Source organism: Leifsonia sp. EB41 (assembly GCF_041262565.1).
Taxonomy (GTDB): domain Bacteria; phylum Actinomycetota; class Actinomycetes; order Actinomycetales; family Microbacteriaceae; genus Leifsonia.
Genome location: NZ_JBGCCJ010000001.1, coordinates 901,430 through 956,188 on the forward strand (window position 1 = coordinate 901,430; position 54,759 = coordinate 956,188).

The 54,759-nt window shown below is 70.6% G+C and carries 57 protein-coding genes, 1 tRNA gene and 1 pseudogene (2 of these 59 only partly in view); 30 read left to right on the top strand and 29 right to left on the bottom strand.

Features of this window, described 5'->3' with window-relative positions; translation table 11 throughout:
- The 4 genes from ABH923_RS04385 to ABH923_RS04400 all read left to right on the top strand — a co-directional run.
- Nucleotides 1-528 carry the 3' portion of a hypothetical protein gene (locus ABH923_RS04385; protein WP_370054155.1) on the top strand. Its footprint begins 78 nt before the window's first position, so 528 of the gene's 606 nt are visible here — the last part of the coding sequence; its start codon lies beyond the left edge, outside the window; its stop codon occupies nt 526-528.
- A gap of 162 nt (nt 529-690) precedes the next feature.
- The gene (locus tag ABH923_RS04390; RefSeq protein ID WP_370054156.1) at nt 691-1,788 is read left to right on the top strand and encodes a hypothetical protein; all 1,098 of its coding nucleotides are present in this window, start codon (nt 691-693) and stop codon (nt 1,786-1,788) included.
- A complete protein-coding gene (locus tag ABH923_RS04395) occupies nt 1,788-2,426 on the top strand; it encodes a hypothetical protein (RefSeq protein ID WP_370054157.1) in 639 nt (212 codons plus the stop codon). Before ABH923_RS04390 ends, ABH923_RS04395 begins: the two co-directional genes overlap by 1 nt.
- Before the next feature lie 197 nt (nt 2,427-2,623).
- Nucleotides 2,624-3,043 carry a hypothetical protein gene (locus ABH923_RS04400; protein ID WP_370054158.1) on the top strand — a complete coding sequence of 140 codons (420 nt, stop codon included), beginning with the start codon at nt 2,624-2,626 and terminating at the stop codon, nt 3,041-3,043.
- 225 nt (nt 3,044-3,268) lie between these two features.
- On the opposite strand, the gene ABH923_RS04405 is transcribed toward ABH923_RS04400, so the two are convergent.
- The gene (locus tag ABH923_RS04405; RefSeq protein ID WP_370054159.1) at nt 3,269-3,910 is read right to left on the bottom strand and encodes a TetR/AcrR family transcriptional regulator; all 642 of its coding nucleotides are present in this window, start codon (nt 3,908-3,910) and stop codon (nt 3,269-3,271) included.
- 54 nt (nt 3,911-3,964) lie between these two features.
- On the opposite strand from ABH923_RS04405, the gene ABH923_RS04410 reads away from it, so the two are divergent.
- The 3 genes from ABH923_RS04410 (at nt 3,965) to ABH923_RS04420 (ending at nt 6,252) form a co-directional block, all read left to right on the top strand.
- Nucleotides 3,965-4,453 (top strand): nuclear transport factor 2 family protein, encoded by a 489-nt coding sequence (locus ABH923_RS04410; RefSeq protein ID WP_370054160.1) that lies wholly within the window; start codon nt 3,965-3,967, stop codon nt 4,451-4,453.
- Nucleotides 4,450-5,358 carry an SDR family oxidoreductase gene (locus ABH923_RS04415; protein ID WP_370054161.1) on the top strand — a complete coding sequence of 303 codons (909 nt, stop codon included), beginning with the start codon at nt 4,450-4,452 and terminating at the stop codon, nt 5,356-5,358. Before ABH923_RS04410 ends, ABH923_RS04415 begins: the two co-directional genes overlap by 4 nt.
- Before the next feature lie 96 nt (nt 5,359-5,454).
- Nucleotides 5,455-6,252, top strand: a complete 798-nt coding sequence (locus ABH923_RS04420; protein ID WP_370054162.1) for a patatin-like phospholipase family protein — start codon at nt 5,455-5,457, stop codon at nt 6,250-6,252.
- A 966-nt stretch (nt 6,253-7,218) separates the two neighbouring features.
- Here the strand turns inward: ABH923_RS04420 and ABH923_RS04425 are convergent.
- The 3 genes from ABH923_RS04425 to ABH923_RS04435 all read right to left on the bottom strand — a co-directional run bounded on the left by ABH923_RS04425 (nt 7,219) and on the right by ABH923_RS04435 (nt 9,492).
- Nucleotides 7,219-7,476: a hypothetical protein gene (locus tag ABH923_RS04425; protein WP_370054163.1), complete on the bottom strand. Its 258-nt coding sequence runs from the start codon at nt 7,474-7,476 to the stop codon at nt 7,219-7,221.
- A gap of 140 nt (nt 7,477-7,616) precedes the next feature.
- The gene (ychF, locus tag ABH923_RS04430; RefSeq protein WP_370054164.1) at nt 7,617-8,690 is read right to left on the bottom strand and encodes a redox-regulated ATPase YchF; all 1,074 of its coding nucleotides are present in this window, start codon (nt 8,688-8,690) and stop codon (nt 7,617-7,619) included.
- A gap of 58 nt (nt 8,691-8,748) precedes the next feature.
- Nucleotides 8,749-9,492, bottom strand: a complete 744-nt coding sequence (locus tag ABH923_RS04435; RefSeq protein WP_370054165.1) for a class I SAM-dependent methyltransferase — start codon at nt 9,490-9,492, stop codon at nt 8,749-8,751.
- 84 nt (nt 9,493-9,576) lie between these two features.
- Between ABH923_RS04435 and ABH923_RS04440 the strand changes: the two genes are divergently transcribed.
- From ABH923_RS04440 to rmuC, 3 genes are all read left to right on the top strand, one after another.
- Nucleotides 9,577-10,158, top strand: coding sequence for an exonuclease domain-containing protein (locus tag ABH923_RS04440; protein WP_370054166.1), 582 nt, complete (start codon nt 9,577-9,579; stop codon nt 10,156-10,158).
- A 177-nt stretch (nt 10,159-10,335) separates the two neighbouring features.
- Nucleotides 10,336-11,787 (top strand): sugar porter family MFS transporter, encoded by a 1,452-nt coding sequence (locus ABH923_RS04445; RefSeq protein ID WP_370054167.1) that lies wholly within the window; start codon nt 10,336-10,338, stop codon nt 11,785-11,787.
- A 114-nt stretch (nt 11,788-11,901) separates the two neighbouring features.
- Nucleotides 11,902-13,338, top strand: coding sequence for a DNA recombination protein RmuC (gene rmuC / locus ABH923_RS04450; protein ID WP_370054168.1), 1,437 nt, complete (start codon nt 11,902-11,904; stop codon nt 13,336-13,338).
- A gap of 90 nt (nt 13,339-13,428) precedes the next feature.
- Here rmuC and glpX read toward each other — a convergent pair whose 3' ends face one another.
- Nucleotides 13,429-14,430, bottom strand: coding sequence for a class II fructose-bisphosphatase (gene glpX, locus ABH923_RS04455; RefSeq protein WP_370054169.1), 1,002 nt, complete (start codon nt 14,428-14,430; stop codon nt 13,429-13,431).
- Between the two features lie 147 nt (nt 14,431-14,577).
- Between glpX and fbaA the strand changes: the two genes are divergently transcribed.
- Together fbaA and ABH923_RS04465 are read left to right on the top strand one after the other, a co-directional pair.
- Nucleotides 14,578-15,606: a class II fructose-bisphosphate aldolase gene (gene fbaA, locus ABH923_RS04460; protein WP_370054170.1), complete on the top strand. Its 1,029-nt coding sequence runs from the start codon at nt 14,578-14,580 to the stop codon at nt 15,604-15,606.
- A 22-nt stretch (nt 15,607-15,628) separates the two neighbouring features.
- Nucleotides 15,629-16,396: a DUF6264 family protein gene (locus ABH923_RS04465; protein ID WP_370054171.1), complete on the top strand. Its 768-nt coding sequence runs from the start codon at nt 15,629-15,631 to the stop codon at nt 16,394-16,396.
- Here the strand turns inward: ABH923_RS04465 and ABH923_RS04470 are convergent.
- Complete coding sequence (locus tag ABH923_RS04470; protein WP_370054172.1) at nt 16,393-17,253, bottom strand: SDR family oxidoreductase; 861 nt, start codon at nt 17,251-17,253, stop codon at nt 16,393-16,395. The genes ABH923_RS04465 and ABH923_RS04470 overlap by 4 nt on opposite strands.
- Nucleotides 17,254-17,347: 94 nt before the next feature.
- On the opposite strand from ABH923_RS04470, the pseudogene ABH923_RS04475 reads away from it, so the two are divergent.
- Nucleotides 17,348-17,710, top strand: a pseudogene (locus ABH923_RS04475) (winged helix-turn-helix transcriptional regulator); the annotation flags it as partial.
- Nucleotides 17,702-18,526, top strand: a complete 825-nt coding sequence (locus ABH923_RS04480) for a PP2C family serine/threonine-protein phosphatase (protein WP_370057298.1) — start codon at nt 17,702-17,704, stop codon at nt 18,524-18,526. The pseudogene ABH923_RS04475 and the gene ABH923_RS04480, both read left to right, overlap by 9 nt.
- A gap of 151 nt (nt 18,527-18,677) precedes the next feature.
- On the opposite strand, the gene ABH923_RS04485 is transcribed toward ABH923_RS04480, so the two are convergent.
- Complete coding sequence (locus ABH923_RS04485) at nt 18,678-19,727, bottom strand: 4-hydroxy-3-methylbut-2-enyl diphosphate reductase (RefSeq protein ID WP_370057299.1); 1,050 nt, start codon at nt 19,725-19,727, stop codon at nt 18,678-18,680.
- A 112-nt stretch (nt 19,728-19,839) separates the two neighbouring features.
- Here ABH923_RS04485 and xseA point away from each other — a divergent pair, with 112 nt between their 5' ends.
- The 5 genes from xseA to ABH923_RS04510 are packed head-to-tail and all read left to right on the top strand — an operon-like array spanning nt 19,840 to nt 24,178.
- A complete protein-coding gene (gene xseA, locus ABH923_RS04490) occupies nt 19,840-21,123 on the top strand; it encodes an exodeoxyribonuclease VII large subunit (RefSeq protein WP_370057300.1) in 1,284 nt (427 codons plus the stop codon).
- A 1-nt stretch (nt 21,124) separates the two neighbouring features.
- Complete coding sequence (locus ABH923_RS04495; RefSeq protein ID WP_370054173.1) at nt 21,125-21,388, top strand: exodeoxyribonuclease VII small subunit; 264 nt, start codon at nt 21,125-21,127, stop codon at nt 21,386-21,388.
- Nucleotides 21,385-22,071: a DUF4245 domain-containing protein gene (locus ABH923_RS04500; protein ID WP_370054174.1), complete on the top strand. Its 687-nt coding sequence runs from the start codon at nt 21,385-21,387 to the stop codon at nt 22,069-22,071. Before ABH923_RS04495 ends, ABH923_RS04500 begins: the two co-directional genes overlap by 4 nt.
- Nucleotides 22,072-22,740 (top strand): carbonic anhydrase, encoded by a 669-nt coding sequence (locus ABH923_RS04505; RefSeq protein WP_370054175.1) that lies wholly within the window; start codon nt 22,072-22,074, stop codon nt 22,738-22,740.
- 31 nt (nt 22,741-22,771) lie between these two features.
- Nucleotides 22,772-24,178, top strand: a complete 1,407-nt coding sequence (locus ABH923_RS04510) for a class II fumarate hydratase (protein WP_370054176.1) — start codon at nt 22,772-22,774, stop codon at nt 24,176-24,178.
- 101 nt (nt 24,179-24,279) lie between these two features.
- Here ABH923_RS04510 and ABH923_RS04515 read toward each other — a convergent pair whose 3' ends face one another.
- The 4 genes from ABH923_RS04515 to ABH923_RS04530 all read right to left on the bottom strand — a co-directional run bounded on the left by ABH923_RS04515 (nt 24,280) and on the right by ABH923_RS04530 (nt 28,483).
- Nucleotides 24,280-24,837 (bottom strand): prepilin peptidase, encoded by a 558-nt coding sequence (locus tag ABH923_RS04515; protein ID WP_370054177.1) that lies wholly within the window; start codon nt 24,835-24,837, stop codon nt 24,280-24,282.
- Nucleotides 24,838-24,945: 108 nt separating this feature from the next.
- Nucleotides 24,946-26,295 carry a PhoH family protein gene (locus tag ABH923_RS04520; protein ID WP_370057302.1) on the bottom strand — a complete coding sequence of 450 codons (1,350 nt, stop codon included), beginning with the start codon at nt 26,293-26,295 and terminating at the stop codon, nt 24,946-24,948.
- Between the two features lie 211 nt (nt 26,296-26,506).
- Nucleotides 26,507-27,625, bottom strand: a complete 1,119-nt coding sequence (locus tag ABH923_RS04525) for an aminotransferase class V-fold PLP-dependent enzyme (protein ID WP_370054178.1) — start codon at nt 27,623-27,625, stop codon at nt 26,507-26,509.
- Nucleotides 27,626-27,688: 63 nt separating this feature from the next.
- Nucleotides 27,689-28,483, bottom strand: a complete 795-nt coding sequence (locus ABH923_RS04530; protein WP_370054179.1) for an isoprenyl transferase — start codon at nt 28,481-28,483, stop codon at nt 27,689-27,691.
- Nucleotides 28,484-28,554: 71 nt separating this feature from the next.
- Here ABH923_RS04530 and ABH923_RS04535 point away from each other — a divergent pair, with 71 nt between their 5' ends.
- Nucleotides 28,555-29,358: a hemolysin III family protein gene (locus tag ABH923_RS04535; RefSeq protein ID WP_370054180.1), complete on the top strand. Its 804-nt coding sequence runs from the start codon at nt 28,555-28,557 to the stop codon at nt 29,356-29,358.
- A gap of 15 nt (nt 29,359-29,373) precedes the next feature.
- Here ABH923_RS04535 and ABH923_RS04540 read toward each other — a convergent pair whose 3' ends face one another.
- Entirely contained in the window at nt 29,374-29,637 is a 264-nt protein-coding gene (locus ABH923_RS04540) for a hypothetical protein (RefSeq protein WP_370054181.1), read from the bottom strand.
- 182 nt (nt 29,638-29,819) lie between these two features.
- Here ABH923_RS04540 and ABH923_RS04545 point away from each other — a divergent pair, with 182 nt between their 5' ends.
- Complete coding sequence (locus ABH923_RS04545) at nt 29,820-30,236, top strand: DUF4307 domain-containing protein (protein ID WP_370054182.1); 417 nt, start codon at nt 29,820-29,822, stop codon at nt 30,234-30,236.
- A gap of 112 nt (nt 30,237-30,348) precedes the next feature.
- Nucleotides 30,349-30,840 (top strand): transcription elongation factor GreA, encoded by a 492-nt coding sequence (greA, locus tag ABH923_RS04550; protein WP_370054183.1) that lies wholly within the window; start codon nt 30,349-30,351, stop codon nt 30,838-30,840.
- A gap of 73 nt (nt 30,841-30,913) precedes the next feature.
- Here greA and ilvA read toward each other — a convergent pair whose 3' ends face one another.
- Together ilvA and ABH923_RS04560 are read right to left on the bottom strand one after the other, a co-directional pair.
- Nucleotides 30,914-32,182 (bottom strand): threonine ammonia-lyase, encoded by a 1,269-nt coding sequence (gene ilvA, locus ABH923_RS04555; protein ID WP_370054184.1) that lies wholly within the window; start codon nt 32,180-32,182, stop codon nt 30,914-30,916.
- A gap of 47 nt (nt 32,183-32,229) precedes the next feature.
- Complete coding sequence (locus tag ABH923_RS04560; protein ID WP_370054185.1) at nt 32,230-33,468, bottom strand: AI-2E family transporter; 1,239 nt, start codon at nt 33,466-33,468, stop codon at nt 32,230-32,232.
- Between the two features lie 119 nt (nt 33,469-33,587).
- Between ABH923_RS04560 and ABH923_RS04565 the strand changes: the two genes are divergently transcribed.
- Complete coding sequence (locus ABH923_RS04565) at nt 33,588-34,808, top strand: putative peptidoglycan glycosyltransferase FtsW (RefSeq protein WP_370054186.1); 1,221 nt, start codon at nt 33,588-33,590, stop codon at nt 34,806-34,808.
- A 3-nt stretch (nt 34,809-34,811) separates the two neighbouring features.
- Here ABH923_RS04565 and ABH923_RS04570 read toward each other — a convergent pair whose 3' ends face one another.
- The 5 genes from ABH923_RS04570 to ABH923_RS04590 all read right to left on the bottom strand — a co-directional run bounded on the left by ABH923_RS04570 (nt 34,812) and on the right by ABH923_RS04590 (nt 39,513).
- Nucleotides 34,812-35,399 carry a hypothetical protein gene (locus tag ABH923_RS04570; RefSeq protein ID WP_370054187.1) on the bottom strand — a complete coding sequence of 196 codons (588 nt, stop codon included), beginning with the start codon at nt 35,397-35,399 and terminating at the stop codon, nt 34,812-34,814.
- Nucleotides 35,400-35,526: 127 nt separating this feature from the next.
- Nucleotides 35,527-36,588 carry an ABC transporter ATP-binding protein gene (locus ABH923_RS04575; protein ID WP_370054188.1) on the bottom strand — a complete coding sequence of 354 codons (1,062 nt, stop codon included), beginning with the start codon at nt 36,586-36,588 and terminating at the stop codon, nt 35,527-35,529.
- Nucleotides 36,585-37,412 carry an ABC transporter permease subunit gene (locus tag ABH923_RS04580; RefSeq protein ID WP_370054189.1) on the bottom strand — a complete coding sequence of 276 codons (828 nt, stop codon included), beginning with the start codon at nt 37,410-37,412 and terminating at the stop codon, nt 36,585-36,587. Before ABH923_RS04580 ends, ABH923_RS04575 begins: the two co-directional genes overlap by 4 nt.
- On the bottom strand, nt 37,409-38,395 hold the full coding sequence (locus tag ABH923_RS04585; protein WP_370054190.1) for an ABC transporter permease: 987 nt from the start codon (nt 38,393-38,395) through the stop codon (nt 37,409-37,411). Before ABH923_RS04585 ends, ABH923_RS04580 begins: the two co-directional genes overlap by 4 nt.
- The gene (locus ABH923_RS04590) at nt 38,374-39,513 is read right to left on the bottom strand and encodes an ABC transporter substrate-binding protein (RefSeq protein ID WP_370054191.1); all 1,140 of its coding nucleotides are present in this window, start codon (nt 39,511-39,513) and stop codon (nt 38,374-38,376) included. Before ABH923_RS04590 ends, ABH923_RS04585 begins: the two co-directional genes overlap by 22 nt.
- Before the next feature lie 143 nt (nt 39,514-39,656).
- Here ABH923_RS04590 and ABH923_RS04595 point away from each other — a divergent pair, with 143 nt between their 5' ends.
- Both ABH923_RS04595 and ABH923_RS04600 read left to right on the top strand, forming a co-directional pair.
- Entirely contained in the window at nt 39,657-40,889 is a 1,233-nt protein-coding gene (locus ABH923_RS04595; protein WP_370054192.1) for a winged helix-turn-helix domain-containing protein, read from the top strand.
- 45 nt (nt 40,890-40,934) lie between these two features.
- Nucleotides 40,935-41,363: a hypothetical protein gene (locus ABH923_RS04600; protein ID WP_370054193.1), complete on the top strand. Its 429-nt coding sequence runs from the start codon at nt 40,935-40,937 to the stop codon at nt 41,361-41,363.
- Between the two features lie 9 nt (nt 41,364-41,372).
- On the opposite strand, the gene ABH923_RS04605 is transcribed toward ABH923_RS04600, so the two are convergent.
- Entirely contained in the window at nt 41,373-42,263 is an 891-nt protein-coding gene (locus ABH923_RS04605; RefSeq protein ID WP_370054194.1) for a M48 family metalloprotease, read from the bottom strand.
- Between the two features lie 7 nt (nt 42,264-42,270).
- Nucleotides 42,271-42,837 carry a LemA family protein gene (locus ABH923_RS04610; RefSeq protein WP_370054195.1) on the bottom strand — a complete coding sequence of 189 codons (567 nt, stop codon included), beginning with the start codon at nt 42,835-42,837 and terminating at the stop codon, nt 42,271-42,273.
- Between the two features lie 152 nt (nt 42,838-42,989).
- On the opposite strand from ABH923_RS04610, the gene ABH923_RS04615 reads away from it, so the two are divergent.
- From ABH923_RS04615 to ABH923_RS04625, 3 genes are read left to right on the top strand one after another with little or no spacing between them, the layout of a single operon-like run.
- Entirely contained in the window at nt 42,990-43,625 is a 636-nt protein-coding gene (locus ABH923_RS04615) for a TetR family transcriptional regulator (RefSeq protein WP_370054196.1), read from the top strand.
- A gap of 8 nt (nt 43,626-43,633) precedes the next feature.
- Nucleotides 43,634-44,470: an ABC transporter ATP-binding protein gene (locus tag ABH923_RS04620; RefSeq protein WP_370054197.1), complete on the top strand. Its 837-nt coding sequence runs from the start codon at nt 43,634-43,636 to the stop codon at nt 44,468-44,470.
- Nucleotides 44,467-45,201: an ABC transporter permease gene (locus ABH923_RS04625; RefSeq protein ID WP_370054198.1), complete on the top strand. Its 735-nt coding sequence runs from the start codon at nt 44,467-44,469 to the stop codon at nt 45,199-45,201. Before ABH923_RS04620 ends, ABH923_RS04625 begins: the two co-directional genes overlap by 4 nt.
- Nucleotides 45,202-45,281: 80 nt before the next feature.
- Here the strand turns inward: ABH923_RS04625 and ABH923_RS04630 are convergent, their stop codons facing one another.
- Genes ABH923_RS04630 through ABH923_RS04645 form a run of 4 tightly spaced genes read right to left on the bottom strand, consistent with a single transcriptional unit; the run spans nt 45,282 to nt 49,781 of the window.
- On the bottom strand, nt 45,282-46,595 hold the full coding sequence (locus ABH923_RS04630; protein ID WP_370054199.1) for a D-arabinono-1,4-lactone oxidase: 1,314 nt from the start codon (nt 46,593-46,595) through the stop codon (nt 45,282-45,284).
- Nucleotides 46,592-47,872 carry an amino acid deaminase/aldolase gene (locus ABH923_RS04635; RefSeq protein WP_370057303.1) on the bottom strand — a complete coding sequence of 427 codons (1,281 nt, stop codon included), beginning with the start codon at nt 47,870-47,872 and terminating at the stop codon, nt 46,592-46,594. The genes ABH923_RS04630 and ABH923_RS04635 overlap by 4 nt, the downstream gene beginning before the upstream one ends.
- A gap of 8 nt (nt 47,873-47,880) precedes the next feature.
- Nucleotides 47,881-49,137, bottom strand: coding sequence for an MFS transporter (locus ABH923_RS04640; RefSeq protein WP_370054200.1), 1,257 nt, complete (start codon nt 49,135-49,137; stop codon nt 47,881-47,883).
- The gene (locus ABH923_RS04645) at nt 49,134-49,781 is read right to left on the bottom strand and encodes a TetR/AcrR family transcriptional regulator (RefSeq protein ID WP_370054201.1); all 648 of its coding nucleotides are present in this window, start codon (nt 49,779-49,781) and stop codon (nt 49,134-49,136) included. Before ABH923_RS04645 ends, ABH923_RS04640 begins: the two co-directional genes overlap by 4 nt.
- 148 nt (nt 49,782-49,929) lie before the next feature.
- Here ABH923_RS04645 and ABH923_RS04650 point away from each other — a divergent pair, with 148 nt between their 5' ends.
- Nucleotides 49,930-52,167, top strand: coding sequence for an Ig-like domain-containing protein (locus ABH923_RS04650; protein WP_370054202.1), 2,238 nt, complete (start codon nt 49,930-49,932; stop codon nt 52,165-52,167).
- 25 nt (nt 52,168-52,192) lie between these two features.
- On the opposite strand, the gene ABH923_RS04655 is transcribed toward ABH923_RS04650, so the two are convergent.
- Both ABH923_RS04655 and ABH923_RS04660 read right to left on the bottom strand, forming a co-directional pair.
- Complete coding sequence (locus ABH923_RS04655; protein ID WP_370054203.1) at nt 52,193-52,564, bottom strand: YchJ family protein; 372 nt, start codon at nt 52,562-52,564, stop codon at nt 52,193-52,195.
- Nucleotides 52,565-52,731: 167 nt separating this feature from the next.
- Nucleotides 52,732-53,103, bottom strand: coding sequence for a VOC family protein (locus ABH923_RS04660; protein ID WP_370054204.1), 372 nt, complete (start codon nt 53,101-53,103; stop codon nt 52,732-52,734).
- 207 nt (nt 53,104-53,310) lie between these two features.
- Between ABH923_RS04660 and ABH923_RS04665 the strand changes: the two genes are divergently transcribed.
- Nucleotides 53,311-53,387 (top strand) — tRNA-Leu (locus ABH923_RS04665).
- A gap of 2 nt (nt 53,388-53,389) precedes the next feature.
- Here ABH923_RS04665 and ABH923_RS04670 read toward each other — a convergent pair.
- Nucleotides 53,390-54,538 (bottom strand): tyrosine-type recombinase/integrase, encoded by a 1,149-nt coding sequence (locus ABH923_RS04670; RefSeq protein WP_370054205.1) that lies wholly within the window; start codon nt 54,536-54,538, stop codon nt 53,390-53,392.
- Nucleotides 54,531-54,759 carry the end of a helix-turn-helix domain-containing protein gene (locus ABH923_RS04675; protein WP_370054206.1) on the bottom strand. It continues 287 nt past the right edge of the window, so only the last 229 of its 516 coding nucleotides appear in the window; its start codon lies off the right edge, out of view; it ends in the stop codon at nt 54,531-54,533. Before ABH923_RS04675 ends, ABH923_RS04670 begins: the two co-directional genes overlap by 8 nt.

Sequence of the window (54,759 nt, forward strand, 5' to 3'; positions counted from 1 at the left end):
CTCCGCGGGCAGCTCGGCGGCCTCCCCGGCTTCGGCCAGTACCCCGGCACGATCGCCACGATCGACGCCGGCCACCTCGCCCACACCCTCGGCACGGGCGCCGACCTCACCCTCCCGTCCGCCGTCGCAACCGGCGACGTCCTCTTCGCACCCGACCTGAACCCCGCGTTCTTCTACTCCTGGGATGTGCACCCCACCCAGCAGCCGGACTGGTTCCGCGTCTCGGTGCGCTTCACGCCGTCCGACTTCGGGATCACGGAGACCCGGTCGTACGACTTCGCGTGGGCGGTGGTCCCGTTCTTCCTCGAACTGGGGGCGGTGCTGACAGTGGAGGCCTCGGCCAACGCGCACGCCGGGCCCGCGACCTGGACGTTGGACGCGTTCGAGCTGCGAACCCTGCATGTGGGCGTCGGGCCGATCGGGCCGGACGAGACGGTGCATGTGGACCTGGTGCGGGGCAGCCCGAACGGCAGCTGGATCTGGCTGCACACGGTGATCGGTGATGCGCCGCTGACGACGGAGCCGTAGCCGACGATGGAAGGAGACACCGTCGCAATTTCCTTCCCGACGGCATTCGGCAGGACACATGAGCCGTGTCGCGCTGGAAACTCCTTCGGGCGGCGCCGAACTCCGCCCCGTGACCTGATCGGGGACGCGCGAGGATGCCCCGCGGCCTGACAGCATCGACCCGTGCCTGCAGAGCCGACCGTCGAACGCGCCGACCTCACCGCGCTCATCGAGCGCGTGCGGCTACGCGATGTCGGCGCCTTCCGTCGGCGCGTAGAGGGCGGCGGCACCGGCGCGATGATCGGCGATCTGTTCCACACCGTCTTCGTCATCGCCCTCACCACGATTTTCGGAGGCTTGGCGGTCCTCGCCCTCCTCGTCGTCGGGGCGGGAGTCGTGCTGCGGGTGCTGGATGACGCAGACCGTGGTTTCGCAGTGATCGCCGGGACGACCGCGATCGCCGTCACGATCTTCGCAGCCTGTTTCGCGCTGGTGGCCTGGTTCGTGCGGCTGGGCGCGGACATCGCGATCCGGGACGGCCGCCTTCCACCGAACTGGCGCCGGCGCTACCGCCTCCACCGCTTCGCCGTGGACAACGGCCTCTCGTACGTCCCCGAGGCAGTCGGCCTCCGCCGCTCCGGCGTGATCTTCACGGCAGGGAGGTCGCCGCGCGGCTACGACATCCTCTCGACGGGGCCCGGCTCGGACTTCGAGATCGGGAACTTCCAGTACGCGGGCGACTGGCGCAGCGAGCGGGCCCTGCGCCGCTTCGGCTACTTCCGCCTCCGCCTCCCGGGGCCCCTCCCGCACATCGTGCTCGAGGCGCGACGCAACCGGCGGTGGTTCGGCCGCAGCAACCTTCCGTGGCGGTTCACCTCGAAGCAGGCGCTGTCGCTGGAAGGCGACTTCGACCGCTTCTTCCGCCTCCACGTTCCGGAGGGCTTCGAGCAGGACGCCCTCTACCTCTTCACGCCGGACCTGATGGTGCTGTTCATGGACCGCGCGTCGGACTTCGACGTGGAGATCGTCGACGACTGGATGTACGTGTACTCCCCTCGGCCGTTCCGGATGGCCGACCAGCGCACCTACGAACGGCTGTTCGCCGTGCTCGACACCGTCGGCAGGCGCACGCTGGACCGGTCCGCTCGTTATACACGCCACCAGCCGCCGAGCCGGTACAGGGTCCCGAGCCGCCTGATCCGCAGCATCCGGATCGGGCCGATCGTGATCCTCGGGGTGTTCGTGCTCCTGCTGGTGAGGCGGCTGGTGATGGGGGCGTGATGAGTGGCGCTGCGAAGCCTGGTCCCGACCGCGCGAGGGACATCCGGCTCCGTCGCTCCAGCCGCGGCACGCGCGTGGCCGCCATCACGACGCAGCTGGTGTTCCTGCTCGCGACGCTGGGTGGGCAGCTCCACCCCTCACCCGATCTCTCGCAGGTCGACCGCGACCTGAGTCCGGTGGCCTGGATCGGAATGGGCGCTCTCGCTCTCGCTGTCGCGCGCACCCTGTTCGTGGGCGTCTACCTCTCGAACGAGCACGTCCGGGTGAGGAGCTGGTTCCGCACCTACACGATCCCGCTCGGCGCCGACATCCGCTGCCGGGCCGTCCTCTACGAGAGCTGGTACGTCACGCGCGGCAACCAGTCCCGCATGGTGCAGATGCTGTGGCTGTCATGGGAGCTCGACGGCGAGCAACGCGCCCGATCCTTCCCGGCGACCGCGGTGCGTCGATCGCGGGCGATCGGCCAGGCGGACGTCGTCAACGCGTTCATCGAGGCTGCAACGGTCGGTGGGACGCCGGATGTGCGGGATTTTGCTCGCGGGACGAGGTGGCGGGCACTGATGGTGGATTCGCGCGCGCGACTGGCGTCGCGGGACACCGAGCGCGCCCGGCACCGGCGGTCGCGGTCGCTCGTCTGAGTGCTCGGGGGCGGTGAGTTGGGCATACGCCGAACCGGTACTCCACCGGAATGCGCGGACGACGATCGTCTGGTATGAGCACTCCACGCGCCATCACCCTCGAGTTGGGGGACTCGCCGAATTCCGCCTCCGGCTAGCGTGATCCCATGCCGGGGGTATCAGCACGCGCACTGAACGCGGCCGCAGTCGGAGCTGTCATGGCGCTTCTCGCCGCGTCACTGACAGGCTGCTACGGCGGGCCCGGCCCTCACGAATACGACCTCGTCGACGCGGCGACTAAGCAGCTCGGGGTAACCGCCGCCGGCGTGGTTCTCACCGAACGGCATTACGGGCAGATGAAACGAATGTCCGGCCCCGGCCCGACAGTCGAGTTCCGGATAGCCACCGAGGATCCGCTGGCTAGCCGCATCATCGTCGAAAACGCGATACGAAACGGGTGGGACGGTTCGCTAGGCGGTGGTCCGATCGTCACGGGGTGGGCATCCACATCCACTGGCGGCTACCAGCTGGAGCTGGCTATCAGTCCGTGGACATCGAATTGGCCGGTCCCCGGCGCCGAGGACAAGACCCAGACGTCGAACCGCTCCGGAATCGACGTCGTGATCTCTCAGTCCTGACCGCGCGTTTGTCGGAACCAGGTCCCTACAGGTTCAACTGGGGCCCCACGAGGTGACGCTGCCCCGACCGTGCCCCGAGATCCCAGGAACCGGACAGGAGTCCGTGTGGGACTACCCGAGGCCGCCGCTGCATCGAGCGCGTCACCGCGCCTGTCACGATCCGTCTGGGCGGGCAGCTCATCGTTGAGACCCGCGACGTCGTCCGGGTGCTCGTGTGGACGTCCGCTAGGCGAGCGCGGACTCGAGCGCACCGGCGATGAACTCGGCGAAGGCGTCGGGAGTCCAGCCTCGTGCCACCACCAGGTCGTCGAAGAAGCGAGAGTCGGTGTAGAGCCACATCACGTCGGCCGCGGCGGCGGGCGTGACATCGGGCCGCAGGAACCCGCGCTCCGCCAGGTTGAGCGCATTGTGGAGCATGCGCGCATGTCGCTCGTCCTCGACCTCTGCCAGCAGGCCGCGCATCTCGTGGTCGCCGGACGCAGCGGCATCCCGGATGAGTCTCATGACGGGGGCGAGCTCGGGTGCGATCTCCCTGGTGAACTCTCCGAACCGGCGGAACAGAGCAGCGGCGTTCGGCGCCGTCGCCTGTGCGGCATCGGACCGTGTCTCGGCGGGAACCTCCGCCGATCCCAGCAACCTCGAGCCGACGATCGCGCGCACGAGACCGGGCTTGCCGCCGAACGCTTTGTAAACGGTCTCGACGGCCACACCGGCGTCGTCCGCGATGGCGGCGACGGTCGTCGCGGCGTACCCCGCCTGCAGGAACAGCCGCTGTGCGCTGCTGATGATGCCCTGGCGTCGCTGCTCGGCCATGCTCCGGCGCCGGCTCGCGTCGTAGCGTCGGCGGGTCTTGTCCCCTGTTTCCATGCGGCGTACACTCCTATTCAGATACAGTCTACTTTATCGAAAATGGAGGCTGTCATGAGCACAGACGATGAGCGTCCCGGTGGGGCGCCAGCAACGGTCATCGACCGCCTGGTGCGGGCCACGAACGCTCACGACCTCGACGCCCTCGTCCGCTGCTTCGGCCCTGGCTACCGCAACTCCACGCCGGCGCACCCGAATCGTTCGTTCGCCGGCTCCGCGCAGGTGCGGGACAACTGGCAGCAGATCTTCGCCGGCGTGCCGGACATCCATGTCGAGGTCGAAGCGGAGACCGTCGACGGTCCGTGGGTCTGGACCGAATGGCGGATGACGGGGACACGCCGCGACGGCACACCGCACGAAATGGCCGGAACGATCATCTTCGAGGTCGACGGCGACAGCATCGCATCCGCGCGTTTCTACGTGGAGCCCGTCGAGCGTGCGAGCGGCACGGTCGGCGACGCCGTGCGGCGGCAGGTGGGGGAAGCGCCCACTGGGGCCGATCCCCAGGTCGTTGCGCAGGCGGCAGAGGTCGTTTCGCCGTGATCCTCATCGCGGGCGGCACCGGACGGTTGGGAACCGCAGTCCGCGAGGGCCTGGAACCCGGCCAGGTCCGGGTGCTGACGCGAAACGCCTCGACCGCAGAGCTGATCCGAGAGGGTGGATCAGAGACAGTGGTCGGCGACCTCGCCGACGCAGAAACGGTCTCGCGTGCGGTCGTGGGCTGCCGCGCGGTGGTCCTCGCCGCATCCGGATTCGGGCCGATGGGGCGTTCGACGCCTGCCGGAGTCGACCGGGACGGGAACATCGCTCTCATCCACGCAGCGCGCACCGCGGGTGTCGAGCACGTCGTCCTGGTATCGATGCACGGTGCGGCTCCGGACGCACGGCTTCAGCTTCTCCGCATGAAGTGGGCGGCCGAGGAGGCGCTACGTGCCTCCGGCGTGGGATGGACGATCGTGCGTCCCACCGCGTTCCTGGAGACGTACCTCGACGCGGTCGGGGCCGACCTCCCACGCAACGGATCGACGCTCGTCTTCGGACCGGGCACGGTCCCAGTGAACTTCGTGTCTGTCGACGATGTGGCCGGCCTCGTCGGAGAAGCCCTGCGAAATCCGCACCTGCGCGGGGAGACCGTCGAGTGGGGCGGCGAGGATCTGACCCTCGGACAACTCTCCGATGCTCTGCGATCGGCGACCGGCGTGTCCGGCCCGACCAAGCGGATACCGATTCCGGCGCTCCGCGTCATGGCGCTCGCCTCCAGGCCGTTCTCGCCGTTCCTCGCACGCGTCGCGTCCGCCGCGGTGATCATGAATACGAACGACATGACGTTCAACGCTGCCCCGCACCGCGCCCGCTACCCCGGGCTGCCGCACACCACCCTCGCAGAGGCCGCTACGCGGTGGGCGGATGTCCACCAGGGCTCGGTTGCACGCCGAGCCGGGGCCTGAGCGGCAACCGACGCAGCCACCTGGTCAGCCTCCCGCACAGGGGTCTCTCATCTGCTCGCTGATAGGGTCGCGCGCATCGAAATGACGGAGAACGACATGAGCGACGATCGCACCCTGGGTCTCACCCTGGGCGGTGGAGGCGCGTTCGGCGCTGCGCACGTGGGGGTTCTCCAGGTGCTCGCGGAGCGCGGCATCCGCCCGGGGATCATCACTGGCACGAGCTCCGGCGCCCTGGTGGGCGCAGCATATGCTGCGGGCTTTGAGCCACCCGCGATCGAGCGCGCCGCACTGAGGTTCCGCTGGAGCGCGATCGCCCGGTGGTCGCTCACACCGCGCTGGGGACTGCTCGACACGCATGCGGTCAGGCATTCTCTCCACCGCCTCCTGGGCTCGGATCCGCTCATCGAGCACCTCCCTCGCCGGTTCGCCGCCGTCGCCACCGATCTCCGAACCCGCCAGGCCGTGACGATCGACGAAGGACCGCTGAGCGTCGCCCTGCGGTCGACGATCGCGGTGCCAGGGCTCCTCCCTCCGGTGCGCCGCGACGGGAGGCTGCTGGCCGATGGCGGCATCGTCGACAACGTTCCGGTGCAGGCCACTCGCGCTCTCGGCGCGACCCGCGTCATCGTGGTGCGCCTGCACGCGAAGTGGGAGAACGTTCGGATGATGCGGATGGTCACACGCACCGCCGACCTCAAGCGCGACCCCTCAGTCGTGCTCATCCAGCCCGAGATGGGCGGGATGGCGCAGTGGGGGATGTCCGATGTGCCGCGTCTCATCGCCGAGGGGCGGCGAGTAGCGACCGCCGCACTGGATGAAGCCGAGTCGCGCGGGACACTCGCAGGTGCGCACGAGCCCGAGCGGGTCGGCGAGCGGATGCTCGACGTGGCCTGAACTCGGCGATTCCGCTGTGTCACTCATCGAGGAGGAGATCCGTCCCGACACGCCGCCGGATGCAGCGTAAGGGAGGAGATCCCGGGCCGTTCGCCCGGGATCTCCTCCCTTTTCGACACGGGCGCAGGCGCCGGCAGCCATACGCGACGCCGGACACGCGGGCTACACGTTGAACCTGAATTCCACCACGTTACGTCACGGATAGGTATTGGCTTCTGCGTGGTGACAGCTGCTTCGAGCGCGATGTAGAACGGGGGGCAGTGCGCGCCATTGGTGGATGTATCCCCTGACCTTTCATATCGTTACGGTATGTCAGCGATCCCAGGGAAACAGGTTCACCGCGATCTGGCAGCGCTTCTGAGTCCCGCCCTGGAGAAGGAAGCCTTCCGTCGGCTCCGCCCTGGATCGACAGCAACGTGGTTCAGACCCACTGGAGAACAGTTCCTCCTCGTGTGGGTCCAGCTATCGCGATCCGGTGACCCGTTCGGTTGGTACGGGGCCTCCCTGACTTTCGAGTTCGAGCTAAGCAACGCAGAGGTGCGCGGGACCGGTCGGGTGAGGGAACGACTGCCTCGCTTAATCTCGTACGAGGAGCGGGAGGAGATACGAGATAACCAGAATGCGGTTATCGGTCGGTTGCCTCCGGCTCCCACCTCTGCACTCACGCAACTTCCGGTGTCCTTGCGATCCCAGTATCTAGCTCACGCCGATCAGCACACTGAACCATATGCGGAGAGCGAAGACGTTTGGCTCCGATATGCAGACGCCCGAGACCTCGAGAGCTGGTTCCCGCTCCTACAGAGGATGGTCCCTGCTGCTGCTCGCGAAGCTGCGATCCGGTTCGGGGTCGCCACCACTCGCAATACGGTCGCTGACGATGGGGACGTCGAGCAAAATCCCAGATCAGCTACACATTAAACCTGAACTCCACGAAACTCCAACGAACTACAACGTCCTGCGAGCACTTCAGCTGGCTGGATCCTCGTCCGCGAACCATCCCTCAGCTTCGCTCACGGTGAGCCCATGCGTGTAGGCGACGAGTTGACCGAGGAACTCCGTTCGGTTGTAGTCGGCTCCTACGCTTCTGGCGCACCAATCCCCGTCATCCAGTTTCACAAGCATGAAGACCGACTCGGCCTTGGTGCCCTCGGGCAACGGCGCCACCAGTAGCTCTCCCAGCACATGCGCCGCGGGAACGGGATCACGATGTTTATCAGGTGCCATAACTGACATTGTTCAGCACCGGGAAAGAATCTCCACCCAGAAAAGGAGAAGCGGTCGTGAAACTCCTTCCCGACGCCGTTCGGAAGGAGTCGGGCGGCGTGTCGCGGGCTGATCTCCTGTGGGCGGGAAGCCGCGGTCGGCTACACGTTGAACCGGAACTCCACCACATCCCCATCCTGCATCACATACTCTTTCCCCTCCATGCGCGCCTTCCCGCGCGCCCGCGCCTCTGCGACGCTGCCAGCGTCGACGAGGTCGTCGAAGGAGATCACTTCGGCCTTGATGAAGCCCTTCTCGAAGTCGGTGTGGATGACGCCGGCCGCCTGGGGGGCCTTCCAGCCCTTGTGGATCGTCCAGGCGCGGGACTCTTTCGGGCCGGCCGTGAGGTAGGTCTGCAGGCCGAGGGTGTCGAAGCCGATGCGGGCGAGCTGGTCGAGGCCGCTCTCCGTCTGGCCGGTGGAGGCCAGGAGCTCGGCGGCGTCGGCGGCGTCGAGGTCGATGAGCTCGGACTCCAGCTTCGCGTCGAGGAACACGGCCTGGGCGGGCGCGACCAGGGCGGCGAGCGCGGCCCGGCGGGCGTCGTCGGTCAGCACGTCCTCGTCCACGTTGAACACGTAGATGAACGGCTTCGCGGTGAGCAGTCCGAGCTCGCGGATCGGCTCCAGGTCGATCGTGGAGGCCGACAGCGGCTTGCCGTCGTTCAGGAACGCCATCGCCTCGCGGGCGGTCTCGAGCACGACCGGCTCCAGCTTGCGGCCCTTGACCTCCTTCTCGTAGCGCTGCTCCGCCTTCTCCAGGGTCTGCAGGTCGGCGAGGATGAGCTCGGTGTTGATGGTCTCCATGTCCCCGGCGGCGTCCACCTTGCCCGCGACGTGCACCACGTCGGGGTCGGAGAATCCGCGCACCACCTGCGCGATGGCGTCGGCCTCGCGGATGTTGGCGAGGAACTTGTTGCCGAGGCCCTCGCCCTCGCTCGCGCCTTTCACGATGCCGGCGATGTCGAGGAACGACACCGGGGCCGGGAGGATGCGCTCGCTGCCGAACAGCTCGGCCAGCGTGTCGAGGCGCGGGTCGGGGAGGTTCACGACCCCCACGTTCGGCTCGATGGTCGCGAACGGGTAGTTCGCCGCGAGGGCGTCGTTCTTGGTCAGCGCGTTGAAGAGGGTCGACTTGCCGACGTTCGGGAGTCCGACGATACCGATAGTGAGAGCCACGGTCGTCCATTCTACGGGCGGCAGCGGTGGGCAGCCGCCGACCTCGGCCCGCCCGGTCTCAGCCCAGGGTCGCGCGGTAGCACCGCGTGACGTACGGCAGCTCGATCCGCTCCGCCCCCGCCAGCTCCGGATGCTCGGCGTGGAGGCGGCGCAGCGACGCGATCACCGCCGCCTGCGCGTCCGGGTCCTTCGTGATGAAGTAGCTGCGCGAGCGCGCCAGATCCAGGAGGCCGTTCAGCGTCATCGCCTGCACCCAGTGCACGTCGTGCCGCTCCAGCTCGCCGAACGGTGCGCCGACGGCCGGCTCCTCCTCCTGTCCGAAAGTCGCGTCACCCGCGCCCATCAGCTCGCCCAGCTCGCGCACCCAGTCGACGCTCTCGTCCCGGTCGTTCCAGACCAGGCCGATCCTGCCGCCCGGCCGCAGCACGCGCGCGACCTCCGGGACGGCGCGCTCGCGGTCCACCCAGTGCCACGCCTGCGCGGCGACGACAAGCCCGGCCCCCGCGTCGGGCACAGGGATGCTCTCGCCCGACCCGATCCGCGTCTCCGCCTCCGGGATGCGCTCCGCCAGCACGCCGAGCATCTGCGGCGACGGGTCCACCGCGATCACGTCGAAGCCGGCGTCCACGAGCGCGCGGGTCAGCTTGCCTGTGCCGGCGCCGAGGTCCACGACCGGGCCGGTCACGCCCTCCGTGAGCCACGCGACTGCGTCCGCCGGATAGTCCGGCCGCGCCGCGTCGTACAGTTCCGCCGCCCGGTCGAACGCACGTGCGTGCGCCTCCCGCTCCCGTCGCTCCCGCATACCTGCGACCCTACTCCGGCGATTTTCGGAGCTCCGCGGCGTGGGCGACCGGGCGACGTCGGTGGGCCGTGCGAGAGTTCGGGCGTGCCACTGGACTTCACCGCCATCGACTTCGAGACCGCGAACTCCTCTGCGGCGTCCGCCTGTTCTGTCGGGCTGGTGAAGGTGCGCGACGGCCGCGTGGTCGACCGCGCGAGCTGGTTCATCCGGCCGCCGCTCGGGCACGACGTGTTCCAGGAGTGGAACGTCCGCATCCACGGCATCCAGCCGCAGGACGTCGCCGGCGCCGCAGGCTGGGTCGACCAGCTCGCCGACCTGGTGGAGTTCGCGGAGGACGACCACCTGGTCGCCCACAACGCCGGCTTCGACATGGGCGTCATCCGTGCCGCGTGCGCCGCCACCCTCGTCGCCTGCCCGGAGTACCGCTACCTGTGCAGCCTCCAGGTCGCTCGGCGCACCTACCACCTGGAGTCGTACCGCCTGCCGGTCGCGGCGATGGCGGCTGGGTTCGAGGACTTCCACCACCACGACGCCCTCGCCGACGCGGAGGCCTGCGCGGCCATCGTCGTGCACGCAGCGCGCCGCCACGACGCGGCCACGATCGACGACCTCGCCGCCCTGACAGGCGCCCGCGTCGGGCGCATCGGCATGGCCGCCGCGGCGTAGCTCCCACCCGCTCGGCGTCGCACACTCCGGCGCTCCGCAGCGCTCCCGCGCGCCCTCTCCTGTGCGGGACACCATCACCCAGTCATCAGGCATATACACCTCAGTAATGAAAGCATTGCAACTTCGTTCGTCACGTTCTAATGTCCAGACATAGCAACAAGACGCGAAGGAGCGACCATGACCGCATCCCCTCACCCGGAGGCCGCCGAGACGGCCCCCGGCACCACCGCCTCCGCAGGCCCGACACCACCGGACACCGACGACCCCCGCGCGCGCCGCTTCCTCCGGCGGATCGCCGTGCTGGCCACCTTCGGCGGCCTCCTCTTCGGCTACGACACCGGCGTCATCAGCGGCGCCCTGCCGTTCATGCAGTTCGACCAGCGGCCGCTCACCCCGCTCGAGGAGGGCACCATCGTGTCCTCGCTCCTCTTCGGCGCGGCACTCGGGTCGTTCCTCGGCGGCCGTATCGCCGACCGCCGCGGACGCCGCGGGCTCATCGGCGCGCTCGCGGTCGTATTCTTCATCGCGGCCCTTGCGTGCGCATTCGCGCCGACGATCGGCGTCATGATCGCCGCCCGCTTCGTGCTCGGCCTCGCCGTCGGCGGCGCGTCCGTCGTGGTCCCGATGTACCTCGCGGAGCTCTCCCCCGCCGCCCGACGCGGCCGCATCGTCACGCAGAACGAGCTGATGATCGTCTCCGGCCAGCTCGCTGCGTTCGTCGTGAACGCCGTCCTCGCCTCCGTCGTCCCCGAGCACGCCGCCGTGTGGCGCTGGATGCTCGTCGTCGCCTCCCTGCCGGCCGTCGTGCTGTTCTTCGGGATGCTCGTCGTGCCGGAGAGCCCGCGCTGGCTCATCCTGCACGGGCGCTTCGCGGAGGGGCTCGCGGTCCTGCGCCGCATCCGCGCCGAGCAGCAGGCCGAGCGGGAGGCCGAGGAGATCCGCCGCCACGAGGAGCGCGCCGTGCGCACGCCCCTGCTCACGGAGCTCGCCGTGCCGTGGGTGCGACGGGTCTTCGTCATCGGACTCGGGATCGCGATGGTGCAGCAGCTCACCGGCGTGAACTCGATCATGTACTACGGCGTCCAGATCCTCCAGAAGTCCGGCTTCGACCAGCAGGGCGCGCTCATCGGCCAGATCGCCAACGGCGTCATCTCGGTGCTCGCCACCTTCGTCGGCATCGCGCTGCTCGGCCGGGTGGGCCGGCGCCCGCTGCTGATCGTCGGCCTGATCGGCACGACGACGTCGCTGCTGCTGGTCGGCGGCGCCTCCGCGCTGCTCGCCGGATCGCCCGCGCTGCCGTTCGTGGTGCTGTCGCTGACGGTGACGTTCCTCGCGTTCCAGCAGGGCGCGGTCTCGCCGGTCACCTGGCTGATGCTCGCGGAGATCTTCCCGGCCCGCATCCGCGGCGCCGCGTTCGGGCTGGCCGCGCTCATCCTGTGGCTGACGAACTTCCTGGTCGGCTTCCTGTTCCCGCAGCTCGTGGACGCGCTCGGGATCTCGCCCACGTTCTTCCTGTTCGCCGTCGTGGGCGTCGGCGCGGTCGTGTTCGTCGCGCGCAGCCTGCCCGAGACGCGCGGGCGCAGCCTGGAGACCCTGGAGGCGGAGCTGCGCGACCGGTTCACCCGCTGAGCCTGCTCGCAGCGGGCGGGCTCTCGGGCCGGCACGAGGGCGGGGCGGGAGCGATTTCCCGCCCCGCCCTCCGTCGTCGCGGCCGTTGTCGGCGGCCCCTGCGACACTGAGCGCATGGACTTCCCCGCACTGCTCCTCGGCCTCCTGCTCGGTCTCCTCGTCGGCGCGGCGGGGGCCGGATACGCCGTCGCGCGACTGCTCAAGAGCCGCGAGGCCGCGGCGCCCACCGTGGAGGACCCGGCGATCGTCGCGGCCCGCCACGAGAGGGAACTCCTCGAGGTGCGCGCGGAGGAGGCGGGCAAGCAAGCCGAGCTCCGCGCGGAGCTCGCCTCCGCCGACACGCGCGTCGACTCGCTGCAGGAGCAGCTCCGTGGGGCGCACGAGCAGCTCCGGGAGACCACGGAGCGGCACCGCGCCGAAGCCGTCGCCCAGACCGAGCGCGAGCGTGCCGAGAGCAAGGTGCTCCAGGCGCTGGCGCCCGTGCGCGAAAGCCTCAGCGACATGCAGCGCAAGGTGATCGAGCTGGAGACCCAGCGCAACCAGCAGCACGGCCAGCTCGCCCAGCAGCTCCGGTCGGCGGCCGAGTCGGAGGAGCGGCTGCGCAGCACCGCGGAGTCGCTGGCGTCCGCGCTGCGCTCCAACAGCACGCGCGGCGTCTGGGGCGAGACCCAGCTCCGCAGCGTCGTGGAGGCCGCCGGACTGATCGAGCGCGTGGACTTCGACGTGCAGTCCAGCATCCACTCGGAGTCCGGCGCCGGCCGACCCGACATGATCATCCGGCTCCCCGGCGGCAAGAGCATCGCGCTCGACGCCAAGGTGCCCTTCAACGCCTACCTCGAGGCCAGCCAGATCCCCGCGACCGCGACCGGCGCCGAGGGCGCGCAGCGCGAGGCTCTCCTCAAGCAGCACGTCAAGGCCGTCCGCGACCACATCACAACTCTGGGCAGCAAGGCGTACTGGACGGGCCTGGAGTCCTCCCCCGAGATGGTCATCGCGTTCATCCCGAGCGAGTCGCTGGTCTCCTCGGCCATGGAGGCGGACCCGTCGATCATGGAGTTCGCCTTCGGCAAGCGGGTCGCCCTGGCCTCCCCCGTGACACTATGGTCGGTGCTGAAGACGGTGGCGTTCAGCTGGCAGCAGGACGTCCTGACCCAGGACGCCAAGCAGCTCTTCGACCTGAGCCGCACGCTCTACACCCGGCTGGGCACCACGGCCGGCCACATCGAGAAGCTCGGCCGCTCGATCGAGCGCACGGTCAAGGACTACAACGGCTTCGTCGGCTCCTTCGAGCGCCAGGTGTTCCCCACGGCCCGCAAGCTCGCCGCGATCGACGAGTCGAAGGTCATCGGCGTCATGGAGGGCATCGAGGAGGCTCCCCGCGAGCTCACCGCGTTCGAGCTCGTCGACGAGCTGGAGGCGCAGGCAGCGGCGCGCATCCGCGTGGAGGCCGCCGACGACGACGCCCGCGACATGCACGGCATCGACAAGCTCGCCATCGAGGAGCGGGCTCGCGCCGCCGCCGCCGACGACGAGGCCTCCGGCGCCGCCTGACACACGCCCAAGTCCCGCCGAGGGGCACGTAAACGCCCCTAAAACCGCGTCTTAGGGGCGTTTACGTGCCCCTCGACATCCCCTCGCGACTTACATCTCGTCGGCCGAGAGCCACTTCTCCGCGAGGTGGTCCGCGACCACGCGGCGGATGGTGCCCGACTTGGAGCGCAGAACGATCGACTCCGTGCGGATGATCGGTCCCTTGCGGCGGACGCCCTCCACCAGGCCGCCGTCGGTGACGCCGGTCGCGACGAAGAAGGTGTTGTCGCCTTTCACCAGGTCGTCGGCGCCGTAGATCCGGTCCATGTCGAGGCCCGCGGCGATCCCGCCCGCGCGCTCGGCGTCGTCCTTCGGTGCGAGCCGGCCCTGCATGAAGCCGCCGATCGCCTTGATCGCACACGCGGTCGTGATGCCCTCCGGGCTGCCGCCGATGCCGACGCACAGGTCGATGCGCGACTCGTAGCGGGCCGCGTTGATCCCGCCGGCCACGTCGCCGTCGAGCATGAGGCGCGTCCCGGCGCCGGCGGCACGGATCTCCTCGATGAGCCCCTCATGCCGCGGCCGGTCCAGCACGGCCACGCGGATCTCGCCCACCGGCTTGCCCTTGGCCTTCGCCAGCTCGCGGATGTTGTCGCCGATCGACTGCGACAGGTCCACGACGCCGCGGCCCTCCGGCCCGGTGACGATCTTGTCCATGTAGAAGACGCTGGAGGCGTCCAGCATCGTGCCGCGGTCGGACACCGCGATCACCGACAGCGCGTTCTGGCGCCCGGCCGCGGTCAGCGAGGTGCCGTCGATCGGGTCGACCGCGATGTCGCAGGCCGGGCCGCGCCCGTTGCCGACGTGCTCGCCGTTGAACAGCATCGGGGCGTTGTCCTTCTCGCCCTCGCCGATCACGATCAACCCGTCGAAGTTCACCGTGCCGAGGAACTTGCGCATCGCGTCCACGGCCGCGCCGTCCGCCGCGTTCTTGTCGCCGCGGCCGATCCACGGAGTCGCCCGGATCGCCGCCGCCTCGGTCGCCCGCACCAGCTCCATCGCCAGGTTCCGGTCGGGGTGAAGGAAGAGGGACGCGGTGTCGGTGCTGGTCATGATGGGTCCTCCCGGACGAATCGAAACGACGGTGTCAGCCGCCAGGCGACGGCGAAGCCCAGTGTATCGAGGGGAGGTCGCCGGAGGCACCGGACCCGCGTCGGTATGATGAGTCCCGTTCGACACCCCGATTCCCAAGGAGCCGCAATGCCCATCGCCACGCCGGACCAGTACGCAGAGATGCTCGACAAGGCGAAGGCGGGCGGCTTCGCGTATCCCGCGTTCAACGTCTCGTCGTCGCAGACGATCAACTCCGTGCTCCAGGGCCTCACCGAGGCGGGCAGCGACGGCATCATCCAGGTGACCACCGGCGGCGCCGACTACTTCGCCGGCCAGACGGTCAAGGCCCGCGCCACCGGCGCCCTCGCGTTCGCGAAGTTCGCCACCGAGGTCGCGAAGAACTACCCGATCACCGTCGCGCTGCACACTGACCACTGCCCGAAGGGCGCGCTCGACGACTTCGTGCTGCCGCTCATCGCCGCCTCCGAGGAGGAGGTCCGCGCGGGCCGCAACCCGATCTTCCAGTCCCACATGTGGGACGGCTCGGCGGTCCCGCTGAACGAGAACCTCGAGATCGCGCAGGAGATGATCAAGCGCACCAAGGCCATCAACGCCATCCTCGAGGTCGAGATCGGCGTCGTCGGCGGCGAGGAGGACGGCGTGCAGCACGAGGGCTCCAACGAGGCCCTCTACACGACCCTCGCCGACGTCGAGAAGGCCGTGGAGGCCCTGGGCCTCGGCGAGAACGGCCGCTACATGGCCGCCCTCACCTTCGGCAACGTGCACGGCGTCTACAAGCCGGGCAACGTCAAGCTGCGTCCGGAGCTCCTCAAGGAGATCCAGGACGGCCTGGCCGCCAAGTACGGCACCGGCCCGAAGCCGCTGGACCTCGTCTTCCACGGCGGCTCCGGCTCGACCGACGCCGAGATCGCCGAGGCGGTCCGCAACGGCGTCGTGAAGATGAACATCGACACGGACACCCAGTACGCGTTCACCCGCTCGGTCGCCGGCTACATGTTCGACAACTACGACGGCGTGCTCAAGGTCGACGGCGAGGTGGGCAACAAGAAGGCCTACGACCCGCGTGCCTGGGGCAAGGTCGCCGAGACCGGCATGGCCGCCCGCGTCGTGGAGGCCACCCAGCAGCTCGGCAGCGCCGGTCACTCCGGCAAGTAGCCCACCCACGTAGGCTGGGGGGATGAGCGAGCACGACCCGGAGAAGGCGCCGGACGAACGACCGCGCCCGAAATACGGCGAGCTCGCCCCTCCCGGCTGGGTGTGGAAGCCCCCGCAGGACACGGACCGGCTGGACACCACGCACCACAGCCCGGCGGCGTCAGAGGTCGAACAGCCTCCCGCAGCGCCGCCCCAGCCCGGGCCGTACGGGCAGCACGACGGCGCCCAGCACGACGCCGGGCAGCACGCCGGCGCCCAGCACGGCGGCGAACAGCACGGCTACCCACGTCCGTACCCGTTCAGCCCCCAGCTCCGGGCCGACGCGCCGCGCTGGAACGTCACGACCACGATCGTGCTGCTCGTCGTCGGCTTCTTCGGGATGTCGTACACGATCGGAACCCTGCAGGGCCTGCCCGCGACGATGCAGCTCCTGCACTCCTCGCTCAACCTGGGCAAGTACGTGCAGGACCCGTCCGTCGCGCCCCTGATCACCGGCGGCACGATCGCGATGGCCGGCATCTGGGCGATCTCGCTCGGCCTCTCGGTGTGGCTGCTCGTGCAGAAGCGGCTGGCGTTCTACGTCCCGCTCGTCGCCGGGATCCTGGCGTTCATCACCCTCTTCGTCATACTGGGCCTGATCTTCTCGACGGACCCGGTGCTGCTCGACTACTACAACGGGATCGGGCCCGCGACGCCGGGCCCGGCCACGCCAGGCCCGACCTCCCCGGCGCCGAGCTCGCCACTCCCGACGAGCCCGGCTGCCACCCCTGGGGCCTCGACCTCCGCTTAGGCTGCGCGCGACTCCGCGAGTCCCGCGGCGAGCGGCGTCGTCGGCCGGCCGATCAGCTCGCTGAGCGTTTCGGTCGCATCGGCGAGGGCGCCGTCGCGGATGTTGCCGTCCAGCGCGACCACGAAGCCGGCCGTGCCCTCGTCCAGTCCCGCTTCGCGCAGCGCCGCCCCGTGCTCCTCCGGCGTCACCGAGCGGTAGGCGACCGGACGGCCGAGCAGCTCGCCGATGACCGCGGCGAGGTCGTCGAACGTCCACGCGACATCGCCGGCCAGCTCGTAGACCGCCCCGTCGTGGCCGTCGGTCGTAAGCACGACGGCCGCGGCCTCCGCGTAGTCCTTGCGGGAGGCGCTGGCGACCCGTCCGGTCGCCGCGCTGCCGACGAGCTCGCCGGTCGCGGAGGCGACGTCGACCTGGCCGGTGTAGTTCTCGGTGTACCAGTTGTTGCGAAGCACCGTCACCGGGAGCCCGGAGGCGGCGAGCAGCTTCTCGGTCTCGGCGTGCTCCGGCGCGAGCACCAGGTCGGTGTCGTCGGCGTGCGGCGCGCTCGTGTAGACGATGCGGCCGACGCCGGCTCGCACGGCCGCGTCGATGGCGTTGCGGTGCTGCGGGATGCGCTGGCCGACCTCAGATCCCGAGACGAGCAGGAGGGCGTCAGCCCCGGCGAACGCCGCGTCCAGGGTCTCCGGCTTCCCGAAGTCGATCACGGCGGTCTGCACGCCGCGCGCGGCCAGTGGGGCGAGCCGCTCGGCGCTGCGCCCGAGGGCGCGGATGTCGGCGGCGGGCACCCCGCGGTCGAGGAGGGCGTCCACGGTGAGGCGTCCGAGGTGTCCGGTGGCTCCGGTGACGACGATGGTCATGGTGTGTTTCCTTTCGGTCGGTCGTCGTTCGCAACCGCCGTCGTGCCGGGAAACTTCCCTGTCGGAGGTACCCACTTTTCGGTAAGTTACTGACGTGGACACCAGATTCGACTCGTTCGAGGCCCTCGGCTTCACCGACGGCGTGCTCCCCTCGGAGTGCCCGTCGCGCATCGTGCTCAACCACGTCACCAGCACCTGGGGCGTGCTCGTGCTGGTCGCGCTCGCGCGGAGCGACCTGCGCTGGGGGGAGCTGCGCCGCACCGTGCAGGGCATCAGTGAGAAGATGCTCGCCCAGACGCTCCGCACCCTGGAGCGGGACGGGTTCGTCCTCCGCACCGCGCAGCCCACGGTCCCGCCGCGCGTCGACTACAGCCTCACCACCCGCGGCCGGGACGTCACCGAGCACCTCCTCCCGCTGATGGGCTGGATCGCCGACAACGCCGACGACATCCTCTCCGGAGCCCCGCCCGCGCCGCTCGGCTTCGAGACCGGGCAGGGCTCGGTGAGCGGGGACTTCCGCGACGGCAACGAGGACTCCCTCTACGCCTCGGCCTGGTCGGCGTTCGTGGCCGACGGCGTGGGAGGCCATGCGGCCGGCGAGATCGCCTCCGCGACGGTCGCGATCCGGCTGGCGTCGATGCTCGACGCCACCGAAGGCCGCGTCCCCGGCGAGGCGCGGCTGCGTGAGCTGGTCGCGATCGCGAACTCCGACCTCGCGCTCCGCGTGCGGCTCGACCCCGCGCTGGCCGGCATGGCGACGACCCTCGTCGGGCTCTTCGCGGACGGCGAGCGGATCACGGTCGCGCACACCGGCGACTCACGCGCCTACCGCCTGCGCGACGGCGCCCTGGCGCAGATCACCGAGGACGACTCGCTGGTGCGAGAGCTGCTGGCCACCGGGGCCATCGGCGAAGGCGATGTCGCGGAGCATCCACTGCGGTCGGTCGTCACGCACGTCCTCCGCGGGGATGCTGAGGACGCCGCCGCGCTGCACGTCGCGTCCGAGCCTGCGCGCCGCGGCGACCGCTGGCTGCTCACGAGCGACGGGCTCACCGACTACGTGCCGATCCTGGATGTCGCCGAGACCCTTGCATCCGCCGCGACGCCGCAGGACGCGGCCGACGCGCTGGTCGCGCTGGCGCTTCGCCACCGCGCCCGCGACAACATCTCCGTCGTCGTCGCGGATGTCGTGGAGCTCCCGGAGGCTCCGGTGTACCGCCCCGCCTTCGGCGGCTCGGCCGCCGCCGACCCCGCCTCCGCGCGCACGCTCTGACGCCGCGCCCCGCGACATTCGTCACGAATGTGCGCTATCGCGCCGCCATTCGCCACATTCGTCACGAATCGCGAAGCGCGACATTCGGCACGAATGTGCGCTTTGGCGGGGCGGTTCGCGACATTCGGCACGAATCGGCGGCGTGGGCGGGTCAGGCCTGGGCGCGGCCTCCGAGCGCGCGGGCGTCCTGCCGGCCGCTGATGTCCTTGCGGAGCTCCTTCGGCAGCGAGAACATCAGGTCCTCCTCCGCCGTCTTGACCTCCTGCACCTCGCCGTAGCCCGCGCCGGAGAGCTCGTCCAGCACCTCCTGCACCAGCACCTCCGGCACCGAGGCGCCGCTGGTCACGCCCACGGTCGCCACGCCGTCCAGCCACTCCTGGCGGATCTCGCTGGCGTAGTCGACGCGGTAGGCCGCGCTCGCGCCGTACTCGAGGGCGACCTCCACGAGGCGCACCGAGTTGGACGAGTTGGCCGAGCCGACCACGATCACCAGGTCGGCGTCCTCCGCGACCTTCTTGATCGCGACCTGGCGGTTCTGCGTCGCGTAGCAGATGTCGTCGCTCGGCGGGTCCTGCAGGTTCGGGAAGCGCTCGCGGAGCCGGCGGACCGTCTCCATCGTCTCGTCCACCGACAGCGTGGTCTGCGACAGCCACACCACCTTGTCCGGGTCCTTCACCTGGAGGCGGTCGACGTCCTCCGGCCCGTTGACGAGCGTCACGTGCTCGGGAGCCTCGCCGGCGGTGCCCTCGACCTCCTCGTGGCCCTCGTGGCCGATCAGCAGGATCTCGAAGTCGTCGCGGGCGAAGCGCACGGCCTCGCGGTGCACCTTGGTGACCAGCGGGCAGGTCGCGTCGATGGCGAGGAGGCCGCGATCGGCCGCCGCGTTCACGACCGCGGGCGAGACGCCGTGCGCCGAGAACACGACGTGCGCGCCCTGAGGCACCTCGTCGACCTCGTCCACGAAGATCGCGCCCTGCTGCTCCAGCTCGGAAACCACGTGCACGTTGTGGACGATCTGCTTGCGCACGTAGACCGGCGCGCCGTAGTGCTCCAGCGCCTTCTCGACGGCCACGACGGCGCGGTCGACGCCGGCGCAGTAGCCGCGCGGGGCCGCCAGCAGCACGCGCTTGTGTCCCTGGACCGGGATATCCTGAAGCCGCCCGCGCTCGCCGGACTCCCGCTTGACGGGGATCCGGGGCATGGGGAGGCTGATGGTCGCATCGCTCACCCCTCGATCGTACGCGGTGGGCGCTGATCAACGGATGGGAGGCCGGGTGGCACAGGTCGCTGGCGGTACGACGGGCGCGCCGACGATGACCCCTGGGCCGCCGACCCTCGACGCCCCGTGGCCGGTCGCGCTGCTCGCCGACCGCATCCGGGGCTGGATCGACCGGCTCGGCACCGCGTGGGTCGAAGGCGAGATCACGCAGTGGGGGGTCTCCGGCGGCAACGTCTACGGCAAGCTGAAGGACCTCCGCGAGGACGCCACGATCAGCTTCAGCATCTGGTCGTCGGTGAAGGCGCGCATCCCCGCCGACCTCAAGCAGGGCGACCGGGTGATCGCCGCGGTGAAGCCGAACTACTGGGTCAAGGGCGGCAGCCTCACCATGCAGGTGAGCGACATGCGGCACGTGGGCCTCGGCGACCTCCTGGAGCGGCTGGAACGCCTGCGGGCGCAGCTCACGGCGGAGGGCCTGTTCGCCGCCGAGCGCAAGAAGCGGCTGCCGTTCCTCCCGCACACCATCGGCCTGGTGACCGGCAAGGACTCCGACGCCGAGAAGGACGTGCTCCGCAACGCGCAGCTGCGCTGGCCGGCGGTGCGGTTCCGCGTCGTCCACGCGGCGATGCAGGGCGACCGGACCGTCCCGGAGGTGGTCTCCGCCATCCGCACGCTCGACGCCGACCCCGAGGTGGAGGTCATCATCGTCGCGCGCGGCGGCGGCGACTTCCAGAACCTGCTCGGCTTCAGCGACGAGCGCGTGGTGCGCGCCGCCGCGGAGGCCGCGACCCCGATCGTGAGCGCCATCGGCCACGAGGCCGACCGCCCGCTGCTGGACGACGTCGCAGACCTCCGCGCCTCGACGCCGACCGATGCCGCCAAGCGCGTCGTCCCGGACGTCGCGGAGGAGCTGGCGCGCGTTCAGCAGGCCCGCTCGCGCCTCGGCACGCGGCTGACGCACATGATCACGCACGAGATCGACCGGATCGGGCACCTCCGCACCCGCCCGGTGCTGGCCTCCTCGACCTGGATCGTGGACTCGCGCGCGCAGGAGCTCACACGCTACGTCGCCCGCGGCGTCGAGCTGGTGGAGCGCCGCGCCGACCGCGAGAGCACGCGGATCGCGGAGCTGCGCGGCCAGCTCCGGGCGCTCTCGCCGCAGGCGACCCTCGACCGCGGCTATGCGATCGTGCAGAACGACTCCGGACACGTCATCACCTCACCTGTGGAAGCACCACCCGGCGCGGCCGTGCGGGTGACGCTGGCGGGGGGCGCGTTCGCCGCCACCGCCGGTGACCGGCTCCCTTCCCCCGCAGGCGGCGCCGCTGCCGATGGTGCCGCCCATCCCGATCCAGCGCCCGCCCAGCGAGACAAATAGAATGGACATCATGCCCACCTCGGAGATCAGCGCGCTCAGCTACGAGGAGGCGCGCGACGAGCTCGTCCGCGTCGTCACCGAGCTCGAGCAGGGCTCCACGACGCTGGAGGAGTCCATCGCGCTGTGGGAGCGCGGCGAGGCGCTCGCCCGCCACTGCGAGGAGTGGCTGATCGGCGCGAAGGCCCGGCTCGACGCGGCCCGCGCCGGCGCAGCAGCGGGCGCAGGCTCAGCCTCGGGCGCACGGAGCGTGTCAGACACCGAATGAGCCCGCGCACCCGTAACAGCACGGTGAAGCCTCCCGCCGTCGTCGCCGAGCTCGGCCGCCCGGAGACGCCGGAGGAGACCGCCGCCCGCAAGGCGCAGAACTCCGCCAACCATCGCAATCGGCAGACGGTCAACAACCTCGTCTACTCGCTGATCGCGACGGTCGCGCTCGTGGCCGTCATCGTGCTGATCGTCCCGCGCGGCAATCCCACATCGTCCGCTCCTCCGGTCGACTACGCCGCCGTCGCCCAGCAGGCGCAGGGCAGCGAGCCCGACCGGCTCGTGGTCCCGAAGCTCCCGTCCGGCTGGACCTCCAACAGCGCCGAGCTGCGCACGAAGACCGCGGACGGCGTCGACGCCTGGTACATCGGGCTGCTCACGCCCAAGGGTCAGTACATCGGCGTCACGCAGGGCTTCAACGCCAACGACAGCTGGGTCGCCGACCAGGTGAACCGCACCCGCATCGCCGGCACCCGCGAGATCGACGGTGTGAAATGGGACGTCTACGACAACCGCGCGGCGGGATCGTCCGCCGGCAACGTCGCCTACGCGCTCGTGACGACCGCAGGCAAGAGCACGGTCGTTGTCTTCGGCACCGCCGACGACGCCGAGTTCACGGCCGCCGCCTCCTCGCTCACCGACCAGCTCCACTCCCTCGGCTCACCCACCCCAGGAGGAAACTAGATGCCCACGACCCGTCCCGGCCGGATCTGGAAAGAACTGCTGGCAGGCAACGAGCGCTTCGTCTCGGGAGCGCCGCAGCACCCGCGGCAGGACGTCGAGCGACGCCAGACCGTCGCCGAGGGGCAGAACCCGGTCGCCGCGATCTTCGGCTGCGCCGACTCGCGGCTCGCGGCCGAGATCATCTTCGACCTCGGGCTCGGCGACGCGTTCGTCGTCCGCAACGCCGGGCAGGTCGCCTCCGACTCCGCGATCGCCTCGCTGGAGTACGCGGTCGCCGTGCTGAACGTGCCGCTCATCCTGGTGCTCGGCCACGACGCCTGCGGCGCTGTGTCGTCAGCGATCGCTTCGCAGGCCGAAGGCGCCGACCCGCTGCCGCCGCACATCGCGCAGCTCATCGCCCCGATCCTGCCGGCTGTCCACCGGGTCGCCGGCACTGCCCCGGGCGAGGCCGTCGTGCCCGCCGAGGTCGACGCGCTCGAGGTCGGCCGCCTGCACCTGCGCGACACCGTCGCAGAGCTTCTCGCGCGATCGGAGATCATCAGCGACGCCGTCGCCGCCAATCTCCTCGCCATCGTCGGAGCGAACTACGTGCTCCAGGAAGGTCGGGTCGTCCCCGACGCCGTCGTCGGACTGGCCGAACCGGCCGCCGACCCAACGCCCGCGCGCTGACGCGCCAGGGCCCAGAAAGGAAGAACACACCGTGGTGGACACGCAGGCGGGCACCGAGTACCGCATCGAGCACGACACGATGGGCGAGGTGCGGGTCCCCGCAGCCGCCCTGTACGGCGCGCAGACGCAGCGCGCCGTCGAGAACTTCCCGATCTCGGGGTCGGTTCTCGAGCCGGCTCAGATCGCCGCGCTCGCGCGCATCAAGAAGTCGGCGGCGCTCGCGAACGCGCGCCTCGGCGTCCTGGACGCGGACGTGGCCGAGGCGATCGCCGCCGCCGCAGACGAGGTCGTCAGCGGCGCGCACAACGGCGACTTCCCGATCGACGTCTACCAGACCGGCTCGGGCACCTCCTCGAACATGAACATGAACGAGGTGCTCGCGACGCTCGCCTCGCGCCGCCTCGGCCGCCCGGTGCACCCGAACGACCACGTCAACGCGTCGCAGTCGTCCAACGACGTCTTCCCGACCTCCGTGCACATCGCCGTCACGGGCGCGCTGATCGACGACCTCATCCCCGCTCTCGACCACCTCGCGGTGGCGCTGGAGGAGAAGGCGGAGCTGTGGGCGACCGCGGTCAAGTCGGGCCGCACACACCTCATGGACGCCACCCCGGTCACGCTCGGCCAGGAGTTCGGCGGCTACGCCGCGCAGATCCGCTACGGCATCGAGCGCGTTCAGGCGGCGCTGACCCGCGTCGCTGAGGTCCCCCTCGGCGGCACGGCCGTCGGCACCGGCATCAACACCCCGCTCGGCTTCCCCCAGCTCGTGATCGAGCTGCTGACCGCTGAGACCGAGCTGCCGATCACCGAGGCGCGCAACCACTTCGAGGCCCAGGCCAACCGCGACGGCCTCGTGGAGGCCTCGGGCGCGCTCCGCACGATCGCGGTCAGCCTGACCAAGATCTGCAACGACCTGCGTTGGATGGGCTCCGGCCCGAACACCGGTCTCGGCGAGCTGCACATCCCCGACCTGCAGCCGGGCTCCTCGATCATGCCGGGCAAGGTCAACCCGGTGATCCCGGAGGCCGTGCTCATGGTCGCCGCCCGGGTCATCGGCAACGACGCCACCATCGCGTGGAGCGGCGCCTCCGGCCTGTTCGAGCTGAACGTCGCCATCCCGGTGATGGGCACCGCGCTGCTGGAGTCGATCCGCCTGCTCACCCAGGCCAGCCGCGTGCTCGCCGACAAGACGGTCACGGGCCTGGAGGCCAACCTCGACCGCGCCCGCGCGTTCGCGGAGTCGAGCCCGTCGATCGTGACGCCGCTGAACCGCGTGATCGGCTACGAGGCAGCTGCCAAGGTCGCCAAGCACGCCGTCGCCAAGGGCATGACCGTCCGGGAGGCCGTGATCGACCTCGGCTTCGTCGAGCGTGGCGAGGTCACCCTGGAGCAGCTCGACTCGGCACTCGACGTGCTGAGCATGACCCACCCGGGCTGAGTCCGGACCGGACCGCTCGCGAGCCGTTCGATCGAGGCGCCCCTCCCGCACCTGCCGGGAGGGGCGCCTCGCCGTTTTTCACGCGGCTTCCGCACCCGCGGTCACCCCAGCAGCACGAACCCCCAGAACGTCCCCAGCAGCACCGGCCCGAACGGCAGCTCGGCGGACACCCGCCGCCGCGCCCCGCGACCGCAGATCGCCAGCCACGCCACCACCGCCCCGGCCACGAACGACAGCACCGCCCAGCACCCGACCACCGTCACGACCTCGCCCAGCGGCGGTCCGCGCTCCGCCACCAGCGCCGCGAGCGCGCCGGCCAGCACCGCCGCGAGCTTCACGTCGCCCATCCCGAGGCCGCCGCCCGAGGCCGGCACGGCGAACCCGACCAGAGCTGCGACCCCGCACACCAGCGCCGCGACCGCGACCTGCCCTCCGCCGGCCCGGAGCGAACTCCACACCGCTCCCACGACCACGAACGCCGCCCCCGGGAGCACGAGCGCGTCCGGCAGCCGCAGCTCGCGCAGGTCGTGCTGGACAAGCGCCGCCGTGACGGCCGCGAGGTAGAGCGCTCCGATCGCGGCCGGCCCGGCGTCACCTGCCCCCAGCAGGGCGACGCTCAGGCCGACCGCGACAACGATCCGGATCGTTTTCTCAACCATGCGCTCACGCTAGGTGCGGCGACACGGCCTCCTCACAATTCCACAGAAAATACGAGAATCCCGAAACTCTCCACAGATGGCCAGTCTCTTTCGCCCGTCGGCTCACCCTCAGGCCAGCTCGTTGCCCTCCAGCATCTCCGTGACGAGCGCCGCGATCGCCGACCGCTCCGAGCGCGTCAGCGTGACGTGAGCGAACAGCGGGTGGCCCTTCAGCGTCTCGATCACCGACGCGACGCCGTCGTGGCGGCCGACCCGCAGGTTGTCGCGCTGCGCGACGTCGTGCGTCAGCACCACCCGCGAGTTCTGCCCGACGCGGCTGAGCACCGTCAGCAGCACGTTCCGCTCCAGCGACTGCGCCTCGTCCACGATCACGAACGCGTCGTGCAGCGAACGGCCGCGGATGTGCGTGAGCGGCAGAACCTCCAGGATGCCGCGGTCCAGCACCTCGTCCAGCACGTTCTGCGACACCAGCGCACCGAGCGTGTCGAACACCGCCTGGCCCCAGGGGTTCATCTTCTCGCCCTGGTCGCCGGGCAGGTAGCCGAGCTCCTGGCCGCCGACCGCGTAGAGCGGCCGGAACACCATGATCTTCTTATGCTGCTGACGCTCCAGCACGGCCTCCAGGCCCGCGCACAGCGCGAGCGCCGACTTGCCGGTGCCGGCCCGCCCGCCGAGCGACAGGATGCCGATCTCCGGGTCCAGCAGGAGGTCGATCGCCAGCCGCTGCTCCGCCGAGCGCCCGTGCAGTCCGAAGACGTCGCGGTCGCCGCGCACCAGCTTCACCTCGCCGTCGGCGACCACGCGCCCAAGCGCCGAGCCGCGGTCGGAGTGCACGATGAGGCCCGTGTTGATCGGGAGCCCCTCGACCTGCGAGGTGCTCATCCACTCGTTCTCGTACAGCGAGCTCATCTGGTCGCTGCCGAGGGAGATCTCCGCCAGCCCGGTCCAGCCGCTGTCCACGACCTGCTCGTGCCGGTACTCCTCCGCCGCGAGTCCGATCGACGACGCCTTGACGCGCATCGGGAGGTCCTTGGAGACGACCGTGACCGCCAGCCCGTCGTTCGCGAGATTCATCGCCACCGCGAGGATGCGCGAGTCGTTGTCGCCGAGCTGCATCCCGCTCGGCAGCACTGACATGTTGGAGTGGTTCAGCTCCACCCGGAGCGAGCCGCCCTCCCCGACCGGGATCGGGAAGTCGAGCCGTTCATGCTGCACCCGCAGGTCGTCCAGATTGCGCAGCGCCTGCCGCGCGAAGTACCCGATCTCGGGATCGTTGCGCTTCCCCTCCAGCTCGCTCACGACGACGACAGGGATGACGACAGAGTGTTCGGCGAACCGGAAGATCGCCTTGGGGTCGGACAGCAGGACCGACGTGTCGAGCACATATGTCCGCTCGCTCTGACGGGTACCGCTGGATGCCGACTCGAACTGCCGGGTTCCTGATTCAGCCACGACCACTCCCACCCCGCCGCTCCGCTTGCGCTGGAGCCGGCGGATCAATGGCGAGCCGGCCAGTTGGGTTTCGAAACGAACTTATGTGGCCGTCTCGATCGGGCGCCGTGCCCGATGAGTCGAAAGTACGCCGGTGGCGACCCTCCGAAAGGCTCGGAAGGCCGCGTGTCGTGTTTCGTTCAGATGAACTTCACCCCCAGTTATGGGAGGCGCGGAATCACGCCGCCGAGGCATAGGAGGTGAAGGCGGCGCGCAGCATGTCCAGGGTGTCCTCTGTGGTCCCGGCGTGGACGCTGAGGCGCACGCTCGTCGGCCGGATCCTGGCCGTGACACCGTGGTTGAACAGGGCGGCCGCCAGCACGGTGAGCTGTTCGGGCAGCGGCTCCAGCACGACGATCCCTGCGCGCTCCGCGGGGTTGCGCGAGGAGGCGACGGGCACGGCGAACTCGTCGGCGAGGTCGATCACGCGATCCACCGTGTCGGAGATCGCCGCCGAGATCTCCGCGACGCCGACGGCCGCGATCTCCTCCAGCGCTGCGGCGAACCGGGCTTCCGCGATCGGGTCGGCGTTCGACACGGTGAACGCCGACGCGTCCTTCGCCGGATCGACGACTTCGTCCCACCGTTCGCCCGGGCCGCTGCCGACCCACCCGCTGAAGACGGGCGTCAGGTGCGCGACCGCGCGCTCGCTGAGCGCGAGGAACCCGGTCCCCCAGCCCGCCCTCGCCCACTTCTGACCGCCGGAGACGACGACGTCGGCGACCTCGTAGGGAACGTCGGCCACGCCGAAGCCCTGGATCGCGTCGACGATGAGCAGCCGGTCACCGATCACCTGGCGGATGCCGTCGATGTCCGCGAGATAACCGGTGCGCGAGTCGACCAGGCTCACCATGACCGCGCTCGTGGAGTCGGTGAGCTGATCCCTGAGCTGCGCCGGGGTGACCCGGCCGTGGTCGGTCTCCAGCCACACCGGCGTCACCACATGCATCGCCTGCGCGGCGCGCACGGCCGCGTAGGTGACGCTCGGGAACTCGGCGGCCGACAGCAGCACGTCGCCGCCGGTGAGGCCGAACGCGGCGTGCATCAGCCCCGAAGAGGCGTTCGGCTGGAACGAGATCTGCTCGGTGGGGAAGCCGGTCAGCGCCGAGATCGCGTCACGGACGCGGCCGTTCTCCGCGCTCATGCGGTCGACGGTTCCGAAGCGCGACGTGGCGAGCGCCTCGTACTGCCCCAGTGCCTCGGCGCGCACCGCCCGGGACAGCGGGCCGACCCGGCCGTAGTCCAGGTATCCCGGTTCCTCGCCGAACCCCGCGGCGAACTCCTCGATCGTCGTCATCGTGACCTCCGGGGACCATCCTGCCGTCGCGACCGCCGGCAGCGCGAATTCAGCGCGAATCGGTCAGGAGCCGTAGCGGCGGTGGCGGCGGGAGAAGTCGCGCATCGCGCGCAGGAAGTCGACCTCGCGCAGGTCGGGGCCGAGGGCCTCCACGAAGTAGAACTCGCTGTGCGCGCTCTGCCACAGCATGAAGTCGCTCAGCCGCTGCTCGCCGGAGGTGCGGATGACGAGGTCCGGGTCGGGCTGGCCTCCGGTGTAGAGGTGCTCGCCGATGAGATCGGGGGTGAGGAGGTCGGCCAACGTCTCCAGGCTGCCGCCCTCCGCCGAGTGCGCGGCGACGATGCTGCGCATGGCGTCCGTGATCTCCTTGCGGCCGCCGTAGCCGATGGCCAGGTTGATGTGCAGGCCGGTCTTGTCGGCGGTGCGCTTCTCGGCGTCGACCAGCGCGGTCACCAGCGGCTCCGGGAGGCCGGCCGTCGAGCCGACGTGCTTGACGCGCCAGTCGCGGTAGCGGGAGAGGTCGTCGGCGAGCTCGGCGATGATCTCGATCAGGTCGGAGAGCTCGGAGCTCGGCCGGTTGGTCAGGTTGTCCGACGAGAGCAGGTAGAGCGTCACCACCTCGATCCCGAGGTCGTCGCACCACTCCAGGAACTCCCGCATCTTCGCCGCGCCGGCGCGGTGACCGTGCGCAACTGTCGTCATTCCGACCTGGCGGGCCCAACGGCGGTTGCCGTCGATGATCATCGCGACGTGGCGGGGCAGCGACTCCGGGCCGAGGCCGGCGATGTCGCGTCGCAACCGCTTCTGGTACAGGCCGTAGAGCAACCCGTTGGCCGTCTCGGAACTGCGTCTGCTCACGCAGCTACGTTAGCGCCCCTGAGCTGTCCGATTCCCAGCATCCGAGGACCCGTCTCCCCTACTCTTGCTCCATGACGCCGCGAAACGCCCCCGAGCCCGAGGACGTCGCCGAGCTGCTCCACGAGCCGGCCGCCGACCTCCCGCCCGCCGACGCCGCGGTCAAGGCGGACGACTCCCGCGGCCCCCTGCTGCCGAACATCCCACTGCTGGACGCCTCCCCGGCCTACCCGGCCGAGCTCAAGCCGACCTGGCGCGGCTGGATCCATGCCGGCACGTTCCCTGTGGCCATCGCCGCGGGCATCGTCCTGATCTGCCTGGCGCAGGGAGCGCCGGCCAAGTGGGCGTCGGCGGTGTTCATGCTCACCTCGATGCTGCTGTTCGGCAACTCGGCGCTCTACCACCGCTTCAACTGGCAGCCGCGCACGAAGATCGTTCTCAAGCGCATCGACCACGCCAACATCTTCCTGCTGATCGCCGGCACTTACACACCGCTCGCCGTGCTCGCCCTCCCGCCGCATAAGGGCATCGTCCTGCTGTGCTTCGTCTGGGGCGGCGCACTGCTCGGCATCGGCTTCCGGGTGTTCTGGATCACGGCGCCGCGCTGGCTGTACGTGCCGCTCTACCTACTGCTCGGCTGGGCGGCGATGATGTACATCGTCGATCTGGTGAACGCGAACGTGGCGATGATGGTGCTGGTCTGCGTCGGCGGCATCCTGTACACGATCGGCGCGGTCATCTACGGGATCAAGAAGCCGAACCCGTTCCCCGGCGTGTTCGGATTCCATGAGATCTTCCACACCTTGACGGTGCTGGCGTTCCTCTGCCACTGGACGGCGGTGCTGCTGATCGCGCTGCATCCCGCCTACAACGGCTGACGCCGCCGGTCGCGGTCAGGGCCGGGAGTCGCCGTCCGCGTCGTCCTGCTGCGAGCCGTTCTCCGCGTCCAGCTTCTGCGCAATCTCCGCGCGGTACCGCACCCGGCGGATGCGCCGTGTCATGTCGAGGATCAGCAGCACCGCCGCGACCGCGATCAGGAAGGTGACGGTGAAGCCGACCACACCGGGCGTGACCGAGTCGTCGCTCGGCCCGGAGGTCGGCGACGGCGTGGGCGTCGCGGCCAGCCAGATGCCCGCCTTCAGCAGCAGCTCCCCCATCACACGGCCTCCACGGACACGGTGGACAGGTCGCTCTGACGCATGGCGGGCTCCGCTTTCGGATCGGGTGGTTCGGGAGGCGCGAAGTGTGATTCACAGCTTCGTCTCCTAGTCTTGTCTCAGCCTACCGTCGCCCCGACGGCGGGCCCGAACGAAGGCCCTGAGAGGCGGACGGCGAGTACATGGCACGCGTGACCGAGGCGCCGTCCGAGACCCTCGAATCCCGCTACGGCCGCACTCCGAAGCGTCGCCGCCGCGACCGCTGGCTGCTGATCGGCGGCGCCGTCGCCGTCCTCGCCGTGGTGACCGCGTGGGTGTTCTGGGCAGGCTGGGACAACAACCAGGCCGACCTGGAGACCACCGACACCGCGTACGTGATCCCCGACGCCCACCATGTGCGGATCACCTTCACCATCAACGCCCAGCCGGGCGCGAGCGTCACCTGCGCGCTGCAGGCGCTGAACCAGGACTATGCCATCGTCGGCTGGCGGGTCGTGACCTATCCCGGGTCCGATTCCCGTGTGACGACGTACAACGAGACGATCCGGACCATCTCGCAGAGCAACACGGGTTTGATTAACACCTGCTGGCTGACCTAACATTCTCTGGATACGCCCCGGCCGAGGCCGGGGCGTCTACTTTACCCACCGGCTCTCCAGCCGGCCATCAGCCGAAGCGGCGGAATACCGTGCAGGCGCGAAGGAGTTCATCATGTCCCAGGAGTCTCAGGTCACGTTTCTGACCCAGGACGCGTACGACCGTCTCTCGGCCGAACTCGAGGAGCTCAGCGTCAACGGCCGTAACGAGATCGCGAAGCGCATCGAGGCGGCCCGCGAGGAGGGCGACCTCAAGGAGAACGGCGGCTACCACGCCGCTAAGGACGAGCAGGGCAAGATCGAGGCCCGCATCGTGCAGCTCACCAACCTGCTGCGCAGCGCCACCGTCGGCGAGGCGCCGGAGAGCCACGGCGTCGTGGAGCCCGGAACCGTCATCACTGCGACCATCGCGGGCGACGAGAGCGTCTTCCTGATCGGCAACCGCGAGATCGCGGCCGGCAGCGAGCTCCCCGTCTACAGCGAGCAGAGCCCGCTCGGCTCCGCCATCCTCGGCCTCAAGGTCGGTGACACGACCGAGTACACCGCCCCCAACGGCCGCCAGATCCCCGTGTCGATCTCCAAGGTCGACACCTACGCCGGCAACTGACCGCCGAGTACGCCCGTAATCAGTCGAAGACCGCCGAGCACGCAGATCATCTGCGGACTCGGCGGTTTTTGCGTCAGTCCTCTTCGAGGACGGGGTCGTAACCGGCGGAGCGCAGCACCTGGATGACCTGTTGGCGGTGGTCGGTGCCGCGCGTCTCCACCGAGACGTCGAGTTCGACTTGGCTGAGCTGGAGTCCGTTGCCGTGCCGCGTGTGCAGCACCTCCACCACGTTGGCGTTGACGCCGGCGAGGATCTCGGCGATGCGCGCGAGCTGGCCCGGCCGGTCCGGGAGCATGATCGAGAGCCGCAGGTAGCGGTCCGAGGCCGCGAGGCCGTGGGCGATGACGCGCTGCATCAGCAGCGGGTCGATGTTGCCGCCGGAGAGGATGGCGACGACCGGCCCGGCCGCGTCGTCCGCCGGGATGAGTCCCGCGAGGATCGCCGCGACGCCGACCGCGCCGGCCGGCTCCACCACGAGCTTCGCGCGCTCCAGCAGCACCAGCAGCGCGCGGGCGATGTCGTCCTCGGTGACGGTGACGACGGCGTCCACCGCGTCCCGGATGATCTCGAAGTTGAGGATGCCGGGCCTGCTGACCGCGATGCCGTCGGCGATGGTCCCGACGACGGCGATCTCGGTCGGCTCCCCCGCTGCGAGCGACGCCGGGTAGGCGGCGGCGTTGGCCGCCTGCACGCCGATCACTCGGACGGTGCGCCCCTCGCGGGCCGCGCGCTGCTTGACCGCGCTGGCCACGCCGGAGATGAGCCCGCCGCCGCCGATCGGCACGACGATGGTCTGCACGTCGGGCACCTCGTCGAGGATCTCGAGGCCGAGCGTGCCCTGCCCGGCGACCACGTCCGGGTGGTCGAACGGCGGGATGAGCACCGCACCGGTCTCTGCGGCGAAGTCGGCCGCGGCCCGGAGGGTCTCGTCCACGATGCTGCCGCTGAGCACGACGTCCGCGCCGTACGCGCGCGTCGCCTGGAATTTGGGGATGGCCACGCCCACCGGCATGAAGATCGTGGCGTGGATGCCGAGCTCACGAGCGGCGAAGGCGACGCCCTGGGCGTGGTTGCCCGCGGAGGCGGCGACGACGCCGCGCGCCCGCTCCTCCGCGTTCAGCTTGGAGAGCCGGTGGTACGCCCCACGGATCTTGTACGACCCGGTGCGCTGCAGGTTCTCGCACTTGAGGATGACCGGAGCGCCGAGAACGTCGGTGAGGTACCGGGAGGTCTCCAGCGGCGTCGGCTGGGCGACCCGGGCCACGATCGCGCGCGCGGCCTCGATCTCGTCGAGGCCGGGGCCTGCGAACGGGGTGCGCGTCGGATCGGTCGCGGTATCCACTTGCACAGCCTACTCGTGGTCATATACCGCTGAATGAATGCGACCGTTTACGTCCGCGGAGCCCGGCGGGGGCGTGGAACGGTCTCCCAGATCGCGCCCTCCGGAACCGCGGTGGCCTCCGGTGGCTTCGATCGCCAGGCTCCCGACGACACGTAGTGCACCATCACGTTGAGCACCGCGACGAACGGGACGGCGAAGAGCGCGCCGGGGATGCCGGCCAGCAGCGAGCCGGCCGCGACCGCCAGCACGACCGCGAGCGGGTGCACCTTCACCGCGGTGCCCATGATCAGCGGCTGGAGGACGTGGCCCTCGATCTGCTGCACGAGCAGCACGACGGCGAGCATGATGACCGCGTAGACCCAGCCCTTGAAGACGAGGGCGACGAACACGGCGAGCGCGCCCGTGAGCACGGCGCCGACGATCGGGATGAACGACCCGAGGAACACCAGCACCGCGATCGGGAGCACCAGCGGCAGCCCGAGGAAGAAGGCCCCGAGGCCGATCCCGAGCGCGTCGATGGAGGCGACGAGCACCTGCACCTTGGCGAAGTTCCGGAGGGTCAGCCAGCCGGCCTGGCCGGCCCCGTCGACCGCGGCCCGCGCGTTCTTCGGGAAGATCCGCACGATCCACCCCCAGATGCTGCGGCCGTCGATGAGGATGAACAGCACGCTGAAGACCGTCAGCAGTGCGCCGGTGAGCACGTGGCCCAGCGTGGAGCCGATCGAGAGCGCGCCGGAGATGTAAACCTGGCTGTCCTGCTGCAGCGACGACCAGAGCGACTGGAAAGCGCTGTCGATCTGCGCCGTCGTGAGGCCGAGCGGGCCGGTCGTCAGCCAGCTCCGGAACTGGCCGAACGCCGCCAACGACTGCGTCTGGAGGTCGTGGCTCTCCCGGGTGACCTGCCAGATCGCCAGGTAGAACAGGCCGCCGACGACCACGACCAGGGTCAGCAGTGTGGCGACGATCGCCAGCCAGTGCGGCCAGCGGTGGCGGACCAGGAAGTCCTTGAACGGCACGAGCAGCGCGGCGAGGAGCAACGCGATCAGCACGGGGACGACGATCAGCCGGAGCTGGACGATCAGGAAGACCACGACCGCGATCACGGCGCCGATGACGAGCAGCCGCCACGACCAGGCCCCTGCGAGCCGCACGCCGTGCGGCAGGGACGCGTCGACCGGGGCGGCCTCCTCGGCACGGGCACCGAGGTCGCGCCGGCGCTTCAGGAAGCGCGCGCGGGCCGGCGGGACGGACGGACTCTGCGCTGCCGGGGCGTCGCTCTCTGCCATGCCCGTCAGTCTAGGTGCGCGGCAGCGCCGATCCTGTGGAATCGCTCAGGGAATGCGGGAGGCCGGTGCGGGGCGCCCGGCGGCGGCGCCGGCCCGCCCTAGCCTGAGGCCGATCCATCATGACTGCACCATCGCTCCACTCCGCCCCGCCCGCCGCCGCCTCGCCCGGCCTTCGGGGACGCCGCATCCTCCTCCGCCTCCCGTCCCGCTGGCGGCCGCCGTCGCGGCTCGGGACCGCGCTGGTCGCCGTCGTCCTGTTCCTGGTCGTGTTCGGCCTCCTGATGGTGCTCTCGTCGTCGTCGATCGAGTCGCACTCCGACGGCAACGGGTTCTTCGGCCGGTTCTGGTCGCAGTGGGTCTTCTGCGGCGTCGGCCTCGGAATGCTGCTGCTCGTGCCCGCGCTGTCGCGGCGCACCATCCAGCGCGCCGCGACGGTGCTGCTGATCGCGGCGTGCGTCCTCCAGCTCCTGGCGATCACGACCCCGCTCGGCGTGCAGATCGGCGACAACACGAACTGGATCCGCCTCGGCCCGGTCACCGGCCAGCCGTCGGAGGGGATCAAGCTCGGGCTGGCCGTCTGGCTCGGGACGGCGCTGGGCGCGCGCGGCGTCGACCCGGCGGACGGGCGCGTGCTGGCCCTGCGGACGCTCCCCGTCGTGGTGCCCGCCCTGCTCCTCGTCCAGCTCGGCGGCGATCTCGGGACGACCGTCGTCACCGCCGCCTTCACGCTCGGCGCCTGCTACTTCGCCGGGGCGCGCCTGCGCCACCTCGGGCTCGCGCTGGGCGTCGTCGCCGCCGGCGCCGTGCTGCTGGCGCTGTCGAGCGAGACGCGCCGCGGCCGCGTCTTCGCGTTCTTCGGCGGCACCAGCGCCGTGAACCCGGACGTGGACTGGCAGGTGAAGAACGCACACTACGGGCTCGCGACGGGACGGATCTGGGGTGTCGGGCTCGGGAACTCCCACGCCAAGTGGTCGTGGCTGCCCTCCGCCGACACCGATTTCATCTTCGCCGTGATCGGCGAGGAGCTCGGACTCGTCGGCGCGTCGCTGGTCCTCGGGCTGTTCGGCGCGCTCGCCGTGATCATGGTCGCGATCATGCGCGCGACAGCCAACCCGGTCGCCCGGATCGTCACGGGGACGGTGCTGGTGTGGCTGGTCTTCCAGGCATTCGTGAACATCGCCGTCGTGCTCGGCCTGCTGCCCGTGCTCGGCGTGCCGTTGCCGTTCGTGTCGGCGGGCGGCACGGCGATGGTGGCCGCGCTCGCCGCCACGGGCGTGGTGCTCTCCTTCACGCGAGCGGAGCGCACGGTCACGGGACCGCGCGCTCCGCTCGTGGAATAGCCGTCAGGGCTCGAACACCAGCGGCGGGTGCTCGATGGAGGTCGAGAACCACTGCCAGCCGGGCCCGGAGGACGTCTGCTGGATCGAGGCGTAGGTCACCTGTCCCGGCGGGACGTTGTTGAGGCCGACCGAGACGGAGACGTTCCCGTTCACGGTCCGCACGCCGGCGCCGGTCACGCTGCCCGCTCCGGCGTAGCCGCCGACCGTGAGCGAGACCGGCCCGCTCGTGGCGATGAGGAACTCGACGACGTAGCTCGCGACTGCCGTCGCCCCGTACGCTCCCGGGTCGAAGTGGACGGAGACGCCCGGACCGCCGGACGGGACCTGCCGGAAGCTGAACGACGCGTACGGCGTGCCGGTCGTGTCGGTCTGCATGATGTCGGACGCGATCAGCGTCAGGTTGGTGCGGCCTTTGCCGACCGTGTGGGTCGGGCTGATGGTGTCGATGGGGAACAAGAAGGGCGGCCACCAGTGGATGTCGCCTGGACGGATCCGAGTGACCAGATCACTCGGCGAGAGGGTCTTCACGAAGGTTGAGGGGTCGATGGCGTCCGAATACTCGGCGTCCGCCCCCGGGACGATACCAGACATGAGAATTACTCTAGAATGTCGCCCGCTCCCGCACACCCGTGCCACCACGGATATCGAGGGGCACGTAAACGCCCCTAAAACGGCGTTTTAGGGGCGTTTACGTGCCCTTCGGCGGGTTGCGGGCGGGTTACGGGGCGGGAGTGACGGTGAGGGGGGTGGCGGCGAGGGCGAGGTGGAGGCGGTCGCCGGGGGCGGGGAGATCGCGCGCGGCGTGCTGGACGGCGAGCTCGGAGCCGTCCGCGAGCCGCACCCGGGTGCGCCGCAGCGCGCCGAGGAAGCTCGTGGTGAGAACCTCGGCCGGGATGCCGTCTCCGGAAAGCAGCAGGTCCTCCGGGCGTACGTACGCCACCACCGGTCCGTCGGGCGCGGGCGACGCGAGCGGCGCCGTCTGCCCGAGGACGCGCAGCGCACCGCCCGCGACCGTGCCGGGAATCCGGTTGGTCAGCCCCACGAACTCCGCCACGAACGCGGTCGCGGGCCGATGGTACAGCTCCTCCGGGGTGCCGATCTGCTCGATTGCGCCCGCACGCATGACCGCGACCCGGTCCGCGACGGCGAGCGCCTCCTCCTGGTCGTGCGTGACGAAGAAGGTCGTGATCCCGAGCTCGGTCTGGATACGGCGGATCTCCTCGCGGAGCTGCACGCGCACCTTGGCGTCGAGCGCCGAGAGCGGCTCGTCGAGCAGGAGGACGCGCGGCTCGGTGACCAGCGCGCGGGCGAGCGCCACGCGCTGCTGCTGTCCTCCGGAGAGCTGGTGGGCGTAGCGGTCGGCGTGGTGGTCGAGCCCCACGAGGTCGAGCGCCTCTGCCGCGCGACGCCTCCGCTCGACGGCTGAGACCTTGCGCATCCGCAGCCCGAACTCCACGTTCTGGCCGGAGGTCAGGTGCGGGAACAGCGAGTACGACTGGAACACCATCCCGAGGTCGCGGCGGTTCGTCGGCTCGTCGGTGACGTCCCGGCCGTCGATGAGGACGCGACCGGAGTCGACCCGCTCCAGCCCCGCGAGCGCACGCAGCGCGGTCGTCTTGCCGCAGCCGGACGGCCCGAGCAGGGCGATGAGCTCCCCCGGGCTCGCCGCCAGCGCGAACCCGGCGAGGCCGGCGCCGCCGCCGAAGTCGCGCACGACCCCGTCCAGTTCGACGGTGGAGCCGACACGGGCGCCGGCGACGGTGGATTCGAGGACGGTCATGGAGTGCCTTTCACGGGACGCCGCGAACGGCGGCGGGCGCCGACCACGCGGTCGACGACGACGAGGAGGACGAACGCGAACACCAGCGCCAGCAGCGCGAAGATGACGGCGACGAACGGGTCGGACTGGGAGACCAGCAGCAGCGAGGTCTGCAGGTTCACCCGGCTGAGCAGGGACGCGATCGTGAACTCGCCGAGCACGACCGCGATCGAGAGCGCGGAGGCGGCGAGGATGCCGCGCCGCAGGTTGGGCGTGAGCACCCGCCAGAACACCGTGCCCCAGCCCGCGCCGAGCGATCGGGCGGCCTCGCTCAGCGTCACCAGGTCCACGGAGGAGACGTTGCTCTGGAGGGCGCGGTACGCATATGGGAGCACCGTGATGCCGTAGGCGAACGCCAGAGTCCACGCCCCCGATCCGAAGATGCCGGTCACGACCGCGTACGTCGGCGCCAGCCCCACCACCATCACGATCGCCGGGATCATGATCGGGAGCAGGCAGACAGCCTCCAGCAGGCGGCGCAGCCGGGCGAAGCGCAGCTCGACCAGCACGATCGTCGGCAGCAGCACCAGCAGGACGATCGCCACCGTCACGGCGGCGAGCACGAGCGAGTTGCCGAGGCCCTGGTACACGCGGTCGTAGCGCGTGGTCCCGCCGCCGAAGACGGCGATCCAGCGGTCAAAGCTGTAGACGCCGGGCTTCGCGGTGCGCAGCGTGAACTCCAGCATCGAGAACAGCGGGATGAGGAAGAAGGCGCCGAGGACCACCCAGATGACGGTGCGGACGACCGGGCCGGGGCCGAGCCGCAGCGGAGCGCCCCCGCTCACCGCTGCCACCGCGCCGTCCGGCGCACGAGCGCCGAGTAGGCCAGCATGACGACGATCATCACCACGAGCATCCCGAGCGCCATCGAGCCGGCCAGGTTCGCGCGGCCGAGCACGGTCTCCGAGATGAGGGCCTGGCGGATCTGCAGCGACACGATGTTGTTGGCCTGGCCGACGAGGGCTGCGGCGGTCGCGTACGACGAGAAGGCGTTGGCGAACAGCAGCAGCAGGCTGCCCAGGAACGACGGCAGCAGGATCGGGCCGCCGACGCGGGTCCAGTAGGTCCAGCGCGTGCCGCCCAGCGTGGCGGTCGCCTCCAGCCATTGCGAGCGCAGGCCCTCCAGCGCGGGCAGGAAGGTGATGACCATGAGCGGGATCTGGAAGTAGAGGTACGGAAGGATGAGGCCGGGCACCGTGTAGAGCCAGACGCCGTTCGCGTAGATGTCGAGGTGGAAGGCGTTGCGGAGCAGCACCGTCACGAGTCCCTGCGCGCCGATGGTGGCGATGAAGGCGAACGCGAGCATGACTCCGCCGAACTGGGCGAGGACGCTGCTGGCCGAGCCGACGAGCGAGCGGGTCACGCCGCCCGGCCGGGCTCCCAGCATCGCGAAGCAGAGCGCGGCTCCGGCCACGGCGCCGACGACGGCGGTGACCGCGGAGAGCCAGAAGGCGCCGAAGAACGAGCCGGCGATGGCGGGCTCCGTGAGGCCGGTGAGATTGGACACGGTGAAGCGTCCCTCGCCGTCCACGAACCCGCTGCCCACCGCGACGAGCGTGGGGACGGCGAGGAAGACCACGACGTAGAGGGCGAACGGGGTGAGGCCGAGCGCGGCGGCGAGGCCGCGCGGGCGACGACGGCGGCTCCCGGCGTCGGACGGCCGGGCCGACGACGGCTGCCGCCGGGAGTCGCGCGAAGCGATCCCGGCGGCAGCGTCGGCCGCGGGTGCGGCGATGGTCTCGGTCATCAGCCGACCGCGTTGGCCCACTTGGCGTTGAGGAGCGTGCCGGCGTCGGTGGCCTGCTTGTCCGTCATCACGGCCACCTTGTCCAGCTTGCCCGGGAACTCCTTGGTGTCGAGCGTTCCGGCCTTCTCCATGGCGTCGACGCGCGCGGGGTAGGCACCGCCCTTCAGCCAGGCGTTCTGGGCGGCGTCGCTGTAGAGGTACTCCTCCCAGAGGCGGGCGGCCGCGGGGTGCGGGGCGTCCTTGTTGATGGCCTGGTTGTAGTAGCCGACGTACGCGGTGCCGGGGAGCACGGTGTACTTCCAGTTCACGCCGCCCGACTTGATGGTGTCGGAGGTGGTGTAGCCCTTCTGGTTGAACGACCAGTCGAGCAGCACCGGGGTCTCGCCCGAGGCGATGGTGTTCGGCTTGCCGTCCGCTGCGTTCCAGTTGCCCGCGGCCTTCAGCTTGGTGAACCAGTCGACGCCCGGGGTCAGGTCGTCCAGGGTCCCGCCGTTCTGCAGGTCGGCGTAGGCGACGGCGCCCGCCGCGGCGGCGGCCTGGGTGGGGTTGCCGTTGAGCGCGACGGCGCCCTTGAACTCCGGCTTCAGCAGATCGGCGAACGACTTCGGCGCGGTCTTGATCTTGTTCGCGTCGTAGCCGACCGACATGACGCCGTAGTAGCCGACCTTCCAGAGGCCGTCCTTCTCCTTCTGCGCGGCGGGGATGTCGGCGAAGCCGGTGGGCTTGTACGGCGCGAAGTACTGGGTGTTCGCGAGCGCGACGGACGAGCCGATGTCGAAGGTGTCGGGAGCGGTGTCCTGGCCCTTGAGCTTCTTGGCGGCGTCGATCTCCTCCTGGCTGGAGGCGCTGTCCTGGCTCGGGTTGATCGTGATGCCGTACTTCTTGGTGAAGCCGTCGAAGATCTCCTGGTAGTTGGCCCAGTCGCCGGGCGTCGCGATGATGTTGAGGCTGCCCTCCTTCTTCGCGGCGGCGACGAGAGCGGCCATGCCGCCGGCAGAGGCGACGTCGGTGGCCGTGGCGGCCGAGGTGCTCGCGGCGGTGCTGCTGGCGTCGGCGCCGCCGGAGCAGGCGGCGAGCGAGAGGGCGACGACGGTCGCCGCGGCGGCGAGGCCGGCGACGCGGGCGCGCGTGTTGATCACGGAATGTCCTCCAGGTCGGGTTGACAGCCGGGCTGTGCGAACCGGCTCGTCGCCACGCTAGGGAGGCCGGGATACGCGTGGCCCAGCGGGGAGTGACCAAAAGGTGAACGAGGAGTGTCAGACCTTGCCGCTAAGGTCGATCCGTGGTTGAACAGCTCTCCCCCGCCCTCGCGCGCCGCATCGCGCTCGCCGCCCAGGGCTTCGGGCGCCCGCGCCCGGCCGTGGTGGGCACACGGCAGCTCAACGGGCTGATCGACCGCATCAACCTGCTGCAGATCGACTCGGTCAACGTGTTCGAACGCAGCCACTACCTCCCCGCGTTCGCGCGGCTCGGCGCTTACGACCGCACCCTGCTCGACCGGCTGACGTTCGACGCGCGCGGACCGCACACCGAGTACTGGGCGCACGAGGCCGCCTTCGTGCGCAAGGAGGACTGGTCGCTGTTCCGCTGGCGGATGCAGGACTACCGCGAGCGGTACGGCACCGGCAACGCCTGGTTCGCCGCCCACGACTCCACCCTCACCTGGCTGCGCAGCGAGCTGGCCGCCAAGGGCCCGCTCGCCGCGAGCGAGATCGAGCACGACGCCAACAGGCGCTCGGGGCCGTGGTGGGGCTGGTCGGAGGTCAAGCGGGCGCTGGAGCGGATGTTCCTGTTCGGCGAGGTCGCCATCGCCGGCCGCACCCGCTTCCAGCGGCGGTACGGGCTGGTGGAGGACGTCCTCCCGCCCGCGGTGCTCGACCGCGCCGTCGACAAGCCCGACGCCATCCGCGAGCTGCTGCGCCGCTCGGCCGTCGCCCACGGCGTCGGCACACTCCGCGACTTCGCCGACTACTACCGGCTCAAAGGCCCTGCCGTCGCCGCCGCGATGCAGGAGCTGGAGGACGCCGGGGAGGTCATCCCGGTGCAGGTGAAGGGCTGGACCGGCGCAGGCGACCGGCCGGTCAAGGCGTGGCTGCACCGCGACGCGCGCAAGCCGCGCAGCGTCGACGCCGCAGCACTGCTCTCACCGTTCGACCCTGTGGTGTGGTTCCGCGACCGGGCGCTGCGGATGTTCGGCTTCCACTACCGCATCGAGATCTACACACCCGCACCGCAGCGCGTGTACGGCTACTACTCGCTGCCGATCCTGCTGGACGATGAGCTCGTCGGCCGCATCGACCTGAAGAGCGACCGGCAGGCCGGCGTGCTGCGGGTGCAGTCCGCGTGGACGGAGGCCGGCGACGGCGGCCGGGTGGCCGAGCGTCTGGTCCCGCTGCTGGGCGAGACCGCGGCCTGGCAGGGCCTGGGCGGCGTGGAGGTCGCCCAAGGCGCACGGGGCGACCTCGCGCCCATGCTCGCCGCCGAGCTCGCCCTGGCAGCGTCCACGGGCTTCTGAGGACTCCCTCGCGGGAGCGCCGGGTGCGGGGGTAAGGTGCGGGACATGAGTTCACCGCTGGAGTACCTGGACGCCGACGGGGCCGATGAGGCCGACTACGAACAGCCCATGCGCGAGCTCTTCGCCTACCGCGACGGCGAACGCTGGCTCGACGGCATCGTGACGGGTGTGAAACGCGGACCGGACGGCCGCGCGCACGTGCAGTTCGACAACCGGATGTGGGTGACCACGGATGATGTGCGCGAGTCCAGCCACTACATCGCGGTGCTGCTGAACCCCGACTCCTCGGTCTACGCGGAGATCATCACCGGCTACCGGGACGGCGCCCCCGCCGACCTCATCCGCGACATCGACGTGGTCGACGGGGCGAACAACGCCGGCACCGAGTGGCGCCCGCTCGACGAGCGCGCCGTCGGCACGCGCGTGCGCTACCGCTACACCGGCACCGCCGAGCTGGAGGCCGCCGAAGCGTAGTCCGGGCTCCTAGAAGGTGGAGCCCATCTTCTCGAGGCGATCGACGCGCTCGGGGATGGGCGGGTGCGTCGAGAACAACCGGCTCGTCAGGCTGGGCTTGAGCGGCTCCGCGATCCACAGGTGCGCCATGCTGCTGTTCTGGCGGCGCATCGGCCTCCCGTAGTCCTGCAGCTTGAGCAGCGCGCTCGCGAGCGCGTCCGGGTGCCGTGTCGTCATCGCGCCCGTCGCGTCGGCGAGGTACTCGCGCTGGCGGGAGACCGCGAGCTGCACGAGCGTCGCCACCAGCGGCGCGATGATCGCGGCTACGAGACCGAAGACCAGGACGATCGGGTTGCCGCCGCCGCCGTTGTTGTTGTTGCGGTTGTTGCCGCCGAAGAAGGCCATCCGCACGAAGATGTCGGCGATGAGCCCGATCGCGACCGTGAGCCCGAAGACGATCATCGACAGCCGGATGTCGTAGTTGCGGACGTGCCCGAGCTCGTGCGCCATCACGCCCTCCAGCTCGGCGTCGTTCATGATGTCGAGGAGGCCGGTGGTCGCGGCGACGGAGGCGTGCTGCGGGTCGCGCCCAGTGGCGAACGCGTTGGGCGCCGGGTCGTTGATGATGTAGACCGCCGGCATCTGCGTGCCCGTCGTGATCGACAGGTTCTCGACCACGTTCCAGAGCCGCGGGTTGTCGGCCTTCGTGATCGGCACGGCCCCGGACATGCTGAGCGCCTGACTGGAGGCCATGAAGTACTGGAACACGGCGTAGACGATCGCGCCGATCCCGACCCAGGCCAGGATCGCCCAGCTGTTGTAGATGACCGAGAACAGCCAGCCGAGCGCACCGATGAGGATCAGGAACAGCAGGATGATGAAGACGGTGTTGCGCTTGTTCCTGGCGATTGCCCTGTACATCGACGCCCTAGAACTGAACGCGCGGCGGCTCGGCGATCGCCGCCAGGTTGTCGACCTCGAAGAAGTCGCGCCCGGAGAAGCCGAGACGGCGGGCGAACAGGTTGTTCGGGAAGACCTTGATCTTCGTGTTGAACTCGCGCACGCCGCCGTTGTAGAACCGGCGCGAGGCCTGGATCTTGTCCTCGGTGTCGACCAGGTCGGCTTGCAGGCGCAGGAAGTTCTGGCTCGCCTGGAGCTGCGGGTAGGCCTCCGCCACCGCGAAGATGCTCTTCAGCGCGGTCTGCATGTGCCCCTCGGCCACCGACGCGTCGCCCGGCGTCTGCGCGGACAGCGTCTCGGCGCGGGCCTTGGTCACCGACTCGAAGACCCCGCGCTCGTGCGCGGCGTAGCCCTTGACCGTCTCGATCAGGTTCGGGATGAGGTCGGCACGACGCTTGAGCTGCACCGTGATGTCGCTCCACGCCTCGTCCACCCGCACCTTGAGCGTGATGAGCGAGTTGTACGTTGCCCAGAAGTAGATTCCGATGATCGCGACGAGCACGACGACGATGATGACCGGAATGAGCCATTCCATTGCGGGAACTCCTAAGCGTGAATGCGCCGATCGACTGCGCTGATTAGCATCCTAACCGGGACGGATGCGCCTCCCACGGGCTTCCCATCACACTCGAAGCAACCCCAATGCGGATGGACAGGGCACCGGGTCCGGGGTGCACAATGGCACTCGTGAGTGAGCTCGCCGAACGCCGCAGGAGGGGCCGGCCGCGCAAGGAGCGCGGGGCGGCCTCCACCCGTTCGGCCATCGTGCGCGCGGCGGCCGAGGAGTTCACCGAGCGCGGCTACGAGGCGGCCTCGCTGCGCGCCGTCGCACGCCGCGCCGGCGTCGACTCCGCGCTCGTGCACCACTACTTCGACGACAAGGCCGAGCTGTTCGCGGCCACGCTGGAGGCTCCGCTGCGACCCGACCGGGTGCTGGACGTCGTCCTCGGCGCGCCCAGGGAGCAGGTCGGCGAGACGCTGGTGCGCTACCTGCTCACCCAGCTGGAGGACGAGCGGGCGGCCGGCCGGATGGTGCTCATCCTCCGCACGGTGCTGAGCAGCGGTCCCGGCACGCGGATGCTGCGCGAGTTCCTCACCCGCGAGGTGTTCGCCCGGCTTGCGGCGCTGACCCACGCCGACGACGCCGACCTGCGCGCCGATCTGGCCGCGTCGCAGATCGTCGGCCTGATGATGACCCGGTACGCGCTCAAGCTCCAGCCGATCGCGAGCGCCGACCCTGACGAGCTGGCGCGGCGGGTGGGGCCGGTCATCCAGTGGCATCTGTTCGGGGATATTGACGGCGGGAGCACTCCGGGCGAATAATTCATCACATGATGAATTCATCGCCGTCCGCGCCGACCGACCTCGTCGGCGACGCCGCCGTCGTCATCGACGGCCTGCGCGTCAAGCGCGGCCGGACGACCGTGCTCGACGGGCTCGACCTGCACATCCCGCGCGGTCAGGTGGTCGGCCTGCTCGGGCCGAGCGGCTGCGGCAAGACGACGCTCATGCGCTCGATCGTCGGCGTCCAACGCGTCGCGGGCGGCACGGTGGAGGTGCTCGGCCAGCCCGCAGGGTCCGCCCCCCTGCGACACCGGGTCGGTTATGTGACCCAGGCGGCGAGCGTCTACGACGACCTGACCGTGCGGCAGAACCTGGCGTACTTCCGCAGCGTGCTCGGCGCCGGCAAGGCGGACGTCGAGCGCGCCATCGAGGCGACGGACCTCGGCCCGAACGCCGGGCGGCTCGTCTCCACGCTCTCGGGCGGCGAGCGCAGCCGGGTCTCCCTGGCCGCGGCGCTGCTCGGCTCCCCCGACCTCCTGGTGCTGGACGAGCCGACGGTCGGCCTCGACCCGCTCCTTCGCGTCGAGCTCTGGACGCTGTTCCACCGGCTCGCGGACGGCGGCACCAGCCTCCTGATCTCCAGCCACGTCATGGACGAGGCGACCCGCTGCGACCGGCTGCTGCTGATGCGGGAAGGCGCCATCCTGGCCGACACGACGCCGGAGGAGCTGCTCGCGGAGACCGGCGCGGCGGACGCGGAGGGCGCCTTCCTCACGCTGCTGCGCAGGCACCACCCGCGGCACGCGCTGGGTGAAGGGGCCGAGGACGGCGGCCCGGAGGAGACCGACCACGAAGGGTCCGAGCACGGGGAGGCCTCCCGATGAACCCCACCCGCACCCTCGCGACCGCCGGCCGCGTGCTCACCCAGATCCGGCACGACCCACGCACGATCGGCCTGCTGGTGGTCGTGCCGAGCCTCCTGATCGGCCTGGTGGCCTGGATCTTCACGAACACGCCGGTGTTCGCCACGATCGGGCCGGCGATGCTGGCGCTCTTCCCGTTCGTCGTGATGTTCCTCGTCACGAGCATCACCACGCTGCGGGAGCGGCGCACCGGCACGCTGGAGCGGCTGCTGTCCATGCCGCTCGGCAAGGGCGACTTCATCCTCGGCTACACCCTGGCGTTCGGCCTCCTCGCGGTCATCCAGTCGCTGGTCGCGTCGGGGTACGCGATCTGGGTGTGCGGACTGGACGTCAAGGGCGACACCTGGCTACTGGTCGCGGTGGCGGTGACGGACGCCGTCCTGGGCAGCACCCTGGGCCTGTTCGCGAGCGCCTTCGCGCGCACCGAGTTCCAGGTGGTGCAGTTCATGCCGGTGATCGTGTTCCCGCAGATCCTGCTCGGCGGCATCTTCATCCCGCGCGATCAGCTCCCGGACGGCCTCCGCCAGATCAGCGACTGGCTGCCGCTGTCGCACGCGGTGGACGCGCTCAACGCCGTCTCCACGAACTCGCACGACGCCGCCTACATCGGCGGCCAGCTCCTCATCATCGGCGCTTTCGCCGTCGGCGCCGTCATCGTCGGAGCCCTCACCCTCCAACGCCGCACCGCCTAGCTCTCCAGCTATCCATTCCGGAGTTGTGTACGCCTGAACACGGCGTGTTGCGTGCACAAGTCCGGAATGGATGGTTGGGGTCAGGGGCCGAGGACTCGGCGGAGGTAGGGGTTCTCGAAGCGGCGGTCGGGGTCGAGGCGGTCGCGGACGGCCAGGAAGTCGTCGAAGCGGGGGTACGCGTCGCGCAGCGACTCGGCGTCGCGGTAGTGCATCTTGCCCCAGTGCGGGCGGCCCCCGTGGGCCGTCATGATCTCCTCGACGGCGGCGAAATACTCCTTCGGGTCCTCGCGGTAGTAGCGGTGCACCGCGATGTAGCCGCTCTCGCGCCCGTAGGCCGTCGACAGCCAGTTGTCGTCGGCCGCCGCCGAGCGCACCTCGACGGGGAAGGAGATACGCCAGCCCCTCCGCTCGATGAGGGCCTTCACCTCGGCGAGCGCGCCGGGCACGGCCTCCCGCGGCAGCGCGTACTCCATCTCGCGGAAGCGCACGGTGCGGTTGGTGACGAACACCCGTGGCGAGTGGTCGGTGAAGTCCCGGTTGCCCGTGAGCTTCTGCGCAAGCCGGCTGAACCGCGGGATGATGCCCGGCACCACCGTCCCGACCGCGCAGACGCCGCGGTAGACGCCGTTGGCGAGCAGTTCGTCGTCCAGCCAGCGGCCGGCCGCCGACAGCGGGGCGCGCGGCTCGGTGAGCGGCAGCCGGGTGTTCGTCTTGGTCAGGCCGGTCTCGGTGTGCGGGAACCAGTAGAACTCGAAGTGGTCCTCGGCCGCCGAGCGCTCCAGGTAGCTGTCGAGCACCTGCTGCAGCGGTTCCGGACGCTCGACCGCCTTCAGCAGGTACGCCGGCACGCACTGGAGGGTGACGTCCACGATGACCCCGAGCGCGCCGAGCCCGAGGCGGACGGCGGGCAGCAGGTCGGCGTTCTCGTCCTCGCTCACGGTCAGCAGCTCGCCCGCCCCGGTGACGAGCGTGACCGCGACGATCTGGGTCGCCAGGCCGCCGAAGGAACCGCCCGTGCCGTGCGTGCCGGTGGAGGTCGCGCCCGCGACGGTCTGCCGGTCGATGTCGCCCATGTTCTGCAGCGCCAGCCCGTACGGGCGCAACAGCCGCGGGAGCTGGTGGAGGTGCGTCCCGGCGGCCAGGCGCACCCGGCCGCGTTCCAGGTCGACGTCGAGGACGCCGCTGACGTCCTCCAGGTCGAGCAGCACACCGGGCGCCGCGGCGATCCCGGTGAAGCTGTGCCCGGCGCCCACCGCCTTGACCCGCATCCCTTGCTTCGCCGCCGCCGCGACCGCGCGCTGCACGGCCTCGGCGTCCCGCGGGCGCTCGACGCGCTGCGGGCGGATGGACTCGCTGCGGCCCCAGTTGCGCCACACCGCCCCGTTCGCCGTCACAGGAACACCTGCCCCTCGCCGCGGTAGCTCGGGACCGACCCGACCACCGTCGCCCGGCCCTCCACCGTGTCCACCAGATGGAAGTCGTTCACATGCTCGCTGAGCTCCCCCGACTTCGTGTGCCGCAGCCAGACCCGGTCCCCGACGCGCAGGATCCCCGCCGCCGCGCCCGTCACCGGGGTCTGCACCTCGCCCGCCATCTCGCGGTCGACCATCGACAGCCCGGTCGGCCACTCGATCTTCGGGAGCCGGTCGGGTCCCGGAGGGCCGGAGGCGATCCAGCCGCCGCCGAGCAGCGTCGCCGTGCGCTCGTCGGGCCGGCGCACCACGGAGAGCGCGAACGACGCCGCGGGCGCGGGCCGGAACGCGCGGTAGGTGTCGAACAGGTGGCCGCCGAAGAGGCCGCTGCCTGCGGCGATCTCGGTCACGGACGGGTCGGAGGACGTGAACTCGAGCGAGCCGGTGCCGCCGCCGTTCACGAACTCCAGGTCCGCGATCGCCCGCACTGCGGCCACGGCCTCCCCGCGGCGGGCGATCAGCTCCTCGCGCGAGCTCTTCTGCATCCAGCGCAGGGTCGCGCCCCACGCCGGGCGTCCGGGCGGGTTGTCGCCCTGGCCGGCGATCTGGGCCTCGTAGCCCATCATCCCCACCAGCGCGAAGCCGGGACGCCGCACGATGGCCTCCGCCACCGCGCGCACCGTCTCGACGCTGTGCAGCGGCGAGCGGTAGACGCCGATGTGGCCGAGCACGGGGGCGTCCCAGGAGGAGTCCAGCTCCAGGCAGAGCCGGATCGTCTCGCGCTGCTGCGGAGGCACGACCGCGTCGATGAGGTCGAGGTGCGCGACCGAGTCGACCATGAGCGTGACGCGGGAGGCCAGCTCGGGCGACGCGGCCAGCCGCGCGATCGCGGCGCGGTCGACGGTCGGGTAGCCGACCACTACGTCCTCGATCGGCGCGTGGTCGGCGTCGCCCTCCGCCAGCCACAGCGCCTCCGGCAGCGTGTAGGCGAGCACGCCGGCGTAGCCGGGGAGGGCGAGGACGGCGTCCAGCACCGCGCGCACGCGCACCGACTTGGAGGCGACCCGGATCGGCTTGCCCGCGGCGCGGCGGAGCATGTCGTGCGTGTTGTGGCGCAGCGCGGGCAGGTGCAGCACGCCGAACGCCGGGTCGAGGCGCGCGGTCGCGGCGCTCAGCGCGGGCCAGAACACGTCGGGCGTGGTCCAGGTGCGCTCGGCGGCGACCGGCTTGGCGGTCAGGTCCATCGCGGTCAGGTCCATCGCGGTCATCAGCGCACCGCCTTCACGCGTGCGACCGCGAGGGCTCCCGCGAATGCGAACACCGCGGAGAGCACGAACAGCCCGACGAACCCGCCCAGCGCCGCGACGATCCCCGCGCCGAACAGCGGCGCCATCGCCTGCGGCACGGCCGTCGCGATGTTCATGATGCCGAGGTCCTTGCCGCGGTTCTCCGGGTCGGGCAGCACCTGGGTGGCGAGCGCCTGGTCCACCGAGAGGAAGCAGCCGTAGCCGAGGCCGAGCAGGCCCGCGGCGACCATCGCGACGGACAGCTCCGGCACGAACGCCAGCAGCAGCGCGGCGACGCCCTGCAGCGCCGACGAGACGAACACGAACGCCTTGCGCCTCCCGAGCCGGTCGGAGAGCCGGCCGAGCGCGAGCGAGGCGATGATGACGAACACCATGTAGATGAGGATCAGCACGAGCAGATCATCGTCGGCGTGCTTGTCGTGGAGGCCGAACTCCAGGAAGTACAGCAGCAGCGACGTCCCGAATGCGTTGCCGAAGTTCACCAGCACCCGGCTCAGCAGCGTCCAGCCGAAGTCGGGATGCTCGCGCGGGCTGATCCAGAGTCCCTCGACGATCCCGCGGAACGTCATCCGCTCCCGCAGGTGCGGCGGCAGCACCGCGTCGGGGAGGAACAGGAACGGCAGCACGAGCAGCACCAGCAGCACGGCCATCGCGGTGTAGCCGACCAGGGCGCCCACGAACACGTAGGTGACGAGCGAGACGCCGAGGATGATGCCGATGGCCTGAGGGGCGCTGATCCAGCCGGAAACGTAGCCGCGCTGGTCGACCGGCACCTGGTCGGAGATGGTCGCGGTCAGCGCCGCCGTGAGCACGCAGAACCCGGTGAGCGCGAGCGACCAGAAGACGCCGATCCCGACCATCGTGGTCTGCAGGCCGAGCAGGACCAGCGACACTGCGAACAGCGCCGCTCCCCCGGCGATCCACGGGCGGCGGCGGCCGAACCGGCTCGTGGTGCGGTCGGAGAGGGCGCCGGTCAGCGGGTACGCGACGATCGCGCAGACGCCGGAGATGCCGGAGATGATGCCGAAGGCGACGACGTTGTCGACCCAGTAGCTGGTGTGCAGCTGCGCCTGCACCTGGTCGGGCAGCAGCTTCTGTATGGGCGCGAGCTGCGCCATCCAGACTCCCAGCCAGGCGACGGCGAAGGCCGCGATCCAGCGGCCGGGTACGCGGCGGGTCGGTTCGGCGAAGACGGCCGGGGTCGAGGTGTTGGTCATCGGGCACCTGCGTTCGGGTCGGGGGTGGAAGGAACGGGAATGGGGGCGTCGGCGAGCGCGGCGAGCGCGTCGGCGGCGAAGTCCAGGCTGCGCTCGGCCGCGGCGTCGTCGCGGGTCACCAGCCAGGCGATGGTGAGGCCGTCGGTCAGGGTCACCAACAGCCGGGCGACGTCGGCGACCGGGAGGCTCCACACGCTGCCAGTCAGCGCGGCGGCGTCGCGCGCGGCCCGTTCGGCGAGTTCGTAATAACGGTCGTACTGGCGGCGGGCGAGCGGTTCGAAGCCGGGCTCGCGGAGCGCCCACTGGGTCAGCTCGAACATCGCCTTCTCGCGGTCGGGGTCGGCCCGCACGCCGTCGAGGTAGTGCTGGAGGCCCGAGCGGATCGCGGCACGGAGCCCTGACGGGGCCGACGCCGGGTCGAGCGCGGGCTCCAGATCGGTCTGCTCCCCCGCCACGACCGTGTTCACCAGCTCGGCCATCAGCTCGTCGCGGGAGTCGAAGACGTAGTGGAAGCTGGCCAGCGGCATCCCGGCCTCGGCGACGATGCGCCGGGTGGTGGCGGCGGCCACCCCGTCCCGCGCGATCACCCGCAGGGCCGCCTGCACCAGCGAGGCGCGCCGTGCTGCCGGGGCGATGCGCGTCATCGAAGCTCCTCACGGTGCCGTCGCGCGTCGTCGCGCGAAGTGGGTCAGTTGACCCACTTGTCAGTATGCCGTAAATCCGGCCGGGTGGTTTGACAGGAGGCGTGTCCTGCCCCTCAAATGGGGTGGAATGCGGGTATTTACGTCGGACGTGTCTCCACCAGTCCGGCCCAGGGGGGCGACCGGGCTGGTCCTCTTCGTGCTGTCCGGATTCGCAGTGGCCGCGCTCGCGTTCGCTGTCGGGCAGTTCGTGGGGCTCGCGCCTCCGGCATCGGCGCAGACCACTGGCAGCGCCACCTCCTCCGCCACCGCGTCCCGCACCTTTCCCATCCGCACAGCACCCGCGGACATCACCGGTCCATCGCTCGCAGACGCGACCGCACCCGCAGACAACACCGCGCCGGCCGACACTCCGACCCCGACACCGACGCCGGGGGCGCCGACACTCGACCCACTGCCGAGCGGCCTGGTCACGACCTTCTCGCTGACCGTCTCCGGAACCGCCGACCCCGGCGACGTCATCGACGTCTCGGGCGGCTCCTCGGCGAGCGCCGCCGGCTCCTGCACTGTGACCACCGCGGCTGACGGGACCTTCCGCTGCGCCCTGCAGCGCCTCCCCGACGGACCGGGCGTGCCGGTCCGCGCCGTGTCCCGCTCCAGCGGTCTCGCCGCCAGCGGGCGGGTGGACGTGCTCTCCCCGCCGACCATCGCCTCCGCGCCGGGCGGGGTCACCGGCGGCGGTATCAGCGGTACGGCCTACCCGGGGGCCTCGGTGACCGTGACGGCCGAGACCGGCGCCTCCTGCACCTTCCCGGCGGACAGCGCAGGCAAGTGGGGCTGCGTGCTCCCGGGGCTCGGCGACGGCAGGCACACGGTCACCGCCACCCAGGTGGCCCCGTTCTCGTCTACGCGATCCGCGCGGAGCCCGGCCATGAGCGTCGTGGTCGACACCGTCGCGCCGGCAGCGCCGACCATCGACTCCCCCGCGCCGGGCACGACGGTCGCCGCGGGCGGGGCACTCGGATTCGGGGGCGCCGGCGAGTCGGGCGCCACCGTCTCCGTCTACGCCAGCACCTCCAGGGGCACGACCGTGGCCTGCACCGCGACGGTCGCCGGCGGCGCCTGGTCGTGCGCCGCGACGCTCCCCGCGGGCGACTACGTGGCCTCCGCCCTCCAGCGCGACGCCGCGGGGAACGTGAGCGCGGGCAGCAACCCCGTCGCCGTCACCGTGGAGGCCGTCGGCGTCGCGACATCGCCGCCGCAGAACCCGGCCAGTCCGGCCCCGAAGCCGGCGCCGGCCCCTGCCGTGCCGCCCGCGAACCCGGCCCCGCCCTCCGCGCCGGTCGCGCCGACGCACCCGGACATCAAAGGCTGGACCTCCACCCCGTTCACGACCGCCTCGGCGCCGGTCATCACCGCGGCGTCCGTGCCCGGCTGGCTGCGCTCGGTCGGGCTGGCGGTCGCCGCGCTGCTGCTGCTCGTCCTCCCTGCGCGGCTGCTCGTCGTATCGCTGGCGCGTCCGCGAGAGCAGCGAGCGGCACGCGCCCGCTTCTTCGGCCGCAACCGTGCCGCCGCCGAACTCGGCGAGGCGGACGCGCTGCTCGGCGGCCGCGCGGCACTCTCCGGTGGGGCGCACGTCGCTTCGGACGGCGCGGCCGCGGGCACGCAGCCGGTCTGGCTCGCGCCGCTCGTGGGCCTCTCCGCGGCGGCGCTCGTGACGCTGTCCACCTCCGTCACCGACGCCTCCGCGTACGTCCGCCTCCTCGTCGCCGTCTCGCTCGCGATCGCCGGGGTCAACGCGATCTGGGTCCTCTCGGCGCGCGGGATGACTCGGCATCTCGGGGTGGCGATGGCGCGGACGGTCGTCCGGCCCGGCCTCCTGGTGATCGTCGCTGCTGCCGCGATCGGCTCACGGCTGCTCGGCCTGGAGCCCGCCCTCCTGTTCGGCCTGGTGCTCGGGGCGGTGCTGCCCGAGGGGCTGGGGCGCGTCGAACGCGGCCGGACCGCCGCCGTCCAGCTCTCGGCGGTCGCCGCCCTCGGTGTGCTGGCGTGGTTGATGGTCGGCGTCCTCCCGACGCCGTCCGGCGCGCCGTCGGCGTTCCTGGTGGAGCTGGTGAACTCCGTCGCCCTCGTCGCGATCGGCTCGACCGCCATCGCGCTGCTGCCGTTCGGCCGGCTCACCGGGCGCGCGGTCCTGCAATGGTCGCGGCCGCTCTGGCTGGCGATGGCGCTCGTCGTCTACACGGTGCTGTTCGCCCTGCTGCTGCCCGTGGCGTCCCTGGCCCAGACCGGGGCCGGTGCCGTCGCCGTCGTGATCGCCGCGGTCGTGTTCGCCGCGGTGGCGCTGTCGGTGTGGCTGTGGGAGCGGTACGTGGAGCCCGCGCGCTGACGCCGCCTCGCCCGTGTCCGCCCGCTCAGAGCGCGGCGACGTAGAACCAGTCGCCGCCCTCCCGGACGAACCGGGACACCTCGTGCACGCTGCCGCGCTCAGCGCCCTTGTAGTACGCGGTGAACGCCACGACGCCGTCCGCGTCGAACGGGCCTCCCCGCTCGGTGGACTCGACGTCCAGCCGGTACCAGCGCAGACCGTCGTCCAGGTCGAGGGCCTCCGGGCGGGTGGACGCGTGCCAGCTGCGCAGCAGGTAGGCGGCGTCCCCGAGCGCGAACGCGCTGAACCGCGACCGCATCAACCGCTCGGCGGTCGGGGCCGGGGCTCCGGCGTGCAGCGGACCGCAGCAGTTCCCGTAGGTCTCGCCGCTCCCGCAGGGGCATCGTGTGTCGGTCACCCGGCGAGCCTAGCCGACGCTCCGCGGGCATAAAGGACCCGGCTGGAGCCGTACGTCGGGGGATCTCGGGCTCCAGCCGGGTCGGAGGACACCTCACCAGAAAGGGTGTCGGCACCTAGTCTGCACGGCCCGGGTGGGTGCACCCTTGGGGCGGCCTGAGGGACCTCTCAGCGCGGTTCCCGTGCCGCCTCTCCGGCGGCGATCACGCAGAAACGGTTGCCGTCCGGATCGGCGAGCACCACGTAGTCGGCGCCTTGCTCGTAATCCCATGCCACGTCGGAGGCCCCGAGCGCGCGCAGCCGCGCCGCCTCGGCCTCCTGGTCGTCGGCGTACAGGTCGAGGTGGTGCCGCGGCGACGGGTTCGCCTCGCTGCCGACGAGCTTGAGCGCGAGCTGCGGCCCGGCCCCGGCGACGGGGACGAGGATCGCCCAATCGACGTCCGGCTCCCGCAGCGGCCGGTAGCCGAGCGCCGCCGACCAGAACCCGACGGCGCGCGGAAGGTCGCGCACACCCCACACGATGGAACCGATCCGGATCATGACCCCAGCCTCCGCCGGTGTCGGGCGGACGACAAGAGGCACGCGCGCCCGGACACCGTATATTGTTGGACGCATGGAAGGCGTGCTCATCGGACTCATCTTGGCGGTCATCATCGTCGGCGGCGTACTCGCGTTAGGCGCCATCGTCCAGATGGTGAAGTCGCCCTACCGCGACCGCTGACGTCGAGCCGCTTCCGCGGACGGATCGCCCCTATAGCCCAATTGGCAGAGGCAGGCGACTTAAAATCGCCCGAGTGTGGGTTCGAGTCCCACTGGGGGCACCACGCTACTTCCGCGCTATGACTGGGATCGCGGGGGTTTCAGAGGCCCCAGAATCGCCGATCGCCCACAAATCGCCCACACTTGAAACACGCACGGCCTCATCCAAAGCGGCCGAAACGGCGTCCAGGTCGTCATCGAACAGGTGGCCGTAGACGTCGAGCGTCATTGCCGCGGAGGCGTGGCCGAGCATGCGCTGCACCGCTTTCACGTTGGCGCCGGCCGCGATCGCGAGCGACGCGGCCGTGTGGCGCAGGTCGTGGATCGTGAGCTCGGCAGGCACCCCCGAGCGCCGCTTGGCGTAGACGAACCATCCATCGCGCCATGAGGGCGTCGTGATGTGGTTGTGGCCGTCGCCGAACACGAGCTGCTCGCGAGTCTTGCCCTCGCACTGCCTGGCGAGCGACTCGGCCAGGAACCGCGGGAAGGGCACCGACCGGACTCGATGGGACTTCGGCGAACCGACGATCACCTCTGTCCCGACCTTCACGGCGTTCTCGTCGACCTGCAGGCGCCCGCGGAGCATGTCGAGATGCTTCACTCGCAGCCCGGACGCCTCACCCCAGCGAATTCCCGTGTAGGCCAAGACGCGCACGAGCGTCGCGTACTGGCCGGCCTCGCGGGCGAGCGCGTCGACCTGCTCGTGCGTCAGGTAGACGTGCGCCTTCTTCCGCTTGCGGGGCAGGTCGACGTCGCGCGCCACGTTCCGCGTCACCCGACGATCCTTCACAGCGACGTCGAGGATGCCGGCGAGGATGCCGTATGCGCGCAGCGTGACCGTCGCTGAGCGCCTTGCAGCGAGCTCAGCGACCCACGCCTGCACCTCGGAGTGCTCGACCGCGTGAAGAGCCACTGAGCCCCAGCGGGGCTCGACGTGAAGCCTCCAGGTGATCTCCAGGGCATAGTACGCGGACGGCTTCAGAGCACGCTCCTTGCCAGCCAGCCACGCGCCGGCACGCTCCCCGATCGTCACCTTCGACAGCGACGTATCGATGTAGTCACCCCGCGCCATGCTGACCTCTTTGTCAGCCAGGAACAGATCCGCGGACCGCTTCGTCGCGAAGCCCTTCCGCTCACGCTGCGCATGCTCAGGAGTCCGCCACCGAACCCGATACCTGCGCCCCGCGGTCGTCTCGTACGAGGTGACGCTACCCATCGGTCTTGTGCTCTTCTCGGAATTGGCGGTAGGTCCGACGATCATTCGGCATTTGCATCCAAAAGTCGACGCTTCTCTCGTCATTTTCGTGACGAGCCCAAGGGTCGAGCCTCAAGTGATCGAGCACCACGAGATGCAAGTCCGGGTCGAGCTCGAGTTCATCGCGCAGTCGATCGGCCACCTCGGCAAGCGAGCCAGTTGCGCCCTCCAACTCGTCCCTG

What these genes read in the sequence shown, in the direction of transcription:
- ABH923_RS04395 (WP_370054157.1), top strand. Translation starts at nt 1,788, where the DNA reads ATGAGTGGCGCTGCGAAGCCTGGTCCCGACCGCGCGAGGGACATCCGG.
- ABH923_RS04400 (WP_370054158.1), top strand. Translation starts at nt 2,624, where the DNA reads ATGGCGCTTCTCGCCGCGTCACTGACAGGCTGCTACGGCGGGCCCGGC.
- ABH923_RS04405 (WP_370054159.1), bottom strand. Translation starts at nt 3,910, where the DNA reads ATGGAAACAGGGGACAAGACCCGCCGACGCTACGACGCGAGCCGGCGC.
- ABH923_RS04410 (WP_370054160.1), top strand. Translation starts at nt 3,965, where the DNA reads ATGAGCACAGACGATGAGCGTCCCGGTGGGGCGCCAGCAACGGTCATC.
- ABH923_RS04420 (WP_370054162.1), top strand. Translation starts at nt 5,455, where the DNA reads ATGAGCGACGATCGCACCCTGGGTCTCACCCTGGGCGGTGGAGGCGCG.
- ABH923_RS04425 (WP_370054163.1), bottom strand. Translation starts at nt 7,476, where the DNA reads ATGGCACCTGATAAACATCGTGATCCCGTTCCCGCGGCGCATGTGCTG.
- ABH923_RS04435 (WP_370054165.1), bottom strand. Translation starts at nt 9,492, where the DNA reads ATGCGGGAGCGACGGGAGCGGGAGGCGCACGCACGTGCGTTCGACCGG.
- ABH923_RS04445 (WP_370054167.1), top strand. Translation starts at nt 10,336, where the DNA reads ATGACCGCATCCCCTCACCCGGAGGCCGCCGAGACGGCCCCCGGCACC.
- rmuC (WP_370054168.1), top strand. Translation starts at nt 11,902, where the DNA reads ATGGACTTCCCCGCACTGCTCCTCGGCCTCCTGCTCGGTCTCCTCGTC.
- glpX (WP_370054169.1), bottom strand. Translation starts at nt 14,430, where the DNA reads ATGACCAGCACCGACACCGCGTCCCTCTTCCTTCACCCCGACCGGAAC.
- fbaA (WP_370054170.1), top strand. Translation starts at nt 14,578, where the DNA reads ATGCCCATCGCCACGCCGGACCAGTACGCAGAGATGCTCGACAAGGCG.
- ABH923_RS04465 (WP_370054171.1), top strand. Translation starts at nt 15,629, where the DNA reads ATGAGCGAGCACGACCCGGAGAAGGCGCCGGACGAACGACCGCGCCCG.
- ABH923_RS04470 (WP_370054172.1), bottom strand. Translation starts at nt 17,253, where the DNA reads ATGACCATCGTCGTCACCGGAGCCACCGGACACCTCGGACGCCTCACC.
- ABH923_RS04485 (WP_370057299.1), bottom strand. Translation starts at nt 19,727, where the DNA reads ATGCCCCGGATCCCCGTCAAGCGGGAGTCCGGCGAGCGCGGGCGGCTT.
- xseA (WP_370057300.1), top strand. Translation starts at nt 19,840, where the DNA reads ATGACCCCTGGGCCGCCGACCCTCGACGCCCCGTGGCCGGTCGCGCTG.
- ABH923_RS04495 (WP_370054173.1), top strand. Translation starts at nt 21,125, where the DNA reads ATGGACATCATGCCCACCTCGGAGATCAGCGCGCTCAGCTACGAGGAG.
- ABH923_RS04500 (WP_370054174.1), top strand. Translation starts at nt 21,385, where the DNA reads ATGAGCCCGCGCACCCGTAACAGCACGGTGAAGCCTCCCGCCGTCGTC.
- ABH923_RS04505 (WP_370054175.1), top strand. Translation starts at nt 22,072, where the DNA reads ATGCCCACGACCCGTCCCGGCCGGATCTGGAAAGAACTGCTGGCAGGC.
- ABH923_RS04515 (WP_370054177.1), bottom strand. Translation starts at nt 24,837, where the DNA reads ATGGTTGAGAAAACGATCCGGATCGTTGTCGCGGTCGGCCTGAGCGTC.
- ABH923_RS04525 (WP_370054178.1), bottom strand. Translation starts at nt 27,625, where the DNA reads ATGACGACGATCGAGGAGTTCGCCGCGGGGTTCGGCGAGGAACCGGGA.
- ABH923_RS04535 (WP_370054180.1), top strand. Translation starts at nt 28,555, where the DNA reads ATGACGCCGCGAAACGCCCCCGAGCCCGAGGACGTCGCCGAGCTGCTC.
- ABH923_RS04540 (WP_370054181.1), bottom strand. Translation starts at nt 29,637, where the DNA reads ATGGGGGAGCTGCTGCTGAAGGCGGGCATCTGGCTGGCCGCGACGCCC.
- ABH923_RS04545 (WP_370054182.1), top strand. Translation starts at nt 29,820, where the DNA reads ATGGCACGCGTGACCGAGGCGCCGTCCGAGACCCTCGAATCCCGCTAC.
- greA (WP_370054183.1), top strand. Translation starts at nt 30,349, where the DNA reads ATGTCCCAGGAGTCTCAGGTCACGTTTCTGACCCAGGACGCGTACGAC.
- ABH923_RS04560 (WP_370054185.1), bottom strand. Translation starts at nt 33,468, where the DNA reads ATGGCAGAGAGCGACGCCCCGGCAGCGCAGAGTCCGTCCGTCCCGCCG.
- ABH923_RS04565 (WP_370054186.1), top strand. Translation starts at nt 33,588, where the DNA reads ATGACTGCACCATCGCTCCACTCCGCCCCGCCCGCCGCCGCCTCGCCC.
- ABH923_RS04570 (WP_370054187.1), bottom strand. Translation starts at nt 35,399, where the DNA reads ATGTCTGGTATCGTCCCGGGGGCGGACGCCGAGTATTCGGACGCCATC.
- ABH923_RS04575 (WP_370054188.1), bottom strand. Translation starts at nt 36,588, where the DNA reads ATGACCGTCCTCGAATCCACCGTCGCCGGCGCCCGTGTCGGCTCCACC.
- ABH923_RS04600 (WP_370054193.1), top strand. Translation starts at nt 40,935, where the DNA reads ATGAGTTCACCGCTGGAGTACCTGGACGCCGACGGGGCCGATGAGGCC.
- ABH923_RS04605 (WP_370054194.1), bottom strand. Translation starts at nt 42,263, where the DNA reads ATGTACAGGGCAATCGCCAGGAACAAGCGCAACACCGTCTTCATCATC.
- ABH923_RS04610 (WP_370054195.1), bottom strand. Translation starts at nt 42,837, where the DNA reads ATGGAATGGCTCATTCCGGTCATCATCGTCGTCGTGCTCGTCGCGATC.
- ABH923_RS04620 (WP_370054197.1), top strand. Translation starts at nt 43,634, where the DNA reads ATGATGAATTCATCGCCGTCCGCGCCGACCGACCTCGTCGGCGACGCC.
- ABH923_RS04625 (WP_370054198.1), top strand. Translation starts at nt 44,467, where the DNA reads ATGAACCCCACCCGCACCCTCGCGACCGCCGGCCGCGTGCTCACCCAG.
- ABH923_RS04635 (WP_370057303.1), bottom strand. Translation starts at nt 47,872, where the DNA reads ATGGACCTGACCGCGATGGACCTGACCGCCAAGCCGGTCGCCGCCGAG.
- ABH923_RS04640 (WP_370054200.1), bottom strand. Translation starts at nt 49,137, where the DNA reads ATGACCAACACCTCGACCCCGGCCGTCTTCGCCGAACCGACCCGCCGC.
- ABH923_RS04645 (WP_370054201.1), bottom strand. Translation starts at nt 49,781, where the DNA reads ATGACGCGCATCGCCCCGGCAGCACGGCGCGCCTCGCTGGTGCAGGCG.
- ABH923_RS04660 (WP_370054204.1), bottom strand. Translation starts at nt 53,103, where the DNA reads ATGATCCGGATCGGTTCCATCGTGTGGGGTGTGCGCGACCTTCCGCGC.
- ABH923_RS04670 (WP_370054205.1), bottom strand. Translation starts at nt 54,538, where the DNA reads ATGGGTAGCGTCACCTCGTACGAGACGACCGCGGGGCGCAGGTATCGG.